General features: G+C 68.9%; 48 protein-coding genes and 1 pseudogene. 24 read left to right on the top strand and 25 right to left on the bottom strand.

Annotation, left to right across the window (positions count from 1 at the left end; translation table 11 throughout):
* Positions 1–241 precede the first annotated feature (241 nt).
* On the top strand, positions 242–2,215 hold the full coding sequence (locus E8A74_RS18015; RefSeq protein ID WP_136930257.1) for a myxococcus cysteine-rich repeat containing protein: 1,974 nt from the start codon (positions 242–244) through the stop codon (positions 2,213–2,215).
* Positions 2,216–2,335: 120 nt separating this feature from the next.
* Positions 2,336–2,953: a glutathione S-transferase family protein gene (locus E8A74_RS18010; protein WP_136930256.1), complete on the top strand. Its 618-nt coding sequence runs from the start codon at positions 2,336–2,338 to the stop codon at positions 2,951–2,953.
* A 75-nt stretch (positions 2,954–3,028) separates the two neighbouring features.
* Here the strand turns inward: E8A74_RS18010 and E8A74_RS18005 are convergent, their stop codons facing one another.
* Genes E8A74_RS18005 through E8A74_RS17990 form a run of 4 tightly spaced genes read right to left on the bottom strand, consistent with a single transcriptional unit; the run spans position 3,029 to position 7,754 of the window.
* Complete coding sequence (locus E8A74_RS18005; RefSeq protein WP_136930255.1) at positions 3,029–3,586, bottom strand: peptidylprolyl isomerase; 558 nt, start codon at positions 3,584–3,586, stop codon at positions 3,029–3,031.
* Entirely contained in the window at positions 3,583–5,769 is a 2,187-nt protein-coding gene (locus tag E8A74_RS18000) for a hypothetical protein (protein ID WP_136930254.1), read from the bottom strand. Before E8A74_RS18000 ends, E8A74_RS18005 begins: the two co-directional genes overlap by 4 nt.
* Positions 5,766–6,632 (bottom strand): PHP domain-containing protein, encoded by an 867-nt coding sequence (locus tag E8A74_RS17995; RefSeq protein ID WP_136930253.1) that lies wholly within the window; start codon positions 6,630–6,632, stop codon positions 5,766–5,768. Before E8A74_RS17995 ends, E8A74_RS18000 begins: the two co-directional genes overlap by 4 nt.
* The gene (locus E8A74_RS17990) at positions 6,633–7,754 is read right to left on the bottom strand and encodes a hypothetical protein (protein WP_136930252.1); all 1,122 of its coding nucleotides are present in this window, start codon (positions 7,752–7,754) and stop codon (positions 6,633–6,635) included.
* 24 nt (positions 7,755–7,778) lie between these two features.
* On the opposite strand from E8A74_RS17990, the gene E8A74_RS17985 reads away from it, so the two are divergent.
* The 4 genes from E8A74_RS17985 (at position 7,779) to E8A74_RS17970 (ending at position 13,210) form a co-directional block, all read left to right on the top strand.
* Entirely contained in the window at positions 7,779–9,764 is a 1,986-nt protein-coding gene (locus E8A74_RS17985; protein ID WP_136930251.1) for an alpha-amylase family glycosyl hydrolase, read from the top strand.
* A 116-nt stretch (positions 9,765–9,880) separates the two neighbouring features.
* Positions 9,881–11,287 carry a hypothetical protein gene (locus E8A74_RS52400; protein ID WP_170229208.1) on the top strand — a complete coding sequence of 469 codons (1,407 nt, stop codon included), beginning with the start codon at positions 9,881–9,883 and terminating at the stop codon, positions 11,285–11,287.
* Between the two features lie 70 nt (positions 11,288–11,357).
* Complete coding sequence (locus tag E8A74_RS17975; RefSeq protein WP_136930250.1) at positions 11,358–11,987, top strand: hypothetical protein; 630 nt, start codon at positions 11,358–11,360, stop codon at positions 11,985–11,987.
* Positions 11,984–13,210: a YncE family protein gene (locus E8A74_RS17970; protein ID WP_136930249.1), complete on the top strand. Its 1,227-nt coding sequence runs from the start codon at positions 11,984–11,986 to the stop codon at positions 13,208–13,210. The genes E8A74_RS17975 and E8A74_RS17970 overlap by 4 nt, the downstream gene beginning before the upstream one ends.
* Here the strand turns inward: E8A74_RS17970 and E8A74_RS17965 are convergent.
* On the bottom strand, positions 13,207–13,947 hold the full coding sequence (locus E8A74_RS17965) for a c-type cytochrome (RefSeq protein WP_136930248.1): 741 nt from the start codon (positions 13,945–13,947) through the stop codon (positions 13,207–13,209). The two genes, E8A74_RS17970 and E8A74_RS17965, sit on opposite strands and share 4 nt — an antisense overlap.
* Before the next feature lie 74 nt (positions 13,948–14,021).
* Between E8A74_RS17965 and E8A74_RS17960 the strand changes: the two genes are divergently transcribed.
* Positions 14,022–14,816 (top strand): phosphatidylethanolamine N-methyltransferase family domain-containing protein, encoded by a 795-nt coding sequence (locus E8A74_RS17960; protein ID WP_136930247.1) that lies wholly within the window; start codon positions 14,022–14,024, stop codon positions 14,814–14,816.
* Here the strand turns inward: E8A74_RS17960 and E8A74_RS17955 are convergent.
* Both E8A74_RS17955 and E8A74_RS17950 read right to left on the bottom strand, forming a co-directional pair.
* Complete coding sequence (locus tag E8A74_RS17955) at positions 14,806–16,149, bottom strand: NAD(P)/FAD-dependent oxidoreductase (RefSeq protein WP_136930246.1); 1,344 nt, start codon at positions 16,147–16,149, stop codon at positions 14,806–14,808. The two genes, E8A74_RS17960 and E8A74_RS17955, sit on opposite strands and share 11 nt — an antisense overlap.
* Positions 16,150–16,215: 66 nt before the next feature.
* On the bottom strand, positions 16,216–16,875 hold the full coding sequence (locus E8A74_RS17950) for a hypothetical protein (RefSeq protein WP_136930245.1): 660 nt from the start codon (positions 16,873–16,875) through the stop codon (positions 16,216–16,218).
* A gap of 349 nt (positions 16,876–17,224) precedes the next feature.
* Here E8A74_RS17950 and E8A74_RS17945 point away from each other — a divergent pair, with 349 nt between their 5' ends.
* The 3 genes from E8A74_RS17945 (at position 17,225) to E8A74_RS17935 (ending at position 22,636) form a co-directional block, all read left to right on the top strand.
* On the top strand, positions 17,225–19,414 hold the full coding sequence (locus E8A74_RS17945; RefSeq protein WP_232379625.1) for a S9 family peptidase: 2,190 nt from the start codon (positions 17,225–17,227) through the stop codon (positions 19,412–19,414).
* Positions 19,415–19,529: 115 nt separating this feature from the next.
* Entirely contained in the window at positions 19,530–21,530 is a 2,001-nt protein-coding gene (locus E8A74_RS17940) for a TonB-dependent receptor plug domain-containing protein (protein WP_232379624.1), read from the top strand.
* Complete coding sequence (locus tag E8A74_RS17935) at positions 21,527–22,636, top strand: HmuY family protein (protein ID WP_232379623.1); 1,110 nt, start codon at positions 21,527–21,529, stop codon at positions 22,634–22,636. Before E8A74_RS17940 ends, E8A74_RS17935 begins: the two co-directional genes overlap by 4 nt.
* Before the next feature lie 12 nt (positions 22,637–22,648).
* On the opposite strand, the gene E8A74_RS17930 is transcribed toward E8A74_RS17935, so the two are convergent.
* Positions 22,649–24,553: a serine hydrolase domain-containing protein gene (locus E8A74_RS17930; protein WP_232379639.1), complete on the bottom strand. Its 1,905-nt coding sequence runs from the start codon at positions 24,551–24,553 to the stop codon at positions 22,649–22,651.
* Positions 24,554–24,649: 96 nt separating this feature from the next.
* Between E8A74_RS17930 and E8A74_RS17925 the strand changes: the two genes are divergently transcribed.
* Positions 24,650–26,230 carry a tetratricopeptide repeat protein gene (locus E8A74_RS17925; protein ID WP_136930242.1) on the top strand — a complete coding sequence of 527 codons (1,581 nt, stop codon included), beginning with the start codon at positions 24,650–24,652 and terminating at the stop codon, positions 26,228–26,230.
* Between the two features lie 74 nt (positions 26,231–26,304).
* On the opposite strand, the gene E8A74_RS17920 is transcribed toward E8A74_RS17925, so the two are convergent.
* The gene (locus E8A74_RS17920; RefSeq protein ID WP_136930241.1) at positions 26,305–27,126 is read right to left on the bottom strand and encodes an acetate and sugar kinases/Hsc70/actin family protein; all 822 of its coding nucleotides are present in this window, start codon (positions 27,124–27,126) and stop codon (positions 26,305–26,307) included.
* Positions 27,127–27,197: 71 nt separating this feature from the next.
* Between E8A74_RS17920 and E8A74_RS17915 the strand changes: the two genes are divergently transcribed.
* Entirely contained in the window at positions 27,198–27,728 is a 531-nt protein-coding gene (locus E8A74_RS17915; protein WP_136930240.1) for a mismatch-specific DNA-glycosylase, read from the top strand.
* 4 nt (positions 27,729–27,732) lie between these two features.
* Here E8A74_RS17915 and E8A74_RS17910 read toward each other — a convergent pair whose 3' ends face one another.
* From E8A74_RS17910 to E8A74_RS17900, 3 genes are all read right to left on the bottom strand, one after another.
* Complete coding sequence (locus tag E8A74_RS17910) at positions 27,733–28,512, bottom strand: DNA alkylation repair protein (RefSeq protein ID WP_136930239.1); 780 nt, start codon at positions 28,510–28,512, stop codon at positions 27,733–27,735.
* 77 nt (positions 28,513–28,589) lie between these two features.
* Positions 28,590–31,277 (bottom strand): hypothetical protein, encoded by a 2,688-nt coding sequence (locus E8A74_RS17905; protein ID WP_136930238.1) that lies wholly within the window; start codon positions 31,275–31,277, stop codon positions 28,590–28,592.
* Positions 31,278–31,347: 70 nt separating this feature from the next.
* Complete coding sequence (locus E8A74_RS17900; RefSeq protein ID WP_136930237.1) at positions 31,348–33,012, bottom strand: nitrite/sulfite reductase; 1,665 nt, start codon at positions 33,010–33,012, stop codon at positions 31,348–31,350.
* Positions 33,013–33,539: 527 nt separating this feature from the next.
* Between E8A74_RS17900 and E8A74_RS17895 the strand changes: the two genes are divergently transcribed.
* From E8A74_RS17895 to E8A74_RS17880, 4 genes are all read left to right on the top strand, one after another.
* Entirely contained in the window at positions 33,540–34,286 is a 747-nt protein-coding gene (locus tag E8A74_RS17895) for a hypothetical protein (protein ID WP_136930236.1), read from the top strand.
* Positions 34,283–35,092: a hypothetical protein gene (locus E8A74_RS17890; protein ID WP_136930235.1), complete on the top strand. Its 810-nt coding sequence runs from the start codon at positions 34,283–34,285 to the stop codon at positions 35,090–35,092. Before E8A74_RS17895 ends, E8A74_RS17890 begins: the two co-directional genes overlap by 4 nt.
* A 140-nt stretch (positions 35,093–35,232) precedes the next feature.
* Positions 35,233–36,489: a hypothetical protein gene (locus tag E8A74_RS17885; protein ID WP_136930234.1), complete on the top strand. Its 1,257-nt coding sequence runs from the start codon at positions 35,233–35,235 to the stop codon at positions 36,487–36,489.
* An 8-nt stretch (positions 36,490–36,497) separates the two neighbouring features.
* The gene (locus E8A74_RS17880; RefSeq protein ID WP_136930233.1) at positions 36,498–37,694 is read left to right on the top strand and encodes a trans-sulfuration enzyme family protein; all 1,197 of its coding nucleotides are present in this window, start codon (positions 36,498–36,500) and stop codon (positions 37,692–37,694) included.
* On the opposite strand, the gene E8A74_RS17875 is transcribed toward E8A74_RS17880, so the two are convergent.
* The 4 genes from E8A74_RS17875 to E8A74_RS17860 all read right to left on the bottom strand — a co-directional run bounded on the left by E8A74_RS17875 (position 37,695) and on the right by E8A74_RS17860 (position 42,263).
* Positions 37,695–39,302, bottom strand: coding sequence for a serine/threonine protein kinase (locus E8A74_RS17875; RefSeq protein ID WP_136930232.1), 1,608 nt, complete (start codon positions 39,300–39,302; stop codon positions 37,695–37,697).
* A gap of 86 nt (positions 39,303–39,388) precedes the next feature.
* Positions 39,389–41,170, bottom strand: coding sequence for a radical SAM protein (locus E8A74_RS17870; protein ID WP_136930231.1), 1,782 nt, complete (start codon positions 41,168–41,170; stop codon positions 39,389–39,391).
* Positions 41,167–41,535, bottom strand: coding sequence for a hypothetical protein (locus E8A74_RS17865; protein ID WP_136930230.1), 369 nt, complete (start codon positions 41,533–41,535; stop codon positions 41,167–41,169). Before E8A74_RS17865 ends, E8A74_RS17870 begins: the two co-directional genes overlap by 4 nt.
* Before the next feature lie 5 nt (positions 41,536–41,540).
* A complete protein-coding gene (locus tag E8A74_RS17860) occupies positions 41,541–42,263 on the bottom strand; it encodes a hypothetical protein (RefSeq protein WP_136930229.1) in 723 nt (240 codons plus the stop codon).
* Positions 42,264–42,395: 132 nt separating this feature from the next.
* Here E8A74_RS17860 and E8A74_RS17855 point away from each other — a divergent pair, with 132 nt between their 5' ends.
* The 4 genes from E8A74_RS17855 to E8A74_RS17840 all read left to right on the top strand — a co-directional run bounded on the left by E8A74_RS17855 (position 42,396) and on the right by E8A74_RS17840 (position 46,349).
* Positions 42,396–44,081 carry an RCC1 domain-containing protein gene (locus E8A74_RS17855; RefSeq protein ID WP_136930228.1) on the top strand — a complete coding sequence of 562 codons (1,686 nt, stop codon included), beginning with the start codon at positions 42,396–42,398 and terminating at the stop codon, positions 44,079–44,081.
* 73 nt (positions 44,082–44,154) lie between these two features.
* Entirely contained in the window at positions 44,155–45,138 is a 984-nt protein-coding gene (locus tag E8A74_RS17850) for a hypothetical protein (protein WP_136930227.1), read from the top strand.
* A gap of 271 nt (positions 45,139–45,409) precedes the next feature.
* Positions 45,410–45,652, top strand: coding sequence for a hypothetical protein (locus tag E8A74_RS17845; RefSeq protein ID WP_136930226.1), 243 nt, complete (start codon positions 45,410–45,412; stop codon positions 45,650–45,652).
* Complete coding sequence (locus E8A74_RS17840; protein WP_136930225.1) at positions 45,645–46,349, top strand: hypothetical protein; 705 nt, start codon at positions 45,645–45,647, stop codon at positions 46,347–46,349. The genes E8A74_RS17845 and E8A74_RS17840 overlap by 8 nt, the downstream gene beginning before the upstream one ends.
* A 13-nt stretch (positions 46,350–46,362) precedes the next feature.
* Here E8A74_RS17840 and E8A74_RS17835 read toward each other — a convergent pair whose 3' ends face one another.
* The 5 genes from E8A74_RS17835 to E8A74_RS17815 all read right to left on the bottom strand — a co-directional run bounded on the left by E8A74_RS17835 (position 46,363) and on the right by E8A74_RS17815 (position 50,514).
* Entirely contained in the window at positions 46,363–47,493 is a 1,131-nt protein-coding gene (locus E8A74_RS17835) for an alpha/beta fold hydrolase (protein WP_136930224.1), read from the bottom strand.
* 23 nt (positions 47,494–47,516) lie between these two features.
* Positions 47,517–47,945 (bottom strand): hypothetical protein, encoded by a 429-nt coding sequence (locus E8A74_RS17830; RefSeq protein WP_136930223.1) that lies wholly within the window; start codon positions 47,943–47,945, stop codon positions 47,517–47,519.
* Between the two features lie 23 nt (positions 47,946–47,968).
* The gene (locus tag E8A74_RS17825) at positions 47,969–49,510 is read right to left on the bottom strand and encodes an acyl-CoA synthetase (protein WP_136930222.1); all 1,542 of its coding nucleotides are present in this window, start codon (positions 49,508–49,510) and stop codon (positions 47,969–47,971) included.
* 91 nt (positions 49,511–49,601) lie between these two features.
* Entirely contained in the window at positions 49,602–49,859 is a 258-nt protein-coding gene (locus E8A74_RS17820; protein WP_136930221.1) for a hypothetical protein, read from the bottom strand.
* Positions 49,860–49,980: 121 nt separating this feature from the next.
* A complete protein-coding gene (locus E8A74_RS17815; RefSeq protein ID WP_211365387.1) occupies positions 49,981–50,514 on the bottom strand; it encodes a polyhydroxyalkanoate synthesis regulator DNA-binding domain-containing protein in 534 nt (177 codons plus the stop codon).
* A gap of 106 nt (positions 50,515–50,620) precedes the next feature.
* Between E8A74_RS17815 and E8A74_RS17810 the strand changes: the two genes are divergently transcribed.
* Positions 50,621–52,153: an acyl-CoA synthetase gene (locus tag E8A74_RS17810; RefSeq protein WP_136930219.1), complete on the top strand. Its 1,533-nt coding sequence runs from the start codon at positions 50,621–50,623 to the stop codon at positions 52,151–52,153.
* Positions 52,154–52,166: 13 nt separating this feature from the next.
* Here E8A74_RS17810 and E8A74_RS17805 read toward each other — a convergent pair whose 3' ends face one another.
* Entirely contained in the window at positions 52,167–52,544 is a 378-nt protein-coding gene (locus tag E8A74_RS17805; RefSeq protein ID WP_136930218.1) for a response regulator, read from the bottom strand.
* Positions 52,545–52,762: 218 nt separating this feature from the next.
* On the opposite strand from E8A74_RS17805, the gene glyQ reads away from it, so the two are divergent.
* From glyQ to E8A74_RS53985, 3 genes are all read left to right on the top strand, one after another.
* Positions 52,763–53,707, top strand: coding sequence for a glycine--tRNA ligase subunit alpha (gene glyQ, locus E8A74_RS17800; RefSeq protein ID WP_136930217.1), 945 nt, complete (start codon positions 52,763–52,765; stop codon positions 53,705–53,707).
* 81 nt (positions 53,708–53,788) lie between these two features.
* Positions 53,789–55,120, top strand: coding sequence for a hypothetical protein (locus E8A74_RS17795; RefSeq protein WP_136930216.1), 1,332 nt, complete (start codon positions 53,789–53,791; stop codon positions 55,118–55,120).
* Positions 55,117–56,364: a tetratricopeptide repeat protein gene (locus tag E8A74_RS53985; RefSeq protein ID WP_232379622.1), complete on the top strand. Its 1,248-nt coding sequence runs from the start codon at positions 55,117–55,119 to the stop codon at positions 56,362–56,364. Before E8A74_RS17795 ends, E8A74_RS53985 begins: the two co-directional genes overlap by 4 nt.
* Before the next feature lie 36 nt (positions 56,365–56,400).
* Here the strand turns inward: E8A74_RS53985 and E8A74_RS17785 are convergent, their stop codons facing one another.
* The 3 genes and pseudogenes from E8A74_RS17785 to E8A74_RS53980 form a co-directional block, all read right to left on the bottom strand.
* The gene (locus E8A74_RS17785; protein WP_136930215.1) at positions 56,401–56,859 is read right to left on the bottom strand and encodes a hypothetical protein; all 459 of its coding nucleotides are present in this window, start codon (positions 56,857–56,859) and stop codon (positions 56,401–56,403) included.
* Between the two features lie 4 nt (positions 56,860–56,863).
* Positions 56,864–57,424 carry an orotate phosphoribosyltransferase gene (gene pyrE, locus E8A74_RS17780; RefSeq protein ID WP_136930214.1) on the bottom strand — a complete coding sequence of 187 codons (561 nt, stop codon included), beginning with the start codon at positions 57,422–57,424 and terminating at the stop codon, positions 56,864–56,866.
* Positions 57,421–57,671: pseudogene (locus E8A74_RS53980) on the bottom strand (hypothetical protein); the annotation flags it as partial. The gene pyrE and the pseudogene E8A74_RS53980, both read right to left, overlap by 4 nt.

The following is a 57,671-nucleotide window of genomic DNA, read 5'->3' as shown; positions in this document are numbered from 1 at the left end:
TCGTTCGTCCGCGGGAATCTCTCTATCACGCGGACAAAAAGCGACATATCGAGGATGATTCGAACACCAACGGTGGACAACCGGTGAACCCCACCGTTCGTGGCTCCGGCGAGAGCGCGCGCGGCGTGCGTGCTTTCCCGACAAGGACGCGCGTTTCTCCCGATCCGCGCCGTTCGTGACGCAAAGCGGGCTCCAAATTCCGCGTCCGCCATGCTTTCATCGCGCCGAAAACGGAGGAGACATGGCCCACGTCCGCGACGCTCTTTTTGCCTGCATGGTGGCCTCGACCGTGGCGCTCGCCGCGTGTGGAGACGAAGGCGGAACCACAGCCACGTCGAGCAGCGGCACGGCGGGCGCGGGAGGACAAGGCGCAGGTGGGAACGGCGGCGCCGGCGGCCAAGGTGGTGTCGCGGGCGAAGGCGGCGCAGGGGGGCAAGGCGGCGCGGGCGGAGAAGGGGGCGCGGGCGGCTCCGGCGGCGTCGGGGGCGCAGGCGGAAGCGGCGGCCTCGGAGGCCAAGGCGGAAGCGGCGGCGCAGGCGGAAGCGGCGGCCTCGGAGGCCAAGGCGGAAGCGGCGGCGGTGGCGCAGGCGGCAGCGGTGGCGCGGGCGGCGCGGGCGGCCAAGGCGGCGCGGGCGGCATGGGCGGCGCCGGAAACGGCGGCGCCGGAAACGGCGGCGCCGGCGGCCAAGGCGGCGCCTCGTTCGTCTGCGGCAACGGCGTCATCGAGCCGGGCGAGACCTGCGACGACGGCAACGCCATGCCTGCCGATGGTTGCTCCTCCCAATGTCTCCTCGAACCCGGCACCACCTGCGGCGACGCCGTCGATCTCCTCGCCACAGGCCAAATGCAGGGCGAAACGCTCGTTTATGCCGGCACCACGCTCGGCTCTCCCGTCCCAGGGTTCGGCACGCCAACCTGCTCGGCCGGCGGCACGGCTGCGCCGGCGGTCGTGCATCGGTACGTCACAGGATCATCTCCCGCGCGCGTGACGTTCGAGACCACCGACATCGGCGGCGCGCTCGCCGATACCGTCGCCTGGGCCTACCTCGACTGCCTCGACACCAGCGTGGAGCACGCTTGCGACGACGACAGCGGCGACGGCCCCCTCGCGCGCCTCGAAACCGCGGTCTTGCCGCCCCAGACGCCCGTCTTCCTCGTCGTCTCCGGGTATGCGGCGGCGAACGTCGGCCCCTATGAGCTCCGCGTCACCGAGCAGCCCTTCGACCTCGTGGCAGCCTCGGGCACCTGCGAAATGCCTTCCGCGGTCGGCGCGGGCCCTCTTGCCGGCACCACGCTCGTCTCGGACGGCGCCGTCCTCTCCGCGAGCTGCACCGGCGGCGGCCCCGAGGCCGTGTATAGGATCACGCTCCCTGCCCCGGCCGATCTCTCCGTCCGCGTCGCGCCGTCCTCGCCGCTCTTCGACGTCGGCGTGTACCTGCTCGACGCTTGCTCGATGAATGCAAACGAGCTCGCCTGCGCGGACACCCAGCTCGGCGGCCACCCCGAATCGTTTACGCTGACAAACCTCCCCGCGGGCACGTATTCCCTCGTCGTCGACGGCTTCAGCGCCATGGATTCCGGCGCGTATGGCCTCGAAGCCATGGTTCGCCCCGTCCTCGCCCCGGGCCTCGCCTGTGATCCGTCGGGAAAGACGAACCGCTGCGCCGACGGCGCGGCCTGCGTCGATCTCGGCATGGGCCCGAAATGCGCGGCCGCGACGAGCCTGCTCGCGCAGGACTTCTCCACCGACTTCGCCCCTCTCTCCGTCGTCGACGCCGGCGGCGACGGCAAGGGCTTCTATCGCTGCGATCCGCTCCTCGGCTGCCCCCAGGACAACACCACGGGCAGCACGTCCGGCGGCGCTTTCATGCTCGTCAAGGACGAGAGCAACGTCGCGCTCGACGGCGAGATCCTCGTCTCCCCGACCCTCGACGCAGGGCCCTTCACGCGTGTCTTCCTCGAATTCGACCACGACTTCGACCACTGGACCTCGGCCACGGACCGCGCCGCCGTCGAAATCTCCGTGATGGGCGGACCTTTCAGCCCGGTCGCCACGTACACGCTCGACGCCTCGGGCCATGTCCGCCTCGACCTCTCGGCGCTCGTCGCCGGCAAGCCCTTCGTCGTCCGCTTCCATTACGACGACCAGACCGCCGCGGGCGACGCCTTGGCCGAGGAATGGCGAATCGACGACGTCCACGTTTACGGATTGTGACGCTCGCGCCCGACGCGGCGCACCATCACGCGCGGCCTTCCGCGAGGGTGGACGACGCGATCCAAGGGGAGTATGGAGCGGAGCGAAATATCCCGTTCCGTGACGGGGAGGAGGATTCTCATGAAGGTCTACGGTCATCCGGCGAGCACGTGCACGCGCAAGCTCCTTTGCGCTCTGGCGGAGAAGGGCGTGGATTACGAGTTCGTGCTCGTCGACATCATGAAGGGCGACCAGAAGAGCGCCGAGCACCTCGCCCGTCACCCCTTCGGCGTCGTGCCCGTCCTCGACGACGACGGCTTCGTGCTCTACGAGTCGCGCGCGATCCTGCGTTACCTCAACGCGAAGCTCGGCGGCCTGGCCCCGACGGACGCGAAGGATCTCGGGGTCATGGAGCAGTGGATCAGCGTCGAGCAGTCGTACTTCAGCCCGCCCGCGATGAAGGCGATCCTCGAGATCTTCTTCTCGCCGATGAAGGGCACGACGCCGGACCCGGACGTCATCGCGAAGGGCAAGGCGGAGGCGGCGAAGGCCCTCGACGTGCTCGACCGCGCGCTCGTCGGCAAGGAGTTCCTCGCCGGTTCGTTCTCGATCGCGGAGATCACCTACGCGCCGTACTTCCAATACCTCTTCGACACGGGCCTCGGCGACATCGTCAAGGAGCGCCCGAACGTCGCGGCGTGGTGGAGCCGCATCAGCGAGCGCCCGTCCTGGCAGAAGGCGATCGGCAAGGCCCGCTGATTCATTCGACGACGTAAGGAAATGAAAAAGGCGCGCCTCCCGGGGAGAACCGGGGGCGCGCCTTTTCGTTTCGGGTCACTGCGACCGGAAGATCAAGTGGAAGCCGAACTCGGTCTCCACGACATCGCTCATCTGGTTGACGGCGAGCTCGAACGCCGCGTCCGCGAACGGCTTGACCACCATGGCGCGCTCGATCTCCCCCACGGAGCCGCCGCGCGACGCCGCGCCGGGCTCCTCGCTGTACTCCTTCACCATCTCGTCGAAATCCGCGCCCTCGCGCAGCTTGTCGCGCGCCTCCATCGCCCGCAGACACGCCTCCTCGCGCGAGCGCTTGATCGACGCGTCCGCGTTTTTCGTGCCCTTGAATCTCACGAGGATGTGTTTGACCGTCACCTTCGGCGGCTCGCCGCTGAACTTCGCGCGCTTCGCGTTGGCCGTCGCAATACATTGCTCGGCCTTCTCCGCGTCCGGCCCGGCCGCCGCCGCGTCCCCGCTCGCCTCGGGCTTCGGCGCCTCGGCGACCTTCTCGGGCGCCTTTTCCGCGGGCGTCACGGGCTCCGGGGCTGCGCCGCCGCACGCCACGAAAAGCGCCGCAGCGAGGAGCGTGAGACCGCCTTTTCCTGCCTTCGTCATTCCTCTTCTCCTTCCTTGTCCTTCGGCGCCTCGACGGCCTTCGCCGTCGCCTCGGCCGGCGCCGCCGCCGCCGCGTGGTCGAGCCGCTCGCGCAGCCGCCGATAGCCATCCTTGATGCGCCCTCGATGCGCGCTCACCACGATCACCAAACCCACGAGCCATAGCACCGCGATCGGCGCCACGGCCGTGTCCGTCACGTACACCAGCGTCGGCCGGAACGGCCGATCTTTCGTCACGAGCTCCCGGCTCGCGCTCATCGAATGTCGATATCCCGGCAGCGGCAGCGGCACCGGCGTCACGCCCTCCAGCACCCCGCCGCCTTTGCCCATCCAACCATTGCCCAGTCGATCATCTTCCAGCTTTCCACCCAGCGTCGATGCAGGCGCGGCCGCCCGCTGCGGCGGCGGCTCGTAGCTGATGTCCGACGATTTCATCGGCGAACGCGCGCTCATCGCCGCGAGCCCGATGAGCCCCACGAGCCCGAGCCCGCCGACGAGCACGATCGTCGCCGCCGCCCGCGCCGCGCCCTTCGCGAACACGCCCACGAGCCAGATCAGCCCCCAGAGCCCGAGCGCGATGAGCGAAAGCACGAACCCCGGCTGCCACAAGAACCACAACGACGCGAGCACGATTCCCCCGAGGATCCGCATCGTCCGCAATCGCGACGGGCTCGTCCCGGGCCCCGGCCGCACCGCGGCCCAGCCGGCCGCGAAGCCGATGCCCGACACCAGGAGATCACTGCCCTCCACCGCCCATTTCGGCCGATCTCCGCCGAGCAACGCCAGCGGAAACACCCCCGCCGGCAATCCCACGGTCAGATCCGTCCGGCTCGCCGTCAATGCATACGACGGCATTGGCACCGTCACCGTCCCGAAGAGCGGCTTGAGCCCCGTCTGCGAGAGCGATTGCACCTGCACCGTCTGGCTGCCCGTCCGGAGCGGCACCAGGATCTCCTCGGAATCCGCGCCCTGCCGCATGATCCGCTCGGCCTTGCCCGACGTCGACAGGAAGATCGGCCGCCCCGAGGGCGCATACGCGAGGTAATCGACGCCATTGTTCTCGTAGGTCACGTAATCCTGCGAGACCACGTCGCCGCGCGCCGTCAGCACCACCGTCCGCTGGTGCGATTGCACCACCGCGGCGAGCGCATCCACGGCCGCGAGCGGCGTCACGGCCGCCTCCATCTTCTGGCCTTTTTGCACCAGAAAGAGCCGCGACGTCGGCTGCGACCGCGGAATGGGCGACTCGGCCGAATCCACCTGCCGCGCGTCCCCGGTCACGGCCACCCGATGCTCCGGATCACTCTCGAGGAGCCACCATTCGTACCCCGATCGCGCGTCCGGCGCCATCGCCCCGAGCTTCGCGAGCGTGCCCGTGATCGTCATCTCCGCCGTCCGCCCCGACGTCGGCAAGACGAGCTCGTTTCCCTCGACCCGGAACCCCGTCGCGCCCGTCACGTCGAGCACCTTCTCGCCGAGCGAGAGCGGCAAACGGACGACCCCGAGGTCCGTCCCCGAGCGCATCACGAGCCGATATTCAAAGCTGATCTCGCGCCCCACGCGCACCGCGCGCGAGAGCTGAAAGACCGTGGGCCCCGCCTCGGCCGCCTTGTCCTGCCGGTTCAGGTGGATCGTCGTCCCGACGATCCCGGACAAACGGGACCCCTCGACCACCGCGCCCGACGCGAGATCCGCCTCCAGCGTGTTCAAGGGCCCGGGGATCTGGAGCGTCAGATCGGTCCCGAGCGTCATTTTTCCTTTGAGCACGAACCGCCGGGCGGACGTGTGCAGGAAATACTTATCGCCCTCGAATCCGATCGCCGCTTCCTTGTCGTTCTCCGTCACGCCTTCGAGCCGCACCTCTTTCGGCGGACCGAACAGCGGCACGTCGACGGCCCCGTCCGCGAGCACCCGGCCCACGAGTTCGAATTCGAGCGGCCCCTCCCCGACCCGCCCCGAGAGCGTGAGCCTCTCCAGCGTATAACACCGCGCCGCGCACGAAGGCCCCTTGCCCCGGTCCGCGATCCATTTCGACAACGCGTCGAGCTCGCCCGCCCATCCTCCCGGAGGCGGGGTCGGCGCTGGCTGCACCGGGGCCGGCGCCGCTGGCGGATCGGCCGCGAGCGCCGCGCCCGGCACGAGGATCAACGCCGCCGAGAGCAACCCGAGCGAGCGCCGCTTCATGCCGAGAGAATCGCCTCGATCGGCAGCGCTCGCCCCAGGATCCGCTCGATCGTGGAGACCGGCGTCCCCGCGGCGGGCTTCACGTACCGTGCATTCTGGTGATCGTCCGACGATGCCGTCCAGCATTTCTTGTGCTCCTCCGCGAACGCGCGGAACGACTCGGCCACCTCTGCCTTGTGGCGCGACGTATAAACCTCGATCCCGCTCGCCCGCAGCAGGACCGCGCGGGTCCTCTCCTTGTCGCGGTACCGGCCCGGGTGGGCCACGACGTCGAGCGCGCCGTCCTGCCGAATGCATTCGATCGCCTCCTCCGGCGTCCAGCCGAAGAGCTCCCGATCCTCCTCCCAGAACCGCACATGGTGGTCACGGAACGCTGGAAACAACGCCGTCCGGGAGGCGATGCGGTCCAGCATCGATTGCAGCGCCGGAAAATCGGCCGGCGCGAGCGCCTCGAATTCACCTCCCGGATCGATCGCGCGCCGCTCCGCCTCCGAGATCCCCTCCATCCAGGCGAGCACGAACGCCTTCCATTTCGCCTGCACCCGCTCGCCCCGCCGGAAGAGCGCCGTTTGCCGGAGGAGCGGCAGCATCGAGAAGCGCGCCGGAAAGTACGCGAGCACGTGGAACTGCTCGGCCCGGTCCGTCCCGAAATGCAAAAACGACGTCACCTCCAGGGCCGGCAGGAACAGGAGCCCCGCGTCCGCCGCCGCCCGCGCGGCGCGCGGCACGGCGGCGAGCACGTCGTGATCCGCCACGGCGATCACGCGCATCCCGATCTCGCGACGGAAATCCACGTACGCCTCCGGCGTCGCGCGGCCGTCCGAGAAGAGCGTGTGCCCGTGCAGGTCCGTCGGGAGGAGCATTCAGGGCAGCGCGTTCGAGATCGAGAACGAATAATTCGTGAAGGCCCCGTTCGGGTTGTCGTACTTGTCGGCCTTCAGCATCTTCTCCCCATCCGCGTACCATTTCGCCGTGACGTTCGCGTACCCCGTGTAATCGGCGACGAGGTACGTCTTCACGTGCGTGTACATCAGCATCCGCCGCGCCTTCGCGGGCACCTGGATCTTCCCCTCGTACGTCGTGCGCCCCGCGCCCAGGAAACGCGAATTCGGGGTCTCCGCGAGCATCACCTCGGGCCGCCACTCGAGGCCGTCGTCGAAATACACCCCGTAGGCGACCTCGTGCACGATCTTGCCGTAAATCGGGATCGTCACCCACCCGAACCGGCTCGCGCTCTGCGCCGTGCCGATCTGCGTGTCGATCAGCGATTTGTCGACCACCACGTCGGCCCGCCAGTCCGACACCGCAAGGAGCAGCTCGGCCCCCGCGATCGGATCGTCGCCCTCGATGATCTTGTTTCGTTTCGTCGACTGCGCCCAATCCATGAACAGGCTCTTGTTCGGCAGCTCCCCGCCGAAGACCGCGAGCTTCGAAAGCTCCGCCGCCGTGATGCTCGCGCTCACGCCCGCAGGCGCGAGGTCCGTGATCGTCAGCGCGAACGTGAGCCAGTCGGCCTTCGACGGCACGATGAACGTCTTCGTGAGCGCTTTGAGGCCATACGAATCCGCGCCGCTGTAGCTCGTCACCGGGCTCTTCAGCGATGCGATCGGCGTCGCCTTGTCGATGGCGCCCACCGTCACCGTCGCCGTGATCTGCTTGAGCCGCGCGAGATCCGTCGGAAGCGGCGACCCCGGGTAGAGCTTGTCCCAGAGCAGCCACACGGGCAGCTCCAGCGAGAGCGCCTGGCCGGCGCGCAGGAACTCGTCCGTGTTCGCGTTGACGAGCTTCACCGTGAAGTTGCCCGGAAAGCCGTCGAGCGCGAGCGTGCCCGTGCCCGGGGAAAGCTCGTCCTCGGCCTCGGCGATCGACTCCTCGCCCGGCTCGATCGGCTCGGCCACGCACCCCGTCTGCGCCCCGGAAAGGGCGATGAGCCCCGACGCCGCGGCGACGCCCGTCCCCGCCTTTCGCACCCTCACCTTGATCATTGCCCGAGGGTAAGATGAAGCCGCGTGCCGCGACAAGACCCGACCACACCCCTCCCGCATGATCCCGCCTCACCGCGTGATCTCCGTCCCGTCCACCTGCGCGCGCGTGGCGCCTTCCCCGGCGCGAAGCCCGGCGCGCCCGTCGAGCTGCTCGGCGAGGTCTGCGACTGGCAAACGGGGATCCCGCTCGCGTCGACGCCAACCTCGAAGCCCGACGAACGAATCGCCGAAGCCACGCTCGACCTCCCCGTCGGCATGTATTCGTACAAGCTCCGCGCGGGCGGTTCCTGGTCGCTCGACCTCGACAATCCGCGGACACGCTCGCGGGATCGCATTCGGAACAGCGTCCTCTCCGTCGGAGGCGCGCCCGAGCCGCTGCTCTTCGCCCCGGCGCCGCCCTTCGTCGTGCGAGCGCCCGAGGGAGACCATTGCATCGTCACGGCCGGCGTGCGCCGCGGCCACGGTACGTCGTTGCGACTCTCATGGGAATCCGACGACGCGCGCGGCACGATCGAAATGACCCGCGCCGCCGAGGAGGACGAACACCTCTTCTTCCGCGCCGAGCTTCCGGCCGCCGCGGGGCCCATCCGCATCCACTTCGACCCCGGCCCGAACGAGGCCTTTTTCCTCGTACTCGCGCCCGCCGACGATCTCCCCGCCTGGTGGAAAAACGCCGTCCTGTATACGATCTTCGTCGATCGTTTCGCCCCGCGCCCCGGCGCCTCCTGGGGACACGATCCCGGCCGCGATCGTCCTGCCGGCGGGCACCTCGACGGCATTCGCCTGGCATTGCCGCGCCTCGCCGCTCTCGGCGTCACCGTCCTTTACCTCACCCCCACGATCCTCGCGGCCTCCTGCCATCGCTACGACCTCGTCGATCCCCTCCAGATCGACCCGGCCCTCGGCGGCGAGCCCGCCTTCGAGCGCCTCGCCGCGGAGGCCCGCGCCCGCGGGATCCGCATCCTCGTCGACCTCGCCTTCTCGCACGCCGGCCGCGGCTTTCCGCCGTACGAGGACGTCCGCGCGCGCGGCCTCGGCTCCCCGTTCGCCCCCTGGTTTCACTGGACAACCTCGTCCCGCGGCGCGCCCAAGCTCCGCCATTACGGCCGGCGCAAGGACGCTCCTTTGCTGAACCTTGCTCATCCCGAGGTCCGCGCCCTCGTCCTCTCCGCCACGTCCCGCTGGGCGAAACGCGGCGCCTCCGGCCTGCGCCTCGATATGGCCGCCGAAGTCCCGCACGACCTCGCCGTCTCCATTCGCGACACCTTCCGCCGCGAAATTCCCGACGCCGTCGTCCTCGGCGAACTCGTCCCGGCCCACGCCCACCGCTGGACGAGCCGCGGCGCCCTCGATTGCGCCACCGATTTCGGCTTCCACGACGTCCTCGTCGATTTCCTCGCCAAACGCGCCATCCCCGCCGAATTCGCGGCCCAGCGGCTCGCCCTCCTCGACCTCGATCGAGGCGCGCCCGGCGCACGCTCGCTTCGGTTCGTCTCGACCCACGACCACCCCCGCTTCACCAGCATCGCCCGCAAACACGGCGGCCCTTCCCGCTCCGGCCTCCTCGGCCTCTTCGTCCTCCTCACGTGGCCCGGCGTCCCCTCGCTTCTTTATGGCGAGGAGTACGACCTCTTCGCCGAAACCCCCGTCGCCGAGCCCGAGGACGTCTGGCCCGATCGAATGCCCCTCCCGCTCCGCCCGGATTCCGCCGGCGAGCGCGCGTTTTCAATCGTCCGCTCCCTCCTCACCCTCCGCGCATCTCACCCCGCGCTCGGCCGCGGCGCCCTCGAAATCCTCTTCGCCGAGGGCGGCCTCTTCCTCTTTCGCCGCACCCACGAGGGCGAGGTCCTCGACGTCGCCGTCAATGTCGCTTCCCCCGTCGACATGGATCTCGAGGACGACGAATTCCCCGTCGCTTCCCTCCTCTTCGCGCTCGGCGAAGCTCGGCTCTCGGGCCAGACGCTCACGCTTGCCACAGACGCGGCGGCGCTCGTCCTTCGCGCCCGCTGAGCGCGGGTCCTTTCGGCAACCACGGTTGACGGAGGGCCTGGAGAAGGGCACCTTCCCGGGCGGGCCGCGGCGAGACCTCGCCTGGCCATGATCCCGAATCTTGGGGAGGTGCTTTCATGAACTTGCAGAAATGGTGGTTCTTCGTGTCAATTGCCACGGCCGCCCTGGGCGGGGGATGTGCGGTGGAGATCCGCGATTACAGCAGTTCCGGCAGCGGAGGACAGGCCGGCGCGGGTGGGCAGGGCGGCCAGGGGGGCCAGGGAGGCCAGCCCGGCTGCGTGAATCCCGGCGCGGAAGGCTGCCCCTGCGCGGCGGACGGCACGTGCAATCCCGGGCTCTCCTGCAAGGAAGGCACCTGCATCGACGCCTTCCCCCATTGCGGCAACGACAGCATCGACGAGGGCGAGACCTGCGACGACGGCAACAAGGTCGACGAAGACGGCTGCAGCTCCACCTGCCAGATCGAGGCGGTTTGTCTCGTCAACCACATCGGCGGCGATCCCTCGGTCGTGAGCTCGATTCGCGTCGACCAGGACGGCACCATGACGCTCGCCGATCTGCGCGTCCTCGACGGGTCCCATACCATCGGCCTCTGGCCCTTCCGCCAGCGGGCCGCGGCGCGATGCGGCCGCCGCGTCTATTTCACTCTCCAGACGAGTGATTCCATCGAGGCCGTGGAGGTCACCCCCACGGGCAAGCTCCTCCCCGTCGGGGCCACGAAAAGCGTGCCCGACGTGGCCGGGCTCCTCTGCGACGAGAAAAACAACGTCCTCTTCGTCATGAGCCACACGGACACGGTCGACGTCCGTGCGTATTCGATCGGCCCGAGCGGCGAGCTCGTCGACGTCGACCACAAGACGCTCATTTTCCCTGTGGGCTCGCTCGATACCGTCGCCTTCACGATGCACCCGCAACAACCTGCGTTCTACGTGTTCGGCGGATCCACCAGCGGCATCAACCCGGCCGAAAACAAGGTCGTGGGGGCCTTCGTGCGTTATGCCGCCGATGGGAAGATGACCGTGGATCAACCCTCGGTCACGGCCGACACGGGGGAAGGCTTCTTCCACGCGACCTTCCTCTCGACCGACGGCAAGTTCATGGGTTTTACCGGGTACAGCGGTGGCGGGTTCGCGAATTACGAGCTCGCCGAGGCTGGAAACATCCCCACCGGCGTGTCGCCCACCTACAGCGGCGCCGGGTTCTCGAATGGATACGACGCGATCGCGCTGGATGGCGATCTCTTCTACCATTCCCACAGCGATGCGAACGTGAGCGCGTGTCGCTTCACGCCGGGCGAGAAGGCCACTTGCCTCACCGCCACCCCCGCCACCGGCGGCCTGAACCGCCTCTACCTCGCCTATGGGGGAAAGATGCTCATCGCAGCGAGCGGTTATGGCGGCGCCATCGACACCTTCGCTCTCGGGGACGACAAAACCGCACCCAACAAGCTCGCGACGTTCCCCCTCGACAAGACCGAGAGCTTCCACGCGAGCGCGCTCGTTCCCTGCTTCCACGCGCCCTGACGCCTGGCCACGGGCCCCCGATGCGCTACGCTCCGAAGGGCCACCGCTCACGCGCCGCACGGAGCTTGCCATGAAAAACCTTTTTCATCTCGCCATTCTGATCCCACTCGCCTCGGCATCCCTCTATGCCTGCCACGACGACGAGGAGAGCGTCCCCGCAGGGTACGAGGACGTCGTCTACGGGGGAACGACCACGGATGAAGCGCTCGCGGCGTTCCTCACCGCCGTCGAAGCAAACCCGCCCGCGAACGCCCCCTCGCAGGCCCCCACGTTGCTCAACCCGCCCGCGGGTGCGCTCTCGGCCGCGACCATTCCCACGTTTTCCTGGGCCGTCGGCGCCACCTCGCGCCTCACGCCGCCCGCGCCCCCGTCGCTCCTGCCCGCCGAGCCGCGCGCCGAGCCCCTCCTCGCCCCGCTCGCCGCGCTCCTCGGGCCCGTCCGCGCGGCGCACGCCCACGGCACGCCGTTCACGGGGTATGCGACCTGGCTCGTCGTCTCCTCCGACGCCGACCCCAAGCTCGCCCGCGTCTTCACGAGCGAGACCTCGTGGAAGCCCTCGGATTCAGTCTGGGCGCGTATCACCGCGGCCAAGGCGACCCTCACGGTCGAGCTCCAGGGCGCGCAGCTCGTCGACAACCGCATCGACATGGACGGCGGCCCCTTCCAGGGCAGCAAAACCACCTTTACGATCACGCCATGACCGCATTTCATCTTCGCGCCCTCGCCGGCGCCGCCCTGCTCATCGCCCTGCCTGCATGCGGGGAAGCCCCCGTCGAGCATCGCTACGACCCGTACACGGGCAACGCATTCCCGGATCGACGCGAGCCCGTCGCCGTCCCTCCGGGCGGACTCGGAATCATCACGGACAGCCTCTCGGACACGATCTCGCTCCTCGACCTCGGCACGGGCGAGAAGGTCGGGCATGTCCCGGTCGGCCGCGACCCGGTCGGCCTCGACGGCCCGCACCACGTCGCCGTCGATAAGGCTGGCGGCTTCGTCTACATCGGCCTCTCCTATCCCGTCGTCGCGACCGGCGGCCCGCATGCCTCGCACGGCGGCAGCATCCAGCCCGGCTACGTGCAAAAGCTCTCGCTCGCCGATTTCCGCATCCTCGGCCAGGTCCGCGTCGACGCGAATCCCGGCGACATCGTGGCCTCGGACGACGGCCGCCGCGTCGTCGTCTCCCATTTCGATCTCCAGCGCGCGATCAAGAACGCGGGCAACCTCGACAAGGCCCGCGCCACGCTCGCGCTGCTCGACCCGGGTGCCATCCTCCCCACCGGCTCGGTCGATCCGGCGCGGATCACCACCTGCATCGCGCCGCACGGCATGGTCCTTTCGCGGCCCGACGGCGCTCGCGCCTATGTAGCCTGTTATGGGGAAGACGTGGTCGCCGTGGTCGACCTCGACAAACGCGAGGTCGTCGATCGGATCCCCGTCGACGCCTCCGGCAGCGCGATCGGAGATCCGAAATACGGCCCCTACTCGGTCGTCCTCTCCCCCGACGGAAAAACCCTGGCGCTCGGCAACACGGTCTCGAAGGACGTGCGTTTCTTCGACATCGAGGCGAACGTGATGGACCCGGACCGCCAGATCGACACGCTCGGCGCGCCCTTCTTCCCGGTCTTCTCCGAAGACGGAAAGCGCCTCTGGATCCCGACACAATCGCCGGACGCGCTCGTCCTGTGGGACCTCGAAAACGACCAGGAGGTCACCCGCCGCGATTTCGCGGCCAACGAATGCAAATGGCCCCACGTCGCCGATCGGCTCGACGACACGCGGCTCGTCCTCATCTGCGAGGGTGATCACGTGACGGCAGGCAAGGCCCTCGTGCTCGACGCCGCGACGCTCGCGACGCAGAGCGAGGCCGTCGTCGGCGTCTATCCCGACGCCATTGCGCGCATCCCGGGCGCGGCGCCCTAAGGCACGCCCATGTAGGCGAGCAGATCCCCCATCTGCTCGTCGGAGAGCACCTCCAGCGAAAACGGCGGCATCTGCCCGCCGTACCCCAGAAACCCGCCGTGCCGCGTCTTCTGCACGAAGACGAGCCTGCGTTGCTCGGGCGTGTACGTGCCGAGCGGGTGCTCGGCGAGCGTCTGGTCCGGCAGGACCGGCGCGCGCGCCACGAGGCGGCCGTCGCCCGTCTTTACGGCGCCATGGCAATTCTTGCAGGCGCGCGAATAGACGCTCGCACCCGCGGTCGCGTCGCCCGGGGGCGGCGCCGACACCTGCACGGGCACCGTGAACGGCCAGGCTTCCTCGTCCGCAGAGCCCGCAGGCAGCGCGTCGAGATACGCGAAGAGCGCGCCGGCCCGCTCGTCCTCGGCCGACCAGGATTTGCTCGACAGCATGAAATAATAGAGGCAATGGTTCATCGAGCGGAGCAGCTCGAGCTCCATTCCGCCCCAGTACGAGGCCCGCCGCGTCACGCCCGCGAGCGGCGCGCCGGGAAGGATGGGCCCGTCCGCGGACGGCTTCGACGTCGGATGGCACGTCGCGCAGGAGAACGCATTGGCGCTCGTCTCCGTGATCGTCGGGTCCGAGAACAGCGCCTTGCCGTGGTCCTCCGCCGAGCCCTCCACGATCTCGGTCTCCGGTTCACACGCGCAAAGGAGCCCCGAAAGGAGCGCGGCTCCGGCCAGAAAAGACATCCATCGCATAGGGCCCATCCTAGCAGCCGCCCCACGAGCTGGCTTGTGCCCGCCGCGCCGGCTGTAGTATCACGCTGGAAACCGTGCCCACCTACACCGGCGACGCCACCTACGACCTCGTCCTCTCGATCGCGCTCGGGTTTGCCCTGTTCGTCGCGGTCGCCGCGTGGTTCGTCCCCTCGCCTTATGGCCGCTTCGCGAGCCCGCGCTTCGGCGTCGCGCTCGATCCGCGCCTCGGCTGGTTCCTCATGGAGCTGCCCGCGACGCTCTCGTTCCTCTACTTCTACACCCGCGGCCCGAACCGCGGCGCGCTCGTCCCGCTCGTCTTCCTCGGGATGTGGCTCCTCCATTACGGCAACCGCGGCTTTTATTTTCCGCTCTCGATGCGCGTCCCGAAGGGCCAGCGCTCCTCGTTCGGGCTCCTCGTCGTGGGCACGGGCGTCCTCGTCACCTCGATGCACGGCTACCTCCACGCCGACTTCATCTCGCGCCTCGGCCCCCATTACGGCCCCGAATGGCTCCACGACCCGCGGTTCCTCGTGGGTTTCGTGATCTATTACATTTCGTTCGGTGCCACCTTGCACTCGGACTCGATCCTGCGGAACCTGCGCACCCGCGAGGAGGTCCAGAGCGGCGAACGGGTCTACCGCATCCCGCGTGGTGGCCTCTTCCGGTGGGTCACGAACCCGAGTTACCTGGCCGAGCTCACGGGCTGGGCCGGGTTTGCCCTCTGCACGTGGTCGCTCGCCGGCGTCTTCATCTTCGCCATCAGCGCCGCGAACCTCGTGCCGCGCGCGTTCGCCACGCACACCTGGTACTGCGAGAAATTCCCCGATTATCCGCCCGAGCGGCGCGCCCTGATCCCGTTCATCCTGTAGGAACCAGGATTCCGAGGTCGACGAGCCCTTCGAGCCCCACGAGCAGGCGGCGATCCCCGAGCGGCGCCGCGGCCTGGAGCGCGGCGAGCGCCTCGTGCGCGGGGCGCGGGCTCCGCAGGAAATCGAGCACAGAGGCGAGCGCCTTTGGTGGAAGGAGCGACTCGACCGGCGCCATCACGTGCGGGTCGGGCTCGCGCCCATCCCACTGCAACATCGCCCGCGGATCCAGCGTGATCGCCTCGGTTTGCCAATCGATCGCCTGGCGCCGCTTCCAGAAAAGCGCCTCGGAAAAACGGGTCTCCACGCTGTAATAACGCGCCCGTCGATCCAGATGCCCCGCGAGAAACACCGCAGGATCCGTGGCCGGCACGGGCAACACCTCGGCCCCTTCCGCGAGCGCCCGATCGATGTCCGCCGCCACCTCGATCGCCGAACGAAACCCCCGCGAAACGCCGTCCCCCGCCAGCGGATCGCCCGCGACCAGCGCGTCCCCCACCGCGCACCACCGCGCCCCCCGGCCCGGCAGGAGCATTCCCGTATCGGCCCGCACCACACGCGGCGGCTCCTCCAGAATGCATCCTTCGGCGAGCGCCCGCACGTGGTGCGTCCGCTCGAGCGCCTGGAGAAATCGTTCGATCGGCTCCGCGCGAGGCGTCGTGGCCCCGAGATCCGCGTCCGTGAGCAACACGAAAAGCAGCGTTTGTCCCGGCTGCGGCGCGACGTACCACCACCCCGCCTCCGTCGTTTCGAGCAGCAGCTCGGGCTCCACGCCCCGGCCCGCGGGCACCTTCATCCGCCCGACGATCGCAATGGCTCGATCGCAGGCGACCCAGCGCCGCGCGCTCGACCCTACCGCGCCCGCAGGCGCGCCGCGGCCGCTCGCGTCCACGAGGAACCTGCACGAAAATTCGTCCCCCTCGCGCGAGAGCACGCGAAAGCCCCCCGCGGCTTCCTCGATCGTCGGGACGCCCGTCTCTTCCCGGAGCACGACGCCATTGCGCGCCGCGGCGCCCGCGAGCATCGCGTCGAAGCGCGCGCGGTCCACGTGAAACCCCTCGCCGAGCGGATCGACGATCGACGAGCGCGCCGTGATCTCCGCCGAGCCCCAGGCCGAACGTACGCCTCGGAAAGGCACGCACGCCTCGGCCCGAAACGCCTGCAAGACCCCGAGCGTGGCGAGGAGCGGCTCGATTTCGGGCCCGAACGTCTCGCCCACGCGCGGCCGCCCGAGCCGCCCCCGTTCGAGGACGACCACGCTACGGCCTCGCGCGCCGAGCGCAATCGCGGCGGCGAGCCCTGCCGGCCCACCGCCGAGCACCACCACATCGTGCATTGCCCGAAGGCTACCGCCCTCCACTTTCCCTCGTCAATCCGGGATCGAGGGCGGCCTCGGAACGCCTCAGAAATAAGGCCGGAAGAGCACCATGCCGTAGGGCGCGGTCGTGTACGCGCCACTGCCGAAGGTTTGGGCCTGGGCGCCGGCTTCGAGGGCGAGACCGAGGACGTCGGCGATGTTCACCCGATACCCGAGCCGCCCCGAGCCGCCGAATCCGTAGATCGAGTCGACGCCCCAGAGGAACGCGAGCCCGGCCGTGGCGCCGATGTAAAGGCCCTCCTTGCCAAAGGGAGTAAACTCGACCCGCGGCCCGAGCGTGCCGAACACCGCCGTCGTGTTCTTCACCCATCCGCCGAACGGCGGCGGCTCGCAGTTGTTGCACCCTGCCTGCGGCGCGAGCCCCGGATCGAACATCTGAAAGGGCCCGTTGCGCCCCATGTCTTTCTCGATGGTCGACAGATCGAAACCAATCGAGAGGCGTTCGGTCACGTTGTAGCCCGCATGGATGCCGAGCGTCGCGGCCGCGTACTCCGTGGGGATCACCGTCGGTATGCGCACGGTATGGTATGCAACGCCGCCCGAGATGCCCACGTGAAACCGGCGGGGCTTCGCGGGCACGGCCGGCGCGTCCGCGGGTGCGTTCTCGGCGGCGCTCGCCGTAGAGACCACCGCGAGGGTTGCAAGGAGCGCGAGCTTCGAGGCGACGATGAGGGAGATTCGCATGCGGTTACCTGCCTGTGTACCTGCGCGGGGTCTCGGGGGGACAAGCTTCCTGGCCGTCCCGTGACTTCGTCCGGACGATCGGCAATGAACATGCCCGACCTCGCGAGCCCCGAAAAGCCCCAGGAAAACCTCTGACGCTCTGCGCCACTTGCGCAAATTGTGAAACGTCCGTTGCGCAATTCGCGCAAGCCGCCGGAGGGGCCGTTGCGCAATCCGGTCAAACCGTGGGGAACATCACCGATGCTCACGTTCCGCCCGTCGTGACGTCTCCCTGGGCATGGTCGCTCGCGTGGAGTTTCCCGCGGCGATGGTATACGTTGCGCGCCACGCTCACCCGGGAAGAACCACGATGTCCGCAACCAAAACCGACGCCCCGAAGGCCTTCGAAGCCGCCGAGGGCACCCTCGCCGTGGAGGAGGTCGCCCGCCACCCGCTGCCGGGCATGGCGATCCCCGATCAGATCGCTTTCAGCCCCGACGATCGGCTGATCACCTACCTGAAGAGCCCCGAACGCAGCCTCGTGCGGCAGCTCTTCGTCTTCGACCCGGCGACGGGGTCGGAGAGCCTCTTCGTCTCGCCGCCCGACGGCGGCACGACGGAGGAAAACGTCTCGCTCGCGGAGGCGCTTCGCCGCGAACGGCAGCGCCAGCGCGAGATCGGCGTCACCACGTACGCGTGGGCGACCCGCGCGAGCCGCGTGCTCGTGCCCATCAAGGGCGATCTGTACGTGCAAGACGGGCCTTCCGCCTCGCTGCGCAAGCTCGTCGCGTCCGGCGGCGCGCCGATCCTCGACCCGAAGCTCTCGCCCGACGGCGCCGCGGTCGCGTTCGTCCAGGAGGCCGAGCTGTACGTCATTGACGCGACCGGCGGTGCGCCGCGACAGCTCACCTCGGGCGCGCGGGGCACGGGCAAGACGCACGGCCTCGCCGAATACGTGGCGCAGGAGGAAATGGCGCGGCACCACGGGTATTGGTGGTCGACCGACGGAACATGGCTCGCGTTCACCGAGGTCGACGAGACGCATATCCCCATCTATCGGATCGTCCACCAGGGCAAGGCCCAGGTCGGCGCCGAGGCGGAGGAAGACCACCATTACCCATTTGCGGGCGAGGAGAACGCCCGTGTGCGCCTCGGCGTCGTCTCCGCGTCGGGCGGCGAGACCGTCTGGATGGATACGAGCTACGGCGAGGAGGTGTATCTCGCCCGCGTCCATTGGCTCGCGGGCGAAAGGCTCGCGGCGGAGATCCAGAATCGGGCGCAGACCTGGCTCGAGCTCGTGGTCTTCGACCTCGCGACGGGCGCGCGGACGCGGCTTTTGCGCGAAGAGACGAACGTCTGGATCAACCTGCACGACCTCCTCCGCCCGCTCGCGGACGGCGGCTTTTTGTGGGCCTCCGAGCGGACGGGCTATCGGCATCTTTATCGTTACGACCGCGAAGGAACCCTCGTCGCCGAGCTGACGCGCGGAGCGTGGATGGTCGACGACGTCCGCGGCGTCGATGAAAAGGGCCGCTTCGTCTATTTCACGGCCACGGCCGCGAGTGCGCTCGAATGCCACCTCTATGCCGTGTCCTTCGACGGCGGCGAAATGCGCCGCATCACCCCCGAGCCCGGGATGCACGTCGTCACCTGCGACCGCGCCTGCCGCCGCTTCGTCGACGTCTATCACGCCAAGGATCGCCCGCCCACCGTCAAACTCCGCTCGATCGACGACGGCGCCGTGCTCGCGACGCTCCACGACGAGCAGGATCCTCGCATCGCCTCGCTCGGCCTCACGCCGCCCGAGATCGTCTCATTCCTCTCGCGGGACGGCGAAACCCTGCATGGCGCGCTCTATCGCCCGCCGGCGCATTTCGGCAGCGGCCCGTTTCCGACGATCGTGTACGTATATGGCGGCCCGCACGTCCAGCTCGTGACGAACGGCTGGAACATGACGGTCACGATGCGTCCGCAATGGCTGCGCAGCCTCGGCTACCTCGTGTTCATGGTGGACAACCGCGGCAGCGCGCGGCGCGGGCTCGCGTTCGAGGGCGCGCTCAAGAACCGCATGGGCTCGATCGAGGTCGACGATCAGGTCGACGGCGTCCGCTGGCTCGTCGCGCAGGGCCTCGCGGATCCTGCGCGCGTCGGCGTGTATGGCTGGAGTTATGGCGGGTACATGGCCGCGATGTGCCTCGCGCGCGCGCCCGAGACCTTCAAGGTCGCGGTCGCCGGCGCGCCCGTCACGCACTGGGACGGCTACGACACCCATTACACCGAGCGGTACATGGGCATGCCATCGGACAACCCGCGCGGCTACGAGGAGAGCAGCGTGATGCGCCACGTCGAGAACATCCGCGGCAAGCTCATGCTCGTGCACGGGCTCATCGACGAGAATGTTCATTTCCGACACACCGCGCGGCTCGTCAACGCCATGATCGGCACCCGCAAGCCGTACGACCTCCTCCTCTTCCCGGACGAGCGCCACATGCCCCGCCGACCGCCGGACCGCATCTACATGGAAGAGCTCATTCGCGATTATTTTGTGCGGAACCTCTGAGACGGAATCCACAAGAACAAGCCGACGACCCGTGCAAACGAGCGTCCTCGGCTTGTTCTTGACTTCCTCGGCGTTTCCATCTAGAAGTTGAAAGTCACTTTCATCTACGCCGCAGATGAGACTTTCGACCTCGGCCGTCCTCCTCCTTGGGGCATCGCTGCTGCCTGCGGCGGTGGCGCGCGCCGAGGAGCCTGCGCCGAGCGGGAAAGACAAGGACAAGGGCGCCGAGGTCGTCGTCACCGGGACGCGCATGCCGGAGCAGAGCCAGCGTGCCACGGTGCGCGTCGACGTCGTCACACGCGACGAAGCCGAGCGGCGCGGCGCGACGAACGTGGCCGAGGCCATCGCGGGGCAACCCGGCGTCCAGATCAACCCCTCGGCCTACGGCGACATCGGCAATCCGAGCGCCATCCAGATCCAGGGCCTCGACCGGCAACGCGTGCTCGTCCTCGAAGACGGCGAGCGCGTCATCGGCGACGTGGGCGGGGCGATCGATCTTTCGAGAATGCCACTCTCGGACGTCGCCCGCGTCGAGGTCGTCGCCGGGCCGATGAGCTCGCTGTATGGCACGAGCGCGATCGGCGGGGTCGTCAATGTCGTCACGGGACAACCCCTGCACCCGGGCTTCAGCGGGCGGGTGCGCCTCGAAGGCCGCAATCGCCGCGGGGTCATCGCGCAGGGCAATGCCGCGTGGCGCGGGGAGCGGACGTGGGCCACGCTCGACGGCAATTTCTTCCGCACGGACGGGGTCTCGCTCCTCGAAGACGCGGTCGACCTCGCGATGCCCTCGCGCCTGCAAGGAATGCTCGGGATGCGGCTCGGCGCCGAGCTCAACGCCCGCACGCGCGTGCAAGCCCGCGTGCGCTGGCTCCACGACGCATCGGAGGGACGGCAAAGCCAGGTCGTCCCGGGCCTCGGGACGTACCGGATCGACCTGCCGCAGCGCACGAATCGATTCGCCGTCCACCTCGTCGAGCTCGTCGACCTCGGCAAAGGCTCGACCCTGCGCCTCGCGCTCGGGCAACAATGGGCGTTCGACACGACCCAAAAAGACCGCTACGAATCGCCGATCGACGAGACCCGTGATCGCGAGGCCTCGCTCTCCAGCCTGGAGGCGACGGGCACCATCGCGGACGGACGGCGCACGTGGGTCGTGGGCATGCGCGCCGAGGTGGAAAAACTCTCGCAATCACTCACGCGCGCCGAGCTCATCAGCGGCAGCGTGCAGACGAGCACGATCGAGGAGCTCGTCCCCGTCACGCTCGGCAGCATCGCGGGGTATGCGCAGCTCGGGTGGAAGCTCTTCGATTCGCTCACCCTGCTCGCGGGCGGCCGCGCGGAGATGCACCTGCGTTATGGCGGCGTCGCCGTGCCGCGGCTCGCGCTCTCGTACCAGCCCTTGCCCAGCGTGACCGTGCGGGCCTCCGTCGGGCGCGGGTTTCGCGCGCCGGCGGCGAAGGAGATCGGGTTCGCCTTTGATCACGGCGCCCTCGGGTATCGCGTGCTCGGCAACCCGAACCTCAGCCCCGAGACGTCGTGGGGCACGAGCGGCGACGTGAGTTATCGCTCGAAAAACGGCTTTCTCGTCCGGGGCAGCGTCTTCGCGAACTGGATCGACGGCCTCATCGACATCGACATCCGGCCGGCCGCGAGCCAGGGCGGCATCGACGATTACACGTACCGCAACATCGGCCGGGCGCGCACGTTCGGCGCGCAGATCGACGGCGCTTGCACCATCGCGGGCGTGCTGCGCGCGGAGGCCGGGTATTCCTACTTGTGGACGCGGGACGACGAGAACCAGCGTCCGCTCGAAGGGCGCCCGCCGCACACGGTGGTCACCGCGCTCCGGGCCGATTTGCCGCTCCGGCTGGAGCTCGTGCTCCGGTATCGAATGGTCACCGACGCCTTCCTCGACGAGGGCTTGCGCACGCCTGGCTTCCAGACGATCGACGCGCGGATCGCGCGTCCGATTTTTCGTGGGGCCCGCGCCTATGCTGGGGTGCTCAATGCGCTCGGCGCTCAGAAAGACCCGACCCGCTTGGGCGACCAGCGGCCGGTCCAGGGGCGGACCCTTTACTTTGGCCTCACGGCCGACATTCCCGCGGAGGAACCATGAAACGATCCATTTGGGCCGCAGCTTTTCCGCTCCTTCTTTGCGCCTGCAGCGAGGAGGTGGGCAAACCTTCCACGACGGGCGAACCCCCCCCGAACGAGGACACGGGCGCGACGCTGGAAGTGCCCGTCCCCGCGCAGGGACGTGTCTACGTCGCGCTCGAAAAACCCGAGATCGTCGTGCCCGAAGGCGACACTTCGGCCTCGACCGCCTGGGATCTCGCATTCGAAAAATTCAACGTCTTCACGAACAGCGGCGCGTCCGGGTCCGGCGAGGGCGGGGCGTTCGGTCCGCTCGACGCGGCGACGTACGACGAAGGGATCGCGCCGGCGATCCCGTTCCTGACGAAGGACGAAGCGGGCGGCGCGTTCCGCGATTTCTGGGCGTACGACCCGAGCGTCCACGTGCTCTGGGTGCGTTACCACGTCTTCGGCGTGCGTGATGCGGACAAGCAATGGAAGGTGCAGGTCCTCGGGTATTATGCCGAGCAACAAGGCGCACCGGTGGCGGCCATTTATCGCATCCGCTGGGCCGAGGTGACGTCCGCCGGCGTGGGCGCCACGCAGACGCTCGCCGATCTCGACGGCACCGCGGGGGGCTCGCAGGCGCCCGAGGACGTGCCGAGCGAATGCCTCGATCTCGGCACGGGCGCGCGGACGAAACACACGCCGGCCGAGGCGCTCACCACGAAGGACTGGCACCTCTGCTTCCGCCGCGCCTCGATCAGCGTCAACGGCGATCTCGGCGGGCCGCGCGGCGTGACCGCCGTGGATCTGCACGCGAGCGAGACGAAAGACGAGACGCTCGATATCGTCAAGACGCGCACGGACGACTCCGAGCTCGCGCGGTTCGACGCGGTCGGGCATACGGAATTGTCCGATCCGAAGCTCATCTGGCGGGGCGACGGCATCTTCAGCGCGTTCTCGGACTACTGGATCGATCGGGCGGCGGCCACGCCCGCGCCGGCGGACGCCTCGTGGCTCGTGCAATCGGCCTCGGACGGTGTTTCGCGGTATCTCCTGGTCTTCGACCGCTTCGAGGGCGCGACAGCCGACGGGCCGGGCAAGGTGGTCCTGCGCGTCAAGCAAGAGGGCGTCGCGACGCAATGAGCCGGTACGCCTTCATTGCGCGCACCGCGCGGCTTCCCCGGGCACCGGGAAAAACCGCACGCCATCGATCTTCTCGGCCCCCGCCTTCCGCATGACCTCCACGGCGAGCGGATATCGCTCGCAGGCAAGGCGGAAGCTCGCCCGCGTGGCGCCGTCGCTCCCGATCACGTCGCCGATTTGGCACGCCCCGCGAATCTCCTTCAGGCTCGCGAGGGATGCCTTCATGCGCGCCACATCCACGCTCGTGTCGAAGAGATCGGCCGCGGCGGCGTCGTCCCATCGGTTCAGGAGCCGGACGAATTTGTCGCCGCCCGACGCGAGCGCGCTCGGCGGCGGCAGCACGCTGTGGAAATCGAGGTACTGGATCCGCGGCGGCGAGGTCGGCGCGAGCGTGAACGAAACGCCGATCCACCCTTTCTCGCATCCGAGCCGGAACGTGCCGCGAAGCGCGTTCTCCGCCTCGATCGTCCCCTCCTCCCGGCACGCGCCGTGCGCCGCGCGGAGCGCGTCGAGGTCCGCCGCCCATCGCTCGCGTGGTTTGTCGAGGAAGATCGAATCCGCGAAGTTCGCGTCCGCCTCGGCGTCGCTCCATTTCGCGACGAGGCGGCTCGAGGCTTCCTTCGCCCGCACGAGCGCCTCCGAGGGCACGAACGCGCGCGGCACGAGCGCGCCCGTCTCGTGCAGGCGCCGCAACGCCTCGCGCGCGACCCGCCACATGGGCGCGTACGTGAGGTTCGACATCGCGATCACGCCGACGCCGTGGTCGGGCAAGAACTGGATCACCGACCCATACCCGGGCAAACCTCCCGTGTGCGAGACGCCTCGCGTGAATTCGCACGTCTCGAACGTGCCGAGCCCGAACGAATAGCCGGTCGCGCGAACGGACGGCGGCTCGTCCCCGAGCCCCGGCGAGGCGAAGAGGCCCGTCGCGCGGCCCGTCACGTGCATTTCGCGCAGCGTGCTCCGCCGGACCGGACCGTCCTCCCGCTCGTCGCGCGGCGGCCACGCCGAGAGATGATACGCCACGTAGCGCGCCATATCGGCGAGCGATGCATACAGCCCCCCCATGGCCCCGAACGCGCCGTGCGGCAGGTTCACCTCGGGCACGAGCCGATCGCCCTCCTTTCGATATCCCCGCGCGAGGTGCCCCTTTTCGACCATCCGTTCATCGAGGACCGTCCGGTTCATCCCGAGCGGCGAGAGGATCCGCGCCCGCAGATAGTCCGCGTAATCCATCCCCGACACGTTCGTGATCACGCGCCCGAGGATCGCGAATCCGGTGTTCGAATACTCGAACGCCGAGCCGGGGGACGTCGAGAAGGGGAACCCCTCGCGCATCATCCTCGAAAAATCCGCGTCGGAGAGGCCGAGTTGTCGATCGCCCCAGGGGTTGTCCTCGGGGAACCCGGCGCCGTGGCCGAGCAGGTGCCGGAGCGTGATCGGCGCCGCGTCGCGCGTGGGATAACGAAGGCCGGCGAGCTCGGGGACGTATTGCGCGGCCGGATCGTCGAGCGAGAGCTTTCCTTCATCCCGGAGCTGCAACACGGCCATCGCCGTGAAGCTCTTCGTCAGCGAGGCGATGCGGAAAACCGAATCTTTGTCGACGGGCGCCTTCGCCTCGACATCGGCCACGCCGAACCCCTTGGCATACACGAGCTCCCCATCGATCACGATACCCACGGCCACCCCGGGAACCCCCCGCCGCGCCACCTCGTCCGCGACATATCGCTCGATCGCAGGGAAAGCCTCTTTGAGCTTCTCCTTTCGTTGCGGATCGAGGAACACGGGCGGCTGCATCGTGGGGCGGACGAACTGCATGTCGGGGCCCTCGGCCTTCGCGACCTCGGGCGGCTTCGAGGATCCGCAAGCCGAGGCGAGCAACGCGACGAGGGGCAGACTACGGCGGACAAGCACCATCACGGGCGCATCTTCGCCCTGCCGGCGCGGGCGTGACAACGAAAAAGGGCGGTTCCCGCTTTACGCCGGCGAACGCTCGACGTATCGACGAGCGCCGTGACGATCGATGAGGGGCGCAAAGGAGGGATACGCGCGGCCTGGGAGGCCCTCGGGCGCCATGATCCCGCCTCGGCCCGCGACGTGAATCACGCGCTCGAGGCCGCACGCCTCGCGTTTCGCCTCGGCGATCGACGGCTCGTCGATGCGTGGATCATGCAGGCGCTCGCGCTCGCGTCGGCGGAGGGACCGCGCGAGACGGCCAAGGTTCACCTCGCCGCGGCGAGCGTCGATCGCGGGGCGGGGCGGTTTTCCGGCTGCCAGAAGCACGTCGAGCGCGCACTCGCGCTCGCGCCCGACGACGCCGGCTTGCGTGAGCGCGCGGCGGATCTCCTTCATGCGTTCGGCGCGCGCCAGCGAATCGAAAGTAGTACGGCGCGCCAAACGGGTTTGACCGAGGAGGCCGAAGCGCTCGTGCGCCGCGCCCGGGAGAAGAGCGCGATCGGGGACCCACACGGCGCGATTCGTGATCTGCTCGCGGCCAAACACATCGCGGACGAGGACCAGATCTGGCGCATCGATCTCGAGCTCGTCGTGCTCGGCCGGCAGCATTTCGGGTTCCTCGACGTCGAGGCGCTCACGGCGATCGGCCGCGGCCCGGACGAACCCGGCCGCAAAGCAGAAATCGAGCGCGCGCTCCATCGGCGATTCGTGGCCCCCGCCCTCGATCACGCCGCGCGCCTCGCAAACCGCGCCTGGGACGCGCTGCCGGAGGCCGCGCTCGCGCCGCTCGCCTGGCGGCTCGGAGACCGATTTCGCGAGGAAGAAGGCGAGCTCCCGGCCCCGCGTGATCTGCGGCTCCGCCTCCTCGCGCGCGTCTTTCCGGAGGCCATGCTCGCGCGGCTCGGCGACCCGGAGCACCACACGCCGCCCCCGCTCCGCAGCTCGGCGCGGCACCGCGCGAAGGTTTTGCAATGGTCGATCCGCAGCCGGTCCCCCGCGGAGGTGCTCGGCGAATTCGACGCCATTCTGCGCGATCATCCGCCCTCGCATCACCCCCACGCCTACCGGGGTGAATTGCTCCTCTGGCTCGGGCGCGTCGACGAAGCCGAAGAGGATTTCCGCCGCGGCCTCGCCCAAAGGCCCCGCGCCCGGTGGCTGCACATCGGCATGGGCGCCGTCCACGTGCTCCGGGGCGAACCAGCCGCCGCGCTCGCCTGTTTTCAGCGCAGCATCGATTGCGCGCCCGCGGTCGTGGGTCCCACGCTGTACGGCGTGCGTGCCGAGGCCCATCGATTGCACGGGGACCTGCCGGCGGCCGTGGAAGACCTCACGCGCACGTGCCGCGACACACCCTCCCGCGTGAGCGCCTGGGTGAACCTCTGGCTCGTCGAGGACGCTCTCGAGCACGCCGACGCGCGCGACACGGCCTGGAAAGAGCTCATGCGCCGCGCGCCGTGGCTGCTCGCGGATGCCGCTGAGGAGGCGCTCGGCCTCGCGTTGCCGGCCATCGAAAACGACGACGCACGCCGCGCCACGTTGGAGCACGCGCTCCGGATGCTGCGGGGCAATCGTTCGTCGTCCTGCGTCACCTATTTCACGCGCGAAGGCGAACTCCGGACAGTGTTCGCCGGGGGCTGACCCGGACCCTGCCCTTTGCGGTTCATCGACGTACGCTCCTCGATCGCGGGGCGCATCGTATCGCTCAACCGCGCTCAGGCGGATTCCGCGAGGCGCTCGCCGGCCACGAGGGCCCCCACGGCGCCGCAATACGCGCCGCGTCCGAGAAAACATGCAGAGAGCCCCGTGAACCCGAGCGTCTGCGTGAGGACCTCGACGAGCGCCGGGTTTTCCGCGAGCGTAGAGCCGCCGAGCACGACCGTGTCCGCGCCGGCGAGGCGCGCAATCCCCGCGCACACGAGCGCGATGTTCTCCCCGACGAGCCCGACGAGCGCATGCGCGAGGTCGGCCGGCTCCGTCGACGCGAGCTTCGCAAAATTGGCCGCCGTGAGATACGCCGGAATGGGCGCGCCCTGCGAATACACGTCGCCGACGAGCAGGTCCACCGACCCGCGCTTGCCGCGCGCCGCGAGTGCCGAGAGATCGGCAAACGAGCCCGTGCCCACGAGCAACCTGCCGAGCCCGACGAGCGTGCCGCCGCCGAGCCCCGTGCCGCCCGCGCGCACGGCCGAACCGGCCTCCACGACGAGCACCGACGTCCCCGTGCCGGCCGAGACGAGCAGGTGCCGTCGGGGCAAGATGATGCCCTCCTCGGCCGCGAGGGCCGCGGCGCCGAGCGACCAGGCCTCGAACTCGGAGATGCCCTCCACGGCCACGCCAAGCGCGCTCGCGCCGAGCACGGCCGCGCCGCCACCCGTCGTCACGATGCGCGCGGGAGCAAGCTCGACGATGCGCGCGCGGACGGCCTCGAGGTCATTCGAGGGCCATCGCTCGGTGTGAAGGTCGCCCTGGCGAAAGGCGATCTTCGTGAGGGTCGCGCCGAGGTCGAGGCCGAGGACGGGAGGGGCGGGCGGCATGGTCGACCCACGATATCACACTTCCCGTGGACAAACCTGCCGGAGCGACTAGAATCGAGGTGTTTCTCGTCATGCCGTCCTCCAAGCAAGCCACCCCCGACATCCTCGCTCCGAACCTCGACGCCCTGTTCATCGGGATCAACCCCGGGCTGCTCTCGGCGCAAAAAGGGCACAACTTCGCCAATCCGGCGAACGCGTTCTGGAAGTTGCTCCACGAGAGCGGCCTCGTCCCGCGGCGCCTCAAGCCCGAGGAGGAGACGCGCTTGCTCGACCACGGCCTCGGCCTGACGAACCTGGTCGCCCGCGCGACGCGCGGCGTGATGGACCTCGGGCGAGAGGACTACGACGCGGGCAGGCGCGCGCTCACCACGAAAATCCGGACGTTTCGCCCCCGCATGGTGGTCTTCGTGGGCATCACGGTTTGTCGGAGTTATTTCAACAAGAAGGCCTCGGAGCCCATCCCCTGCGGCGAGCAGCCGGAGGAGATCTGCGGCGCGCGGGTGTTCGTGGTCCCCAACCCGAGCGGCCGCAATGCGCATTTCTCGTACGCCGAGATGCTCGAGCACTACCGCGTCGTCGCCCGCGCGCTCGACCGCGCGTGAACGTTCACGCCCCGCGCGACGTGGAAGCCCTCGGTTTGTCCTTGACCGCGGTCTTCTTCGCAGGCGCCTTCTTCGCGGGCGCGGCTCTCGGGGCCGCGGACTTCGCGCCGCCCGCGCGTTTCGCCTGATGGGCGGCCATCTTGGCGATGTATTCGGCCGCGTCGGGCGTCTTGCAGTTCGTCTCTCCGTGATCGACCTCGACCTTGCCGATCACGCGCGCCGCTTCGAGTGCCTGCGGGCGGAGCGATTCGATGTACCCGCCGATCGAAATGAGAGCACCGTTCATGCCGTAGCGGGTGCGATTCTGCGCGCCGTGGATGTTCTTCTCGATGCGCTTCAAGAGGCGCGCCGCCTCTTTCTCGGGGAGATCGCCCCGCGCCGCCACGCCGGAGAGGACGAACCACCCGGCCGCGCTCGCGAACTCGCCGGGCAGCTCGATCCAGCGCAGCCCGATCGAAAGCGCGTCCTTGCGGCGCGCGGCGAGCGTGGCGACAGCGCCCTCGATCACGTAGTCCAGGGCCACGGCGAGCCACGCGTCGAGTTGGTCCGCGGTGAACGCCTCCGGATCGGCGATCTTCGTGGCGAGCACGCGCGCGTCGTGGATGCCGGTCGCCCACAACACGAGCGCGAGCGCGTGGTCCTGCTTGATGGCCTTGACGAGCTTGTCGAGGTCACCGTACGAGACGCCGAGCGTCGGATCCTTCGCGCCGTGGCGGGCGTAGGTCTTGGCCGTATTCGGTTTGCCCTTCTCGCGCAGGGTCGAAAGGACGGTGTCGAGATCCATGACGGGCTTTCCTCCTCCGCGGCAATACGCAGTGCGAGGCTAGCCCATCACGGAAGCTCGACGAAACGGAAAAACGCCTAAGGCACGAGGCAGGGCGTCTCCCCACAGGGATCGATGACCTTGCCGGTCGAGCGCAGGAACTCGGAGATCTGCAGGCGCGCGCCGGGCTGCACGCGCGGAGCGCCGTGGGGATCGACGCCGTCGCGCAGCGGCTTGTTCTCGACGGGCGGCGGCGGCGTGCCCTTGTTCAGCATGGCGTCGAACGGCCCGGTATCCCACACGAAGACGGCCGAGCCGAAGTGCGGGTAGCTACCGAGCGGCTCGATGCCGAAATACGGCGTCGTGTCGATGGAGCGGCCCGGATTCAGGACGGGCACGTGAATGCCCGCCCCGATCGTGCGCGCCTCGATGTCGGCCGACCATTGCGTGACCTGGTGGTCGGCGAACGCGTTCTGCATGAGCACCGCGTGGGGCGGCGTCTTCGGGAGCGGATCGTTGCCGACGTGCCAGGCATACCCGTTCGTCTCGCCGCGATCCCATAACATCTGCATGGACGAGAAGACGAACCGCCGGTCGAGCTCGTTCGTGTACGCCTGGTCGAAGAAGACCCGGAGCTGATCGAAGCCCGTGGCGCGGTCGAGCAGGACGCTGTAGTTCATGCCCGTGACGCCGAGCACGCCGCGGCGGATGTCCTGCGAGATCGCGACGAGCGCGCCGCCGAGGATGCCGCCCTGGCTGATGCCGTAATAAAACACGTCGCTCGTGTCGATGAGCGGCTGGTTTTGCGGGCCGCCGCGGAACGCCGGGTCCGCGATGAAGCCCTGCGGGTGGATCATGAGCCGCGCCAGGAAGAGGTTGTTCAGGAGGCCCTGCTGGAGCCGGTCGGCGAGCGTGTTCATCCTGCCAAACTGCGTGACGAGCCGCAGGATGTTCTCGTTGTCGCTCGTGGACATGCCGATGAAGTCCGTCGCGCAGAACACGAAGTTGTACGCGTTCGAAAGCTCGCCCGTGGCGGAGCCGCCGTTCACCTGGCTCGCGGCGCCCTGCTGGCCGTGGCCATACAGCGCCGCGCGGCCGGGCACGACGGCCGCCGTCGGATCGTTCCCGTCCGGGAGCGCCGCGCGCGGGATGTTGCAGATGAAGTTCGCCTGGAGCGTGCCATTGCCGTCGAATTGATCGGGCAACCCGTCGTTCGGCTCCGCGTAATGGAAGGACGAGCCCGCGATGCCGTTCGCCTGGTTCAGGTAGTTCGGGACGGTGAACGTGCCGGTGATGCGGCGCGAGCGGTTCGCGTCGGGGTTCTGGAGGACCTGCGTGATCGTGAACGCGGGCGCGGCATTGCCGAGCTTCTCGAAGCCGTCGTCGCGGATGTGGAGCATGCGGCCGGCGAGGCTCTTCGCGCTGGCCACGGTGAACTCCCAGGCGAGGTAGAGCTCCTTGCGCTCGACGCCCGCGCCCGCGAGGACGTCGAAGACCTTCTCCATCGCATCGCGCCGCGCCTCGATCGCCGGCACGTCCGAGGGGATCGCGTCGCGGTAGACCTGGAACGCGTCCGAGGCCTCGATCCCCTGCCCGTCGCTGTCCTTCAAGTTGCGCAGCGCCACGACGTACCGGTGGCCCTCGCGGAAGTTCATGCCCGCGCGGAGGATGAGCGCGCGCGTCGCGTCGCTCGTCGCATACGAATCGAGCTCGCCCCAGACGAGGTGGCGTTCGAGGGTCTCGGCGTCGACCACGACGAGCGGCGAATCGGCTTCGAGCGAGCGTTCCATGTGCGTGATCGGGCCGATCCCGGTCTTGCCGAGGTCGAGCCCCGGCACGTACGTGAGCAGCATCTGGCCCGGGGAAAACCCGTCGGCGCGGTTCCAGTCCGTCGGATCCATTCCGATCCCGCCGGGGCTCACGACGGTCCCCGCCGGGGCTCCCACCGCCGGGGAGAGGTCGACCTCGGCATTGACGGGCATCGACATCGGGTGGAGCGCGACGCGGCGGCCCGTGCTCGTCGTGGGGTCGGCGACGGTGAAATGGTCGTTCGGCCAGGGGAAGAGGCAATGGGCGGCGTCGAGGAAGTCACAACGATCCGCGTTCGTCACGTCGATCGTATTCGGATCGACGTTGAAGACCGGGGGATCGTTCGTGCATTTCACCAGGATCCCCGTGACGTCGGCGCCCTCGACGGTCCCCTTCCCCGCCTCGACGACGCACGTCTGCGCGGGATTCGTGGGCTGCGCGGAGACGGTCACGTCGTACGTGTCGCCGTCGGTCTCCGGCGTCATGAACTGGAAGGCGCCGTCCATCACGACGGGGAGGTCGTCCTTGCCGTTGTTCTGAAGCACGAGGCCCGTGCCCGCGAGGCCCGAGACCGTGCCCCCAATCCAGCGCGGATTCGGCGGGAGCGTCGTGCAATCGACGGCGACGTCCTTCACGTCGGCGCCGGCCACGACGCCCTTGCCCCGCGTGACGGTACAGCTCTGCGCAGGATCCCCGGGCGCTACGGCCACCGTGACGTCGTAGCTGTCGCCGCCTTCGAGCGCGGGCTTGAACGTGAATTCGCCGTCCGCCGCGATCGTGAGGGTCGAGTAGAGCTCGTCGGGGAGGGCGACCTCGAGGACGAGGCCCTTCCCTTCGAGGCCTTTGACAGTGCCTCCGAGGGTGTATTCGGTGGCCGACGCGGACGGCGGGGGGATTTCGATGACGGGATTCGAGCCACACCCGGCCCCGCCGAGGGTGGCGAGCACGAGCGCATAGGCAAGACGAGTTCGACGCATTGGAAGGTCCTCCGTGGCCCGCGAAGCTATCACGGAGGACCCCCCGGCCGATACGCGCCGGTGCGCCCCGTCAGATCACGTCGGTCGCCGCCGCGAATCCGATCCGACCGATGTCGCCCGCGCCCTTGCGCGCCACGAATTCGCGGAAGCTCTCGCCCTCGGCGCGCTCTTGCACGTAATGCCTCGCGATCGCCGCGATCACCTTGGGCGTCTCCTCCTCGGGCACGCGGCCGTCGAGGCGGTCGCCGATCTTCGCGTCCGGGCCGCAGCCGCCGCCGACGCGCAGCGAGTAATGCGGGCGCTCCACGCCGTCCTTGCCCTTCACCATCAGCCCCGTCATGCCGATGTCGGCCACGTGGTGCTGGCCGCACGAGTTCGGGCAGCCGGAGATCTTGATCTCGAAGGCGCCGATCTGCTGCACGAGATCGTCGGCCTCGGCGCGGTTGCCGCCCTCCGACAGGTGCTCACGCACGCGGGCGCCGACGCCCATGCTCTTCGTGATCGCGAGCGAGCAATAGTCCGCGCCCGGGCAGGCCACGATGTCCGTGATGTGCCCGGCGTCGGGCTCGGCCAGGCCGATCTGCGAGAGCGCGCGGTGCAAGGCCACGAGGTTGCCCTCGGGGACGAAGCGCATCACGAAGTTCTGCGTGTTCGTCGTGCGGACCTCGCCGTTGCCGTGGCCCCGCGCGAGCGCCGCGAGCCTGCGCATCTGCTCGGCCGTGATGTCGCCGAGCGGGAGTTTTACCGTTACGACCCGGTAGCCAGGCTGCGTCTGCGCGAGCGTGTTCGTCCTCTTCCAGCGCGCGAAGGCGGCGTCGCCGATCGCCTCGCCGCCCGGGGCCGGCGGGGGCGCCTCCTCGTCCTTGTATTCGCCGAGGTAACGATCGAGCTCCGCCTCGATCTTCGCGCCCTCCTCGGCCTTGACCTTCGCGAGCTCGTCGTCGAGCCGCTTCATGAATTCGGCCTCGCCGAGCTTGCGCAGGAGGAACTTGATGCGCGCCTTCTTGCGGTTCTTGCGCTCGCCGTCCCGCCAGAAGACCCGGATCACCGCGTCGCACGCGGCGAGCACGTCCCGCTCGGGCACGAAGTCGCGCCAGAGGTGCGCGATCTCCGGCGTCGATCCGAGTCCGCCTGCGACGTACACCGCGAACCCGCGCCCCGCGTCCGTGACGCGCGCGAGCAGGCCGAGGTCGTTGATCATGATCTGCGCGTGGTCGCGCGTGCTGCCCGAGAGGCCGATCTTGAACTTGCGCGGGAGCTTCCGGTTGTGCGGGTGGAACAGGAAGTATTGCGTGATCGCGTGGGCGTGTGGCGTGACGTCGAAGACCTCGTCCGCGACCACGCCCGCGAGGTGCGACGCGGTCACGTTGCGCACCGTGTCGGCGCAGGCGCCCACGGTGGTCACGTCCGCCTTCGCGAGGACGCGCTGCAGCTCCACCGTCTCCTCGATCTCCAGGTGATGGAGCTGGATGTCTTGACGCGTCGTGATGTGCGCGAGCCCGAGCGCCCAGCGCTCCGTCACCTCGGCGACCGCATCGAGCTGCGCCGCCGTCATGCGCCCGCCCGGCACCTTGATGCGCTGCATGTGCTTCACGTGCGCGAGCTGCGCGTACACGCCCATCCCCAGGCGCAGCGGGCGAAACTGGTCCGGCGTGATTTCCCCGCGCTTGAACCGCTGGATGTTCTCCGCGTACTCGTCGAGCGTGGCCTGCATACGTGACGCTGCGTCAGACATGGCAGCGAACTTTATCCCTCACTTTTCCGACGCGTCAAGTGTGACAATCTTTCGAAGCCCCCGCAGGAACGACCAGGACATCCTCGGATGCCCGCAGAAGGATGCCCCAGCGAGGCAGGGGAGGCGTCTGCGCGGATCAGAAGCGGTCCAGATCACGATCTGAAGGGCGTCTGCGCAGTGCAGAGATGCACGCGGGTGTGCTTGGGCACAGTCTGCACACGTCAGAGACGGTCCCGGGCACGGTCGGAAGGACGTCTGCGCGGCGCAGAGGTCCTCGGGGGGGACGTCGGATGGATGTCTGCGGCGCGCAGGAGGGGGCGCGTCCCCGGGGGGAGGTCTCTCTGCGCCGGTCCGGTGCGCGTGCAGGCGTCCAGGGAGAGGGATCGGCGGGGCGCAGCCGCCCCGGAGGGCTCGGCGCTTTCCGCACGTGGGGACGTTGAGGTAGCATCCCCACAGGACACGCGATGGAAGACCGAGACGCCTGCGCGAGACGACTGGCCGGACGGATGCCGCTCGTTCATTTCCCGGTGAGCGTGAGATTCGAGGGGTGGAGCGCGTCCTGGTCGGGCCTCGAGAGCAAGGCGGCGCGGGGCTTGGCCATTCCCGACGACGATTTCGGCCGGCTTCGGGGAAATCACGTGTTCGCTTATGCCGGACCGTCTTGCTTCTACAGCAAGCAATGCATCGGCGACGCGCTCCTTTACTTCGATCCCGCCGCCGAGAACGGACGTACGGGCAGCACGACCCCCTTCGACTCCGGCTCGCTCGAAGATCCGTCTCCCAAGCTCATGCCCTGGGCCCAGCAATCCATCGAGGCCCGGTGGACGTTTCTGGAACGGCAGATGATACCGCTCGCCGGCTGGCGGGAGCACTTCGCTACATGGCTCTCGCGCGCCTACGATGCGCCCGATCGGTATCTGGAGACCGCCTCCGATCGGTGCGCCGCCGGCGAACCCGATCGGCTGGATCCTCCCGAGCTCCTCGAACACAACGGCAGCCGCGGGCGGGAGAAGTACGGCCCGAACGAATGCGGGGACCGCAGAGCCTGGACGTGGGAGGTCCGGATCGCCTGGAGACTCCCGTTCGAGCACGTCCGTGCGCTGCACGTGCCGTTCGACGCGCTCCAGCAAGCCCTCGAAGTGGCAGAAAAGCTGCGGTGGAGCACCGGAGAGACGCCGACGATCGAGACCCTGGCCCCCGAGGTGGCGGCGCACTCTCAGACGCTCTACGAAGATTCAGGTAGGGTTTTACGAGAGCTGGTGAAAGACGAATGAGTACGAATGTCTTGCGCCTCGGGACGGATGGCCGCCTGCCCGGGATTCGGGTCGTCGGGTTTCACGGGAAGGTGGGTACGGAGCAAACGCCTGCGCGCCGTGGCCCCGTGCTGGCCGACGAGCACGGACGGCTCGTACGTGTTCTTGAAGGAGAGCGATCTCCACGAGAGGTCCTCGTGGAGATCGACGCCGAGCCTCTCCCGGAGGGCGAGCTTCCCGGGATTGGCACGCGGCTCTCCTCCGTCCCTGCGTTGTTCGGAGATAGGGTCGTGATCGTGGGGGACCGCGAGCGGCGCTCCTCGTGGCGTCTCACGCCGCAGACCTCGGAGACGCGTACGCCATGCGTGGAGGAGTTCGTCGCCTGGCTGGGGGGAACGGAGCCGCGCTCGGAGCGTCTTCGCTGCGAGCGCGTGGATGACGTGGTCGCCTGGGTGTGCTCGCCGGACGAGGCGTTCGCGCTCTGGAAGCGGATCGAAGCGGTGGCCGAGGAGGAGCTCGTCCGGGCGCTCGGGCGGGACAAACAGTCCCTCGTGAACGCGAGTTTCTGGTTGTCAAGGGCGAGCGTGGCGGAGCGGAGCATGTACCTGGCGGCGGCGGGGCTTTCGCGGGCAGGGTCGCCGCACGTGGAGGCGCTGCTCAGGGCGGGGTTGCGAAATCGGACAGAGGAGGAGAGGAGGCGCGGGGCGGAAGAGGCCGCGGCGGTCCTGGAGAAACATTCAGGGACGAAGAACGCGTCGCCGCCGGGTCCCGTGTGCACGAGCTTCCGCGACCGGATGCGCAAGCGCTCCCTCGTGAGGGCTGCGTGATACAAGCGCGGACGATACCGGTCGACATTCCGGGGCTCAATTTGCTCCTCGGTGGAGGCATTCACGTCCTGAAACGCTCCACGGATCACGCAGAGAGCACCACGATTCTCTTCCGAGGGCCACCTGGCTCGGGGAAAACCGTGTTCGGCACGCTGCTCGCGGAGTCGCTCGCGCGCGCATTGGATACCGATGTTGCTTACGGCTGCGTGGAGGTCCTGCCGACAGAGTTCGCCGCGCAGTACGCGGGGATCTTGCGCGAACACGCAAAATCGCGCGTGATCCTGGCGGATGCGCACGCAGCAGACGCCGTGGCGCCGTTTCCCGTACATCCCAAGGGAGATCGAGGAAGCGACATCTTCGCCGGAACACTCGATATCGGCGCTTCAGGGCAGGAGCAAGACGGCATCGTAGCTGCTCTCCTTGGCCTGCTCGACGAAATCGCGCGCGCGGGAGGTTATCCGCGGGTGATGGTGGTGGACTCGCTCTCCGATGGATACAACCTCGGCGCGCAGGCGCCACGGATCCTGGCGGACGAGCTATGCAAGATGGCCGCGGAGCGGGGGATGATCCTCATTCTGCTGGAGGAGACCATGGAGCACCGGCACTCGGCATGGAGCTTCGCGACGGACGTCGTGATCGAGCTGGGAGCGGTGCTCGAGGATTCGCCAAACGATCTTTCGCATCGCGCCGCGCGCCGGATGGTCGTCTCGAAAAATCGGCTGGGGCCTTCGGTGCCGGGTGGACACTCCTTCACGATAGGCTCAGCGCGTGGCCTTCGGGTTTATCCGCGTCCTTGGGTGTATGAGTCGACGACCGCCAAAGGTATCCTCTTCGCAGGCTGGCCCAAGGGGGGACCGGGGATGCAAGCGTGGGGCTCCGGATGGAGTCCTCCGGCAGCCTGGCCCGCATTGCGGGGTAGTGTGGTGGCCGTGAGCGGTCCTCACGGTGTGCGTCGCGCTGCCATGTCGATCGGCGACGCGGAGGAGGCCGGCGTCGACGTGCGGCTGAGCTTCACCCGTGCGGTAGATGATGACGAACCCCAGCAGGGGAGGTTCGTTGTCGACTGTCAAGGACCCTTCCTCAGCGGGGACTGGCTCCTCGCGATCACCCTCGATCTTTGCAACAAGGCCATCCACGAGGGCAAGTCCATCCGGCGCGTCCTCGTCGGAGATCTGCAGGTGATTCGTACATTCCGTGATCCCGATGGGATCCGACGAGCCTGCATGGTGCTCGCACGGGTCCTGCGCGAGCAAGGTGTCCCGATCATCCTCTTCGAGACGGGGACCCATCCCCAGATTTCCGATTTTGCGGACGTAATCGCCTCCCCCTCCGGCGGCCAAGACATCGTCTTCCATGATCTCCGAACCGACGTGAGGCTACAGGCGCCGTTCCCCTGAACTCCCCCATGAAAACCGCCCTCCCGACCAGCACGGACGCCGTTCACGCAGGCGAACGCGTCGATCGACCGGACCACACGCTCGCGCCCTCGATCGCGCTCACGGCGACGTACACGTTCGCCGACTCGGACGACCTCGAGCGGTTCATGCGCGGCGAGGATCCGGACCCCGGGCGGCTCGACTACGGGCGTTACGGAAACCCCACCGTGCGCGAGGTCGAGGCGCGCATCGCCGCGCTCGACGGGACCGAGGACGCGCTGCTCTTCCCGAGCGGCATGGCCGCCTTGACCACGACGATCCTCGCGCTCGTGAAGGCCGGCGACGACGTGGTGCTCTTCCGCGACACGTACCGGAGGACGCGGCAGTTCGTGGTGAAGATGCTCTCTCGCCTCGGCGTGTCGCACACGCTGCTCGAGCCCGGCGACCTCGACGGGCTCGCCGCCGCGATCGGGCCGAAGACGCGGCTCGTGATCACCGAGATGCCGACGAACCCCTACCTCCGCTGCGTCGACGTGGAGCGGCTCGCGGAGATCTGCAAGAAGACGCGGGCGAAGACGCTCGTCGACGCGACGTTCGCCACGCCCATCAATGCCATGTTCTCGGCCATGGGCATCGACCTCGTGGTGCACAGCGCGACGAAGTACCTCGGCGGGCACAACGACGTGCTCGGCGGGAGCGTGTCGGGGCCGTCGTCGCTGCTCTCCGTGGTGCACGAGGCGCGCGACGTGCTCGGGGGCGTGTCCGATCCCCACGCGGCGATGCTGATCGGGCGCGGCATGAAGACGCTCTCGCTCCGGGTCGCCCGACAAAACCAGACGGCGCTCGAGGTGGCGCGCGCCCTCGAAGCGCACCCGGCCGTGGAGCGCGTCTACTACCCGATGCTCGAATCCCACCCGGATCACGCGATCGCCAAGAAGCACCTCGCGGGCGGCGGGGGCGTCGTGTCCTTCGTGGTCCGCGGCGGCAAGGACGGAGCGCGGCGCGTGGTGGACGCGTGCAAGCTCGCGCGGATCGCGCCGAGCCTCGGCGGCGTGGAGACGCTCATCGAGCAGCCCGCGATCATGAGTTATTCGGAGCTCGGGCCGGAGGAGCTCGTCGCGGTCGGGATCGCGCCGGGGCTCGTGCGGCTCGCCGTGGGAATCGAGGAGACCGAGGACGTGGTCGGAGACCTCTTGCAGGCGATGGACGCAGCCGCCGGCGCTTGATCAGCGGTTGAAGGGCTTCAAGGCGAAGCGGGCGCGGTCGACGGCGTCCATGCCCGACCGGTCCGTGAGCCAGCATTGCGAATAACCGCTGCGGATCTCGGGCAGCTCGTCCCGGCCCGCGAGCTGTTTGCCGACGAATGCGAGGATGTCGCGGGCCTCGCTCGGCGAGAGCGTGATGCCGAGCGAGGCCCGGACGACGACCACGATCGTGTTGCTTGGCCAGCGACCAATCGTTGATTTCTCCGGGCCGAGCGCGCGGGCGAGGTGGATGAGCTCGGCCATCGTGCGCTCGAGCCCCCACCCGGCGAAAGGCCGGGCGCGTGGGCCCTCCGCGCGCGGCGGCTCCTGGACCTGGAACAGGAGCACCGAAAAAGGAATGCCCGTGTTCGCGCTGAATTGATACTCGACCTCGAGGATATCGACGAGCCCTTGCTGGTCGAGCACGCCCTTCACCTCGCTCCGCAACGTCGGCTCGTACGACGCGGGGATGTCGCTGAACCGCGACCGCGGCTTCTGGCTGCCGGGCGCGGGCGCGCTCGGGGGCGGCGTCGGATCGTCGCGCAGCCGATCGCGGCTCGGGCGAGGGATGGGAATGGGAAGGGGTACGGGAACGGACGGGACGGGCGGGCGCTGGGAGATACGCCGCGGCGCCTGCGAGGGCGGAGGCAGCTCGGAGAGCGGCAGGATCGGCCCGGACGGGGGCACGCTGAGCGGGACACGGAAGAGGTCGGCGAGGAGCCCGATCGCCGTGGTCGCCCGCTCGGGCCGCTCCTTGGGCTCACGCGCGCCGACCCTCCGAAACCAGTCGTCGAATCCCGCGGGGAGCTGGACGCCGCGCCTCGCCGCGCGGAGCGTGGGGGCCTCGGGCAGCTCCGGCGCGATGATCTTGCCGAAGAGCGCATACACGCTCGGGAGCTGCAAAAGCTCAGGCCGCCAGTATGCCTCGCCGACGAGCAAGGTATACGCGACGTGCGCCAGCGAATAAATATCGGCCGAAGCCCGGATCCCAGCATCTCCGCTGATTTGTTCCGGCGCCATGTAGAGGGGCGTACCGACGACAGCGGTCGTGTGCGCGAGGGTCGTCGCGACGGCGACCTTGGCGACGCCGAAGTCGAGGATCTTCACGCAGGATCGGCCGTCGTCGCGCGTCGTGACGAAGAGGTTTTCCGGCTTGAGATCGCGGTGGACGATGTTCGCGGCGTGCGTCTTGTCGAGGGCGAGCGCGACCTGCGAGAGGTAGAGCACGGCCTCGGGCTCGGGCAATGGGCCGCGGCGCTTGACCATGCCGCCGAGCTCCTCGCCGACGAGCAGCTCCATCACGAGAAACGGGAGCTGCGTCGAGGTGTCCACGCCCGCGTCGAGGACCTGCACGAGGTGCTCGCTCTCGATCCCCCCCGTGACCGTGGCCTCCTGCGCGAACCGGCCGCGCATCACCGAATTCTCCAGCACGGCCGGGTGCATGACCTTGAGGGCCCGCCTTCGGTTCGTCGGCTCGTCGTGCACCTCGAACACCGCGCCCATCCCGCCCGACTTGATGCTGCGGACGACGCGGTAACGGTCGTGGAACAAGACGCCTGTGACGAGCATGGAGGAGACCGGCTCGCGCATCCTAGACCAAATGCGCCGCGCGTTGAAAGGGGTTCTGGCACACAGGACCGGTCCGTCCGGCCGCTTGGGCGCGTTCTAGCGCAGTTTTACGTCGCTTCCACGAGCTCCCGCAGCGAGACGGGCGAGAGTTCTGCGAGGCCGTGGATCTCGGCATAACTGCGCAGGACCTCCCCCGGGCAAGCGGAGGCGAGCACACAGCGGGCCTCGTGAGGACAGGGGATCGCGGAAGCATGGAAGGCCGCGTGTTCGGCCTCGCCGGCGCGGTGGCGGAAGCGCGGGTCGCGGTACTCGGTGCCCGGCAGCGGAGGCCGCTCGGCGGGCGCGTCGAGCCAGGCCCGGGGCGGCGCGCCGCCCTCACGCATCCGGCGAAAAACCACACACGGGACGACGCCCTGCACGTTCATGCGCGCGCCGCGCGTGAGCGCCCGGGACATCACCTCGGCCACGTCGGTCATGCGCGGCGCGGACGAAAAGTATCGATCGGCGCGTGATTCGAAGCTCGGGTAGGGCATGTGCGGGTAGAAGGACAAACCCCGGTCGGCGACGAATCGCGCGACGCCTTCGAGCTCGCCGAGGCCCTCGCGCGTGGCGACGCAGAGGATCCACACGGATTCGGGCGAGACGCGGGCGAGGAGGTTGTCGATGGCGCGGGAGACGAGGGCGTGCGCGCCGCGGCGGCCGACGATCCGGTCGTGCGCGTCGGGTGAAACCGAATAAAGCGGCACGTGGAAGCGTTTTTCCTCGGGGAGGGCCGCGACGACGTCGTCGCAGAAGGCCGGGTCGGCGAGGCGCGTGCACGGGGAGAAGACGTGCGCGGTGCGGTAGCCGAGGTCCTTCGCGCGGCGGAGGACGTCGAGGATCCGCGAATGCGCGAGCGGGTCGTAGCCATTGATGCGGACGGCGCGGACGCCGCGCCGCCGGTTCGATTCGAGGTCGGCGAAGAGCCGGGCGAGCACGCGGTCGCCGCCGTCCTCGGGAGGGGCCGTCTCCTTGATCGAGCAAAACGCGCAGGATTGCTCGCAATCGGCGTCGATCGCGAGGTTCAGCACCTCGCCGTCGGCCGAGGGCTCCGCTTCCTCGGGCGCGGAGGGCAAGAGGAGCGCCGGGGCGACGTCCGAGAGGATGTCCGGAAAAACGACGTCGAGCCCCTCGTGATCGCGCAATTGCAGGACGAACGCGACGAGCGCGCGGAGCTCGTCCGCGCCGGGAGGATCGGCCGAGCCGAGCGCGAGGTGCTTGATCGAGAAATGGGCCGTCGTGGCGAACGCGGGTTTCGTATCGTCGCGGTGCCCGACGAGGAGGAGCAGCCTGCGCGCGTCCGATTCCCGGCGGAAATCCAGCACGAGCTCGAGGCCTCCTTCGTGGGATTTTTGCAGGTACGAGCTCGGATAGACATCGACGAGGGAAAACCCCGCGGCGGCGGGCGCGCCCTCGACGATCTCCGGCGAGAGCAAGGCGCGGAGGCCGTCGCGGCCGAAGATCAAGCGGCCTTGCTCGCGGGAGCGGCCGAGGGCCTCGGCGATCGTCTTTCCCGGGCTCCGTTCGAGCAGCGCGTCGATCGAGGCCGCGACGGCCATCACGAGCCGCGAGACCTCGTCCCGCCGCTCGGGCGTGCGCTCGGCGATCGCGCCGCGGTACCTCACGGCGCAGCACGCGAGCCGCCGGAACACCGGGCCGGGCGCGCCGTGCGGCAGGACCGTGACCTCGACCCAGTCCGCGCTTCCTTTCGCCTCGAACCGCGCCGTGAGCCGGTCGTCACCTTCGAGCAGGATGGCCTTGCAGGAAAACCCCCCGAGCCGCAGGGGCACGAGGGCCATCTCCATCCCCGACGCCTCCGGCCGCGCCAGCGCCGTCTCGTTCGTGCTCAAACAGCTCCCTCGCCGGCCTGGTCCCAGGCCTTCACCCACGCCGCGAAACGATCGATCGTGGCGCGGTCGCGGGCATAAATGCGTGACTGTTCGTTGTCGGGCACGTCCTCGGAGAAATACACGATATCGTACCGGGACGAACGGCGGTACGCGGGCTCGGCCGGATCCGTGGGCGTGACGATGAACGAGAGGGTTCGTCCCTCCATTTCGAGCTCCACGACGGGCACGGTGCGGCGGAACGTGCGGAGGCGGGCGCCCTTGTTCCGCCAGCCCTCGGGGTTCGGGAAGGCGGGGCCGCCGAAATCACGGGTGAAGGCCGCGGAGAGCGCGTCGGCCAGGTGTTGCATCACGTCGGGTTCGGGCATGGGGCTCATCCAGCGGCGCGCGTGTCGCGTTCGAGGTCCTGGATCGCCCGCCCGAAGGCCTCCGGATCGAGCTGTCGCAAGGCGAGGAGCGCGGCGACGCGGTGCAGGCGTGCCTCCGCGAGGTCCGACCGCACGAGCGCCTCGCGCGCCGATTGCGCCTGGCCTGCGCGGATCCGCGCGGTCGCGCGGGCGAGCGCGAAGACGCCGAGCAAAAGGAGGAGCGCGCCGACGCCGAGGAGGAGCGACGCGAGGAGCGCGCCCTCCGGGGCGAAGAGGGCCCGAAACCCCGCAATGGAGGCGAGGACGACGATCCCCACGAGCGCGACGACCGCGCCGATCGCGCCGAGCCGATCCATCCACGCCGCCCGCGCGTGCTGCCGCATCGCGATCCCGCGGTGCAGATCGGCCTCGCGATCGAGCCGAACGGCGAGCTCCGCGAGCGGGTCCTCGCCCACGACCTCGGGCAGATCCGCCTGCGCGAGGATCTCCGAGGCCTGGGCCGCGGTCGGATCTTCGAGCGCGCGCAGGGCCGTGCCCGCGCCGCTCTTCACGGCCCGCGCCGCCCGGTCCGCCGCGGGCGCGACGCGACCTTCGATCGCCGCGCCCACGTCCCGCGCGAGCGTCTTCGCGCGGTCCTTGATCCGCGGCGCTTTCGGCTCGGCGTCGCCCTCCTCGGCCGTCGCCACCTTGCCCCAGCCGCCGCGCTCGGCTCTCGTCGTCTCTTCCATGGCTCGCGCTCTCTGCCCCGGGATCGGGGCGGAAACGATACAGAAACGTCCTTCGAGTGCCAAGCGCCGCCACGCGCCCGGGGCGAACCGCCTTGCGACGAAGGGCCCGACTTCGATAGAGTCGCGGCTACCATGTGGGCCCGAGCGCAAAATTCCTCTCTGCCGGGCGCCCTCGCGCGCGCGGCTGCGCTCGTGCTCGCTGGAGCGTTGTTTCCAGCCTCGGGATGTGGGCTCCGGGTCGCCGAGAGCCCGACGCAGCCGATCCCGTGTTTCCACGCGATGGACTGCCCGCCCTCGGACGATCCGTGTGTCGTCTCCACCTGCTTCGAGCAGCAGTGCGCGATGGTCGCGGCGGCGCAGAACACGGTGGTGCGCGAGCAAAAAGCAGGCGATTGCCGCATGCAGGTATGCGACGGCAATGGCCACGTGATGGAGATCGACGACGAGGTCGACGTCCCGGCCGACGACGGCAACGAGTGCACGATAGCGATGTGCAAGGAGAGCGCGGGCGTGCACGAGCCAGGCCCGGTCGGCGCGTCGTGCGGCGAAGACGGCGTGTGCAACGGCAAAGGCGCGTGCGGCGCGTGCTTGCCGGAGGCCGAGCGCTGCGAGGGGAACGCGGTCGCGACGTGCAGCGAGGAGGGCGCGTGGAAGACAGCGGCCTGCCCCGAGGGACGCCCGATCTGCGCGGGAAAGGCATGCGTGGGGATCCGGCAAATCGCGGCCGGCGGGGCGCATACCTGCGCGCTCTTCGAGGATGGGTCGGCGCGTTGCTTCGGCGCGGCGGGCGTGCGGCGCGGCGCGTATGGAGCGCCGCCGGTCCCGGGCGTCGTGGGCGCGGTCGAGCTCGCGCTCGGGGGCGCGCACGCCTGCGCGCGGCGGGCCGACGGGACGGCGCTTTGCTGGGGTCACAATGCATTCGGCCAGATCGGCGACGGCACGACCGAAGGGCCTCGCCCGCCGACCCAGGTCCTCGGCCTCGCGGGCGCCACGGCGATCGCGGCGGGCGCGGCGCACACCTGCGCGATCGTGGGCGGCGGCAAGGTCGTCTGCTGGGGACGCGGCGACCGCGGGCAGCTCGGCGCCAAACCCCCGGGACCCGCGGGCAAACCCCCGGCGACCGAGGTCCCCTCGCCTCTGCCGGCGTCTCCGGGCGGCGGCGCGCCTTCGGCCGTCGCGGGCCTCTTCGGCGCCACGAAAATCGCGCTCGGCGGCCGCCACGCCTGCGCGCTCGGGCCCGGGGGCCTGGTCGCCTGCTGGGGCGAGGACGAGAGCGGCGAGCTCGGCCGTGTCCGCCCGCCCTCGTCCCCCACCAAACCCCGGCCCGGCCCGCGCCCCACGCCGCGCCTCGTCTCCGTCAAGGGGATCGAGGGGGCGATCGCGATCGCGCTCGGCGCCACGTTTGGGTGCGCGCTGCTCGCGGACGGGTCCGTGCGCTGCTGGGGCGACAATACGGCGGGGCAGCTCGGCGACGGCACGACGGACACGCGGGCGGAATCGGTGGTCGTGAAAGGCGTGGCCGGCGCGACGGCGATCGCGCTCGGCGCTGAGCACGGCTGCGCGCGGACGGAGGGCGGCGCGGTGACGTGCTGGGGCAAGAACGATCATGGCCAGCTCGGCGACGGCAGCACCGAGGCGCGGCTTTCTCCCGTCCTCGTGCCCGGCCTCGCGGGCGTGCGCGCTCTCTCCGCGGGCGGCGCGCACACGTGCGTGATGCTCGACGGCGGCGCGGTGCGATGTTGGGGCGGAAATGGCGCCGGCGAGGTCGGCGACGGCACGACCTCGGATCGGGGCGCCCCCACGGCCGTGACCTGGTGACGATTTTATGACCACCCGCGCCTCTCGCGGACGGCGCGCTCGGATATACTGCCCCGGCTCGGAGGTGCGTGACATGAAGCTTTTCGGTGTTTGCTTGAGTTTGCTTGCGATCCGTCTTGCCGTCGGCTGCAGCGCGACGGGGGGCGGCAGTCAATTCGACAATGAAGGCGGGAGCTCGGGGGAAGGAGGCTCCGGCCAGGGCGCGGGGAGCCAGGGCGGCAGCGGCGGCGGCTTCATCCCCGGCTCGGGCGGCAGCGGCGGGTTCGGGCCCGGCGACGATTGCAGCGACGCGGCCAAGCTGATTTACGTGCTCTCCGACGCGAACGATCTCTACAGCTTCGATCCGCCGGCGAAGAAGTTCACGAAGATCGGCCAGCTCGGCTGCCAGACGACGATGCAGCCGAACTCGATGGCCGTCGACCGGAACGCGGTCGCGTGGGTGAACTACGTCGAGTCCGACCCGTTCTTCGGGGACGATACGAACGGCGTGATCTACAAGGTGAGCACGAAGGACGCGAGCTGCGATCCGGCGCCCACGGTGAATCTCATCTCGAATTGGTTCCGCCTCGGGATGGGTTTTTCCACGAACGACGGCGGGATGGGCGAGACGCTCTACATCACGGGCACGGGCACGATCGGCGGCGGCGATAGCCCCGGGCTCGGGAAGATCAACCCGCTCTCGTTCAGCGTGGAGACGATCGCGAACTTCTCCCCCTCCACGTTCAAGGGCCAGAGCGCCGAGCTCACGGGCACGGGCGACGGCCGGCTCTTCGGGTATTACACGACGACCCCGGTGCAGGTCGGCCAGATCGACAAGGTGACGGGCGCCGTGACGAACACCAAGGTGATCACGGGCCTGGAGACGCCCTCGGCGTGGGCGTTCTCGTTCTGGGGCGGCTCGTTTTACCTCTATGCCGCCGCGAGCCTCAACAATTCGAACGTGACGAAATACGACCCCGCGACGAACACCATCGACAATGCGTACATGACGAACATCGGCTTCCGGATCGTCGGGGCGGGCGTCTCCACGTGCGCGCCGCTGGAGCCGCCGAAGTGACATGACGATCGGCGGATGGGATGGGCGGAGTTTGCACCGACGGCCTCTGAACACAGGTCGGCGAGCCCCGTATCGCGGAACTCATTGTAGGAGGTGAGGAGGGGACGTGCCGGAGGCTCCTCCGGGAGACGCAGACCCTGCCAGGAACAAACCGGACGGACGAACGGTTCGGCGCGAACGACGTGACGCAGATCGTCGCGCGAGGGTGTTGACTTGCGCCCCGTCTCGGACGTAGCGTGCGCCTGGTCTCCTTTCAGGAAAGGATCCGGTCGTGCAACAGAATCCCGGTTATGGTGGTGGCTACGCTGGTGCGCAGGCGGGCGGCGCTTCGTTCCAGGTCTTGACGATCGATGCCGGCTGCGGCGGCACCATCGAGCACAGCAAGATCGCCGATCTGTCGAACCAGATGGCGGCGCAGGGCTTCGTGCTCGACAAGGTGTTCATGGACGTTCGGAGCGCGTTCGGCCCGTTCTGCCCGAAGCGCTGTGCCGTGCTGGTCTTCAAGCGTGGCTGATCGCTCATCCCCGCGCAGGCTCGAGCTCGCGGGGGTGCCTCCGGCTGCGTTCGCGCTGAGCGAGCTCGGCCGTTATCCTTCCTTCGCTCATCATCCGACCTGCGGGCGGCACGATCATCACCTCGTCCGCCCGTTTGGCGTGCCCTTGTGCCTGGGCTGCGCTTGCATGTACCCGGGCATCGCGGTCGCGCTCATCGCCCTTTTCTTCGTTTCACCTGCGCACGACGTGGCGACCGCTTTCAAGGTCGCCATGGCGGCCCTCGGCTGCGCCGTGCCGACCTTCTTTCAGCCCTTCATCCAGCGCCGCTGGTACAAAATCCCCGCGCGTTTCGTCCTCGGCGTGGGCTTTGGCCTCGTCGCGGGCGCTGCCTGGCTCCTGCCGAACACCCTTTTGGGCTGGGCCATCCGCGCCGCGGTCGTCGTGGCGACCCTCGGCCTCGGCACGGCGGCATTACGCCTCCGCGCCAAACGCCTTGACGACCCGTGCAAGAGCTGCCCCTGGGGCACCTTCCCTGTCTGCGCGCACAACCTGCCAGCGCTGCGTCGGATCCGCGAGCAGCAGGGGCCCGACCCGTTCGTCGACTCGCTCCTCGCGGAGCTCGAGCCCCTCGCGCCCTACCCGCCTCGCCTCGGCGAAACCCCCCCGGTCCAGCGGCAGGGCCAGTTCCAGTTCCACGCCCCGCCGCCGAACCCCTGATCGAAGCGTAAGCTCAGGTCGCCGTCCACGGATCGGAGCGCTTCGCGATCCACCCGGCGACCTTCGGCCAGATCTGCTTCGGGCCTTTGCTCGACGTCGACAAACCGATGTGACCGACGGGGAAGCGCATGATCTCCTTGTCGGTGGAGCGCACGATCGTGTTCAAGACCTCGCTCGATTTCGGGGGCGCGATCGTGTCGTTGTCGGCGATGATGTTGAGCAGCGGGACCTGGATCGTCGAGAGGTCCACGGCCTGCCCGGCGACCTTCATGCGGCCGGTGCAGAAGTTGTTGTACTGGTAGCAATCCTTGATGTATTGCCGGTAGATCTCGCCGGGGAACTGCACGTTGTCCGAGGCCCAGTGCTCCATGCCGAGGAACGTGGTGACGAAGTCGGGGTCGTCGATCCGGCGGCAGACCTCGAGCCATTTCGTCATGCGCTGGACGGGCGCCATCGACGAGAAGCCCGTCTCCATGAGCTCGATCGGCACGTTGCCGTAGGCGTCGACGAGCGCGTCCACGTCGAAGCGGTTCGGCTTCGTCCATTCGGCGAAGACGCCGCCCTCGTGGAAATCGACCGGCGTCGCCTGCGCCACGAAATTGCGGAGCCCCTGCGGGTGCAGCGCCGCATAGGCGAGCGCCATCGTGCCGCCCATGCAGTAGCCGTACATCGTGAGGTCCTTCGCGCCGCTGAGGCGCAGCGCCCACTTCACGGCGTTCTTGACGAGCACGTTGAGCACGTCGTCCCAGCCCATCCGCCGCTCGGCCGAGCCGGGCGTGCCCCAGTCGATCGCGTAGACGTCGAAGCCCTGACCGACCATGAATTCGATGAGGCTCCGGCCGGGCAGGAAGTCGAGGATGTAATACCGGTTGATGAGCGAGTAGACGAAGAGGATCGGCGTCGCGTGCTTGCGCACGGCGGGCTCGAACCGGAGCAGGCGCATCTTGCCGTTCGTGTAGACCACCTTGTGCGGGGTCGGGGCGAGCGGGGGCTCGCCGATGTCCGCGGCGCGGAGGAGGAACGGTTTGACGTAGTGGTACGGGCTCATCGAGCCCTTCTGCGCGGCGTGCAGGAGCTCGCGCGAGAGTTCGATCTGGCCATTCACGAAGGCGCGGAGGCGCGCTGTGGTCGATTGCGTCGTCATGGCTTGTTCCGTCCTTCTCCTCGTCAGGAGGGGCGATCGGTCGCCGTGTTGCCGGGAGCGGGCGGGCGCGGAGCCTCGCCCCCTTGCGCCAGGGCGCGGCTCTTTTCGAGCGCCTCGATCACGGCTTCGAGCTGGTACGAGAGCGCCTCGATCTGGTATTTGACGTCGCGCACCTCTTCGCGCAGATCGTCCATCTCCGTCGAGGTGGGCAGGCGGAAGAGGTGGAGCCAGTTCTCCTGGGCCTCGACATACGCGGCGCGGGCGCGCAGGGCGCGGTTCAAGACGCCGCCCGCGAGGTTCAGGTACCGTTCGCTGCCGCCGAGGCGATCGAACGCCTTGGTCATGCCCTTCTCGGCGGCGACGAACGCCTTGCCCGTCGGCGTCTCGGGCCCGAGCCAGTGCCCGAGGCCCTTCACCACGCGGGTCAAGAGCTTGGGTTCCTTTTTCGCCACGGCATCCTCTCCCTCTCGCGCGTTCACCGCGCGTACGTTTCCTTCAGCTCTCTCTTCAAGATCTTGCCGGCCGCCGAAATGGGCATCGCCTCCACGAAGACGACCGATTTCGGCACCTTGTATTTCGCGAGGTGATCGCGGCAATGGGCCAGGAGCGCCTCCTCGGTCGCGCTCGCTCCGGGCTTCGTGATCACGATCGCCCGGCCGACCTCGCCCCATTTCTCGTCCGGAACGCCGATGACCGCGACCTGCGCCACGGCCGGGTGCTCGTAAAGGACCTTCTCGATCTCGGCGGGGTAGACGTTCTCGCCGCCCGAGATGAACATGTCCTTCTTGCGGTCGGCGATGTAATAGAAGCCGTCCTCGTCGACGCGGGCCATGTCGCCCGTGTGGAACCAGCCCTCTTCGTCCACGGACGCCGCCGACGCCTCGGGATTGTTGAAATACCCCGAACACGCGCTCGGGCCCTTGAGCACGAGCTCGCCGACCTCGCCCACGGGCAAGGGGCGGTTGTCGTCGTCGACGATCCGCGCGTCGATGAAATAGTTCGGCTTGCCGATGCTGCCAGCCTTCGCCTCGGCATATTCGGGGTCCATCGAGAAGATGCCCGGACCGAACTCGGTCATCCCGAACCCCTGCTTGAACACGACCCCGTGTTTTTCCCGGTACGCGCGGAGGATCGGCACGGGCAAGGGCGCGCCGCCGCTCGTGAGGAAGCGCAGGGACGCGAGCTTCGCCGATTCGAAGCTCGGCGATTGCATCATCATCTGGTATTGCGTCGGCACGCAGAAGAGCACCGTCGCCTTCTCGCGCTCGATGAGCGAGAGCATGTCGTCGGCGGTCCATTTGCGCATGATGACCACCGTCCCGCCGAGCGTGAGCAGGGGCAACGTGTAGACGAAGAGCGCGCCCGTGTGGAACATCGGCGTGTGCGTGAGCGTCACGTCCCCGCGCGAGAGCTCGTGGACCACCGTGTTCAGCGTGTTCCACGCGATCATCCGGTAGGAGATCTTCGCGCCTTTCGGCAGGCCCGTCGTGCCGCCCGTGAAGAGCAGGCAAACGATGTCCTCGGCCTCCACCGCGTCGTTCTTCACGGGCCGCGCCTCGCGCGCCTGCACCGTCTCCGTATAGGGGCGGCTCCCCTCGATGCCCTCGCCGTCGAGGTGCAGCCACGTCTTGACGGACGCACACGCGGAGAGACCCGCGATCTCGCTGATCCCGGCGCGGAAATCGTCGCCGAAGAGCATGACCTTCGGCTCGGTCTGGTAGACGAGCTCGGCGATTTCGCGCGGATGGCTGCGCCAGTTGAACGGCACGAGCACCGCGCCGAGCTTGGCGCACGCGAAAAACGCGTCGAGGAACTCGACGCCGTTCATCGCGAGGATTCCGACGCGATCGCCCTTCGCGACCGCGGCCTCGTCGCGCAGGAAGCCGGCGAGCCGATTCGCGCGGCGGTTCATTTCGCGATACGAAAAGCGGCCCGCGTCCCCCTTGGCCACGTCGACGACGGCGAGCGATTCCGGGAAATACCGCTCACCGCGCTCCATCCAGTCCCCGATGTACATGCTCTTTTTCTCCGCTCGCCGGCGCGTGCTTTCGGTGGTTCGCCCGGACAGAGCCGAGCTTACGCGAGCTCGACGTGGCTTGGAAGGCCGCTCAAAGGAAGGGCGCGCCGAACGTGTCGCCCGCGCGCTCTGTCGCTTCGCGCGCCATCCGCTGCCATTCCGCGGCGATACGCGCGCCGTAGAGGAGCGACGCCTGGCCGATGCGCGCCATGCCCCGCAGCACGAGCCCGATCTGCGCCGCGCCCGCCGTCTCCAGCGCGTCGAGCCCCTCGAACAAGTCCGCGTACGCGCGGTGTCCCGGGAAGACTTCGCGGTTTTGCTGCACCTGCGAATCCACCTGTTCGCTCATCGCGTGCTCCTCACCCCGGAAGGACCGCCTTGCATTTCAGGCGAACCCCGTCTGTTGGGAGCCGAACCTAAACCCCGCCTTTTGCTGTGTCAAGCGGACTTTGTTGCACTGCAACAAGCACTCAAGGCTCGCGGCGTTTCTTGGAGACGATGCGCTTGAGCTCGTCGAGCTCGCGGCGGAGCGCGGCGATCTCCTCGGCCTGCTCCTCGCGTTCGTTCGTGTCGGGCGGAGGGACCTGCTCCTCGGGCTCGGGATCCCGCGGCGAGGACCAGGGCGCGCTCTTGCCACCGCCGAGCATCGCGTTGAGGAAAGGGAGCGCGCCGAGGGGACCCATCGGAAAGACCCGCGCGCCTTTCTTCGCGAGCAAGTAGATGTCGAGCGCCCAGATCACGGTGCGTTCGAAAAACTCGGCCAGCGCGTCGTCGCCCATGCGGATGAGCTGGCGCAGGAGCGGCACCGGCAAGAGGCGCGCAGCGCCGCGGCTCTCCAGGATGATCTGCGCGAGCGTCGCCTGCGTCAGGTCGCGGCCCGTCTTCGCGTCGACGACCTCCACGTCGTCGCCACGCCGGACGCGCGCCTCCACCTCTTCGAGCGTGACGTAACGGCTCGCCTCGGTGTCGTACAGCCTCCGGTTGCCGTACTTCTTCACGACCATGCGGACGGTCGTACACCCCGATCGTCCAGATCGCAATTGCTTGTTGCAACGCAGCAATGCACGCGAGCCATTCCAGCGCGCGCGCGGCTTTGCTACGCAGGGCGCCATGCATCTCGGCGACTGGCTCGGACGACGCGCGGCGTTAACGCCCGACAAGGTAGCGCTGCTCGACAATGGAGCAGGCGGGCGGCCCCTGACGTACCGAGCCTGGGATCACACCGCGAACCGCACGGCGCATTTCCTCCGGGAGAGGCTCGGGGTGCGGCGCGGCGACCGGGTCGCGGCGCTCGCGATGAACGACGTCGTGATGCTCGATCTCTGGTTCGCCTGCGGCAAGCTCGGCGCGATCTTCACGCCGCTGAACTACCGGCTGACGCCCGGCGAGCTCGGTCAGTACCTCGCCGCGACGACGCCCGAGGTGCTCGTCTACGGGCCCGCGTTCGCCGCCACGATCGAGGCGCTGCGGCGCGAGGCGAGCTTCGTCCCGCGCGTGTTCGTGGCGACGCACGGCGCGTCGCGGGCGCGCGGAGACGACGTGGATCTCGGCGAGCGCGACGCGGCCACGGACAGGCCGCCGCCGGCGTTGCATATCGGCTGGGACGAACCCTGGGTGCTCTGCGGGACGGGCGGGACGACGGGCACGCCGAAGGCCGCGATGCTGACGTACCGGTCGATCACGGCGAACGCGGTGAACACGATCTCGAGCTGGGGTCTGTCGTCCTCCGACGTGGCGCTGCTCAACGCGCCGCTCTTCCACACGGGCGGGCTGAACGTGTTCACGGCGCCGCTCGTGCTCGCGGGTGGCACGTCCGTGGTCTGTCGCGCCTTCGATCCGGACGAGGTGTACACGGGCGTGCGGGATCAAGGCGTGACGGTGTTCTTTGGTGTTCCAACGATGTTCCTCGCGCTCTCGCAGCATCGCCGGTTCGCCGAGGGCGAGCTCGGGAGCTTGCGCATCTGCATCAGCGGCGGCGCGCCGTGCCCGGAGCCGCTCTTCCACACGTACTGGGAGCGAGGGATCGACCTGAAGACGGGCTACGGGCTGACCGAGGCGGGGCCGAACAATTTCTGGCTGCCGCCCGCGGATGTGCGTCGCAAGGTGGGATCCGTGGGCGCGCCGCTGTTTTTCGTGGAGGCGCGGGTCGTCGATGCGGCGCGCGAGCCGGTTCGTCCGGGCGAGGTAGGCGAGCTCGAGGTGCGTGGTCCGCACGTCTTCGGCGGTTATTGGGGCCGGCCCGAGGAGACGGCGAAGGTGGTCGTGGACGGCTGGTTACGGACGGGGGATCTCGCGCGGTGTGATGACGAGGGGCATTTCTACATCGCGGGCCGCAGCAAGGATCTCCTGATTTCCGGCGGGGAAAACGTGTATCCGGCCGAGGTCGAGGCGGTGCTCGCGGGGCACCCGTCGGTCGCGGAGGCGGCGCTCCTCGGCGTGCCGCATGAAAAATGGGGCCAGGTGGGCCGGGCGATCGTGGTGCTCGCCCCGGGCGCGCCGCCCGACGCGGAGTCGATCCTCGCGCACTGCCGCGCGCGGCTCGCGAAGTACAAGGTCCCGCAGTCGGTCGTGTTCGTCGACGCGCTGCCGCGCACGGGCGCGGGCAAGATCGACAAAAAGGCGCTGGAAAAACAGCACGGCTGAGCGCCGCGCGTGATCAGGCGGTGGCGCGCGGCGGGAGCGCGGCGCGCACTTGATCGACGAGGTGCGCTTCGGGCAGGTGCTTGGGGACCGCGCCGTGCACGCCCATCACCTTCGCGAGGCGCTCGAGCGGCCCGGGCTCCATGTTGCTGCAGAGCAGCACCTTCACCGCGCCGCGGCCAAAGGCGTCGCGGATCATGCGGACGAGCAAGGGGCCGTCGAGCTTCGGCATGTTGACGTCGAGCAACACGACATCGCAGACCGTCTCGCGAATCGCCTGCAAACTGCCGAAGGGGCCACGGTGAAACCGTGCGGAGAAACCCGCGCTCTCCAGGGTGCGCACAGCGCTGGCGCCGAAGGCCGCGTCGTCGTCGATGATCAGGATGCGCGGCATCGGACCGTCCCCTCCCGACCCCGAGGTAGCTCACCGAACGGGCGTCAGTTGTATGGCACCTGATCATTGCGGGTACTGTTCCTCCGCTGGGGCGTCAAGGGCGTTTTCCAGACCGGGCGGTTTGTTCAACGTGCGGCATCGGACCGGCGGGCGCCCACCAGAGGCGCGAGGACGGCGTCGACGAGCGCCCGGGCCTGGGGTATGGCTTGCCCGTCGCCATGACGTTCCAAGACATCATCCTGACGCTCCAGCGCTTCTGGGCCGAGCGTGGTTGCCTCATCGTGCAGCCCTACAACTCCGAGGTCGGCGCAGGCACGTACAACCCCGCGACGTTCCTCCGCGCGCTCGGACCGGAGCCGTGGAACGTGGCCTTCGTGGAGCCCTCGCGGCGGCCCTCCGACGGCCGCTACGGCGAGAACCCGAACCGAGCGCAGCAGTTCCACCAGTTCCAGGTGATCCTGAAGCCGAGCCCGCTGAACATCCAGGAGCTCTACCTGGAGTCCTTGCGCGCGCTCGGCACGGACCCGCTGCAACACGACGTGCGCTTCATCGAGGACGACTGGGAGTCGCCGACGCTCGGCGCCTGGGGCCTCGGCTGGCAGGTGTGGCTCGACGGGCAGGAGATCTCGCAATTCACCTACTTCCAGCAGATCGGCGGCATCGACTGCAAGCCGATCTCGGGCGAGCTGACGTACGGGCTCGAGCGCATCGCGATGTACCTGCAGGACAAGGACAGCATGTACGACCTCGACTACTCGCGCGCCGGCGGGCACGTGGTGCGCTACGGCGAGCTCTACCAGCGCGCGGAGTGGGAGTGGTCGACGTACAACTTCGAGGAGGCCGACGTGGAGGAGCACTTCGCGGCCTTCGACAAGTGCGAGTCCGAGGTGAAGCGGCTGCTCTTCCGCGGCGTGGACGCGACGGCGAAGGGCGCGAAGCCCGACCCGAAGAAGGCGCTCGTGCTGCCCGCGTACGACTTCGTGGTGAAGGCGGCGCACCGGTTCAACGTGCTCGACGCGCGCGGCGCGATCAGCGTGACGGAGCGGCAGAGGTTCATCGGCCGCGTGCGCGCGCTCGCGAGGCTCGTGGCGGAGAGTTACCTGGCGCAGAGGGAAGCGCTCGGGTACCCGCTGATGCCGAAGGTGGCCGAAGCGGCGGAGTAACAAGCGCGGAGGTTGGCAGCGCCGGGGGGGTTGGGGCACAGTGGCGGGCGTATGGCTCTCGGCGTTCGACCTCGGATCGTCTTGACGGAAGAGCTGAAGCTCCCGGCGCGCACAGCGCGCGACGTGCGTGCCGCTTGCAACCCGTGGTTCGACCTGGAGGGCAAAGACCTCGTCCAGCTCCGCGTGGACCTCTCGAGCGTACGCGGCGGAGACCGGGTCGAACGGATGGAGGAGTGCATCCGGGATTCGCTCCGGGGGAACTACCAGGTCCAGCTCTTCAGCGGTCACGTCGGGAGCGGGAAGTCCACCGAGCTGCGGTGGCTCACGCGCGAACTCCAAACGAACAAGGAAGACCGGGTCTACCATGCGGTCTTCATCGACATCCAGGACTACCTCGACGTGCGGGACGTCCAGATCCCGGAGCTCCTCACGGCGATCATCTCGGCCATCCTCGATGATCCTGCGATCGGGCCGCACGCGCGCGCATCCGCGACGGCGAAAAAGGTCTGGAAGGACGTACTCGGCTGGCTGAAGTCCATTGGCGTCACGCTCGACGCGGAGATCCCCGTAGGCGTCGCCAAGCTCAAGCTCTCCCTCAAGACATCCCCCGGGCTCCAGAAGCGATATCGCGAGGTGAGCTGGGATCACGTGACAGGGCTGATGGAGGCGCTGAGTGATCTCATCCAGGACGTCCGCACCTACCTCGTCAAGCAAGACGTCCACGACCTCGTGATCATCGTGGACAAGCTCGATCGCGTGGAGCGGCTCCCGCTGAACGACGGCAGCGAGCGGACGACGCACGATCTTCTCTTCGTCGAGCAGCTCCCTCACATTCAAAACGTCCCCGCCCATTTCGTCATCACGATCCCTGTTACATTGCACTTCACGCAGTGCCGGCTGCGCCAGGAGTTCCAGGGCATCACCGACGTGGTGTTGCCCATGGTCACGGTGCACAAGCGGGGAACGGACACGCCGGACGAGGCTGGCATTCAGGCGCTGACGCGATTGCTCCAGCGCCGGATCGACACGTCGGTCGTGTTCGCGGACGAGGACGCGCTCCGGCACGCGATCCTCCAATCCGGCGGTTGCCTTCGAGATCTCTTCCGCATCGTGACGACGGGCGTGCTGAACAAGCGGACGCTCTCGCTGACGCGCGCCGACGTGGAGGACGTCGTCAAGGAGTTCGCGAGCAGCATGGAGCGGCTGCTCCAGGGGCGCGGATTTCTACGGGATCTGCATCATATCGTGAAGACAGGCTCCTTCCCGGAGAAGTTCGACGACGACAGGAAGCAATGGCTTTTGTATCAGCTCGTGGTGCTCGAATACAACGGCGAGACCTGGTACGACGTGCACCCGTTCGCGCGGCGGACGCGGGCATTTCGTGAGGCGGATCCCGCGAAGGCGCCTGCATGAACCGCATCTCGCTCGACATCGATTCGAACGGTCGAGCGGAGATTCTGCGCGAGGCGCTCGCGGGCAGCCTCGGGTTCACGATGATCTTCCTCCACGCGCCGCCGGGGCCCGTGCGGGAGGAGATCCTGGCGCGGCTGCGGGGGTGGGCAGGACAGGACGAGGTGCCGCCGCTCGTCGAGGTGGAGCTTCAACCAGGCGAGTGGCCGCACTATCGGCTGAGGGCTCTCGGGCTCGAAGATGCCGAGCGGACGATGGTGGCGCTGACGGGGCTGGAGCAGCATATCGTGGGGGATCAGGCGTCTCCGCCGCTGGCGAGCTTCAATTTCGCGCGGGACGCTCTGCCGACATGGATCCCGGGGCCGCTCGTGATCGTGGCTTCGGACGAGGCGTTCGTGGCGCTCTCGTTGAGCGCGCCGGATCTGGTGAGCTGGCGGGCGTATGAATTGAAGGTGCACGCGGCGGACGGGGGGCCGAAGAGCGAACCACCGGCGAGAATGTTGCCGTACGAGCCACCGGACCCGGACGCCGCGGCGGAGGTGGAGAGGCTCTCGGGGATCTTGCAGGGGGTGCTCGAACGGAAGACGGGGCATTCGGCGATCGAGGCGGCGCGGTTGCGGCTTCGGCTGGGGACGGCGCTCGCGCGGGCGTACCGGTACGCGGAGGCGGAGGAGGAGCTTTCGCGGGCAGTGCAGGCGTTCGAGGCGGAGGGGCGGGACGCGGAGCAGGCGGATGGGTTGTTCCGGTTGGGGCAGAGCGCGCTCTGGCGCTCCGATCACGATACGGCCCGCGCTCGTTACGAGGAGGCCCTCCCGCTCTTCCGGAAGGTCGGCTCCGTCCTCGGCGAGGCCAACTGCATCCAGAGCCTCGGCGACATCGCCCTCCAACGCTCCGATCACGACGCCGCACGCGCTCGCTACGAACAGGCTCTCCCGCTCTTCCGAAAGGTCGGCTCCGTCCTCGGGGAGGCCAACTGCATCCAACGCCTCGGCGGCATCGCGCGCGCGGACGGCGACGACAACACGGCGCGCGCCCGGTTCGAGCAGGCCCTCCACCTTTACAAGCGCATCGCCGAACCGTTCTCCATCGGCTGGACCCACAAGCGTCTCGCCAACCTCGCCCCGACCGAAGCCCTCCGCCGGCACCACCTCGAAGCCGCCCGCGCCGCCTGGTCCGGCATCGGGCGCGACGACCTCATCGCGCAGCTCGACGAGCTCACGCGTCCGGACGAGGAAGCGACGGAGTGAGGGCGAGGACGCGTTCGGGGGAACGCGTCCTCGCGGTCAGGCGAGGGCTAGGACGCCCTCCGCGAACGTGTCCACGCCCTCCGCGAACGTGTCCACGCCCTTCGCGAACGTGACCACGCCCTCCGCGAACGTGACCGCGCCCTCCGCGAACGTGTCCACGCCCTTCGCGAACGTGTCCGCGCCCTCCGCGAACGTGTCCGCGCCCTCCGCGAACGTGACCACGCCCTTCGCGAACGTGACCACGCCCTTCGCGAACGTGACCACGCCCTTCGCGAACGTGACCACGCCCTTCGCGAACGTGACCACGCCCTCCGCGAACGTGTCCGCGCCCTCCGCGAACGTCACCGCGCCCTTCGCGAACGTGACCACGCCCTTCGCGAACGTGACCACGCCCTTCGCGAACGTGACCACGCCCTTCGCGAACGTGTCCACGCCCTCCCCGAACGTGTCCGCGCCCTCCACGAACGTGTCCGCACCCTTCGCGAGGGCGTCCACGCCGTCACGCGTCCGGAATGAAATCCCGCCGCGTGCAGATCGCGACCACCGGCAACCCCGCCGCGCGGATCGTCTCGGCCCCACCTTCGAGCCGATCCACGATCGCCACCACGCCCACCACGCGCGCGCCCGCCGCCGTGATCTTGTCGACGGCCTTCAGCGTCGACCCGCCCGTCGTGATCACGTCCTCCAGCATCACGACCGCCATCCCCGGCACGAGCGCGCGATCCCCCTCGATGAGCCGCTTTGAGCCGTGGTCCTTCGCTTCCTTGCGCACGTAGAGCGCCGGGAGCGGGCGGCCGCGGACGAAGCTCGTCAGCGAGACGGCGCTCGCGAGCGGGCAGCCACCGAGCTCCACGCCCGCGACCGCGTCGCATCGCGGCAGGCCGTCGAGCGCGTCGAACATGAGCGCGCCGAGGAGGAAGTGCCCCTCGGCGGTCAAGGCCGTCTGCTTGCAGTCGATGAAAAAGTCGCTCTCGCGCCCGGAGGCGAGCACGACTCGTTTACGCTCAAACGATCGTTCGCGGAGCAGCTCGACGAGCCGCTCGCGCTCGGTTTTGCTCACTTCGCGCCCTTGCCGCGCCTGATCTGCGCCTTGGCACCCTTGGGCACCGCAGGCACGACCGGGGGCGGGGGGCCGCCCGAATGTTCGGCGGGCGCGCTCTCCGGCGCTTCCTCGCCCGCCGCGAGCTCAGGCTCGGCCACAGGCGCAGGAGGCGGCGCGACGGGCGCAGGCGCAGGGCGCGCCGGGGCAGGCCGCGGCGCAGGCGCAGGACGCGCCGGTGCAGGCGCAGGCGCAGGGCGCGCCGCAG

The organism is Polyangium fumosum (assembly GCF_005144585.1).
Classification (GTDB): Bacteria; Myxococcota_A; Polyangia; order Polyangiales; family Polyangiaceae; genus Polyangium; species Polyangium fumosum.
Note: the sequence above shows the minus strand (reverse complement) of the source record. Positions and strands in the feature narration are given on the sequence as shown.

Bases quoted from the DNA above. Each gene is read 5' to 3' on its own strand.
- E8A74_RS18015 (WP_136930257.1), top strand. From the start codon at position 242: ATGGCCCACGTCCGCGACGCTCTTTTTGCCTGCATGGTGGCCTCGACC.
- E8A74_RS18010 (WP_136930256.1), top strand. From the start codon at position 2,336: ATGAAGGTCTACGGTCATCCGGCGAGCACGTGCACGCGCAAGCTCCTT.
- E8A74_RS18005 (WP_136930255.1), bottom strand. From the start codon at position 3,586: ATGACGAAGGCAGGAAAAGGCGGTCTCACGCTCCTCGCTGCGGCGCTT.
- E8A74_RS18000 (WP_136930254.1), bottom strand. From the start codon at position 5,769: ATGAAGCGGCGCTCGCTCGGGTTGCTCTCGGCGGCGTTGATCCTCGTG.
- E8A74_RS17995 (WP_136930253.1), bottom strand. From the start codon at position 6,632: ATGCTCCTCCCGACGGACCTGCACGGGCACACGCTCTTCTCGGACGGC.
- E8A74_RS17990 (WP_136930252.1), bottom strand. From the start codon at position 7,754: ATGATCAAGGTGAGGGTGCGAAAGGCGGGGACGGGCGTCGCCGCGGCG.
- E8A74_RS52400 (WP_170229208.1), top strand. From the start codon at position 9,881: ATGAACTTGCAGAAATGGTGGTTCTTCGTGTCAATTGCCACGGCCGCC.
- E8A74_RS17975 (WP_136930250.1), top strand. From the start codon at position 11,358: ATGAAAAACCTTTTTCATCTCGCCATTCTGATCCCACTCGCCTCGGCA.
- E8A74_RS17970 (WP_136930249.1), top strand. From the start codon at position 11,984: ATGACCGCATTTCATCTTCGCGCCCTCGCCGGCGCCGCCCTGCTCATC.
- E8A74_RS17965 (WP_136930248.1), bottom strand. From the start codon at position 13,947: ATGCGATGGATGTCTTTTCTGGCCGGAGCCGCGCTCCTTTCGGGGCTC.
- E8A74_RS17955 (WP_136930246.1), bottom strand. From the start codon at position 16,149: ATGCACGATGTGGTGGTGCTCGGCGGTGGGCCGGCAGGGCTCGCCGCC.
- E8A74_RS17950 (WP_136930245.1), bottom strand. From the start codon at position 16,875: ATGCGAATCTCCCTCATCGTCGCCTCGAAGCTCGCGCTCCTTGCAACC.
- E8A74_RS17945 (WP_232379625.1), top strand. From the start codon at position 17,225: ATGTCCGCAACCAAAACCGACGCCCCGAAGGCCTTCGAAGCCGCCGAG.
- E8A74_RS17940 (WP_232379624.1), top strand. From the start codon at position 19,530: ATGAGACTTTCGACCTCGGCCGTCCTCCTCCTTGGGGCATCGCTGCTG.
- E8A74_RS17935 (WP_232379623.1), top strand. From the start codon at position 21,527: ATGAAACGATCCATTTGGGCCGCAGCTTTTCCGCTCCTTCTTTGCGCC.
- E8A74_RS17930 (WP_232379639.1), bottom strand. From the start codon at position 24,553: ATGGTGCTTGTCCGCCGTAGTCTGCCCCTCGTCGCGTTGCTCGCCTCG.
- E8A74_RS17920 (WP_136930241.1), bottom strand. From the start codon at position 27,126: ATGCCGCCCGCCCCTCCCGTCCTCGGCCTCGACCTCGGCGCGACCCTC.
- E8A74_RS17915 (WP_136930240.1), top strand. From the start codon at position 27,198: ATGCCGTCCTCCAAGCAAGCCACCCCCGACATCCTCGCTCCGAACCTC.
- E8A74_RS17910 (WP_136930239.1), bottom strand. From the start codon at position 28,512: ATGGATCTCGACACCGTCCTTTCGACCCTGCGCGAGAAGGGCAAACCG.
- E8A74_RS17905 (WP_136930238.1), bottom strand. From the start codon at position 31,277: ATGCGTCGAACTCGTCTTGCCTATGCGCTCGTGCTCGCCACCCTCGGC.
- E8A74_RS17900 (WP_136930237.1), bottom strand. From the start codon at position 33,012: ATGTCTGACGCAGCGTCACGTATGCAGGCCACGCTCGACGAGTACGCG.
- E8A74_RS17890 (WP_136930235.1), top strand. From the start codon at position 34,283: ATGAGTACGAATGTCTTGCGCCTCGGGACGGATGGCCGCCTGCCCGGG.
- E8A74_RS17880 (WP_136930233.1), top strand. From the start codon at position 36,498: ATGAAAACCGCCCTCCCGACCAGCACGGACGCCGTTCACGCAGGCGAA.
- E8A74_RS17875 (WP_136930232.1), bottom strand. From the start codon at position 39,302: ATGCGCGAGCCGGTCTCCTCCATGCTCGTCACAGGCGTCTTGTTCCAC.
- E8A74_RS17865 (WP_136930230.1), bottom strand. From the start codon at position 41,535: ATGCCCGAACCCGACGTGATGCAACACCTGGCCGACGCGCTCTCCGCG.
- E8A74_RS17860 (WP_136930229.1), bottom strand. From the start codon at position 42,263: ATGGAAGAGACGACGAGAGCCGAGCGCGGCGGCTGGGGCAAGGTGGCG.
- E8A74_RS17855 (WP_136930228.1), top strand. From the start codon at position 42,396: ATGTGGGCCCGAGCGCAAAATTCCTCTCTGCCGGGCGCCCTCGCGCGC.
- E8A74_RS17850 (WP_136930227.1), top strand. From the start codon at position 44,155: ATGAAGCTTTTCGGTGTTTGCTTGAGTTTGCTTGCGATCCGTCTTGCC.
- E8A74_RS17835 (WP_136930224.1), bottom strand. From the start codon at position 47,493: ATGACGACGCAATCGACCACAGCGCGCCTCCGCGCCTTCGTGAATGGC.
- E8A74_RS17825 (WP_136930222.1), bottom strand. From the start codon at position 49,510: ATGTACATCGGGGACTGGATGGAGCGCGGTGAGCGGTATTTCCCGGAA.
- E8A74_RS17820 (WP_136930221.1), bottom strand. From the start codon at position 49,859: ATGAGCGAACAGGTGGATTCGCAGGTGCAGCAAAACCGCGAAGTCTTC.
- E8A74_RS17815 (WP_211365387.1), bottom strand. From the start codon at position 50,514: ATGGTCGTGAAGAAGTACGGCAACCGGAGGCTGTACGACACCGAGGCG.
- E8A74_RS17810 (WP_136930219.1), top strand. From the start codon at position 50,621: ATGCATCTCGGCGACTGGCTCGGACGACGCGCGGCGTTAACGCCCGAC.
- E8A74_RS17805 (WP_136930218.1), bottom strand. From the start codon at position 52,544: ATGCCGCGCATCCTGATCATCGACGACGACGCGGCCTTCGGCGCCAGC.
- glyQ (WP_136930217.1), top strand. From the start codon at position 52,763: ATGACGTTCCAAGACATCATCCTGACGCTCCAGCGCTTCTGGGCCGAG.
- E8A74_RS53985 (WP_232379622.1), top strand. From the start codon at position 55,117: ATGAACCGCATCTCGCTCGACATCGATTCGAACGGTCGAGCGGAGATT.